Source organism: Candidatus Nitrosocosmicus sp. T (assembly GCF_054408485.1).
Window position 1 is genome coordinate 2,998,917 of sequence record NZ_CP166992.1, and the last position, 57,671, is coordinate 3,056,587.

Genomic DNA, 57,671 nt, shown 5'->3' on the forward strand with positions numbered 1-57,671 from the left:
TTGTTGGAGGACGTAATTTGAATTAGGATCGTTTTGACTTGAGCCTTATCCAAAATCGAGAAATCATAGATGGTATACAAAAATTATACAGATAAAAGAAATATTCCAATTAATGAAGGAAACAATATCGAACTTTTCGCTACGTTTGATAAAAACTCTTGTTACTCTTATTAAAGATGTTTGTTATCTAAAATTTTGAAAGACGGTCATAAAATATTTCTTTTATGTTAAACTTTGCATAACTAAAATTTCCAGATTGAGTATTCCAAGCTACTTCAAGGACCATGGGGATCATCATATTCTCTATTTTAGTATAATTAGAATAGTAACCTGCCCATCTCTCTTTTACATATGAGTCACTTCTGGATCTGAAGCGATCACCTTCCATCTTGATAATCTCTCCCTTTTCATTAAAATAAAATGTCAAATTGAGTGTAAGTCCTGCATGGTTTACTACAGCTCTTGCACAGTTCAAATCAATTTCTTCCAATTTAAGATAATTGCTTGGCAAGAGTGCTGTAGGGAATAAAGGTGCCTCTCCAAGCCATCGCATTAGTTCATCCTCGTCTAATTTCTTGCCTTGAGGGGAATCAGCAATTGTGAGAAAAGACATTAACTTTATCTTAAAATTACCTTTTCCTTCAATAAATTCATCTAATCCTGTTAACCAAATGAATGGCAATAATTGTATTTTACCTATCCATATCAACCCGGGTAGTTCTGTTGAAAAGTATTCTTCTCCCTTAATGGGCATCCATTTTTGATTTTCACTTTGTCGGAATACCCCTTCGTGCTTAATTTTTACATTGCTGATAGAATGTTGTCCTTCATTTAAAGAGTATTCAAAATATCTTTGAACAGGTGCAGGCAGATTCTTTGTCTGATCGAAATAAAATTGATTGTTGGACATATTTTTGGAAATAATGGATAGTTTTTTGATGTTTTCTTTTAAATGGGAGTCAAACAATGAAATGGATATGCCTGCATAAATGATAAGTGTTAATACAGCTAAAATTGTAAAAATAAATATTACCTTTATAGTATATTCCAAGTTTCTATTAATAGATAAATTAAGTTTTATGGAAAGGTTTCATTTTCCAAGACTCTTGATTGATCTGCAATAATAGATATTTGTAATTGAAGTAAATATAATATATCTCATTAAATGCTTATACAAATCAACTTTGCATTCAACATGATGATTTGAGTTTTATGTATGTCTATGAGAATTAGATGTATAAGGTTAGAGAATATTATTTTGGTAACGAATAACTGTTTCAATCGCTATATGATTCATTAGAATATTAGAAATTAGGTAATATGATGAATGGTGGCTGTTATCTAAAAAATAAAAGGTAAGAAGATTGAAAGATTGGTTTATACTAATCTATTTTAATTGCCTTACCTGCTGGTTTGTTGACTTTCTTTTTGTCGAAAGTTATCTCCAATATACCGTTGTTGTAAACTGATCTAGCAGTTTCGAGATCTGCTTGTTCTGGAACGTCTATATTTTTGTGGTACTTTCTTTGAGCGTCCTTTGAAGTTGTTACCTCAACCTGAGAATCATATGCTTTTATTTGAATGTCTGTTTTTTTGATACCTGGCATTTCAACTACAACTTTGATCTCTTTTTCGGTGGTATTAACATCAACTAAAGGTTCTCTTTCTGCAGATATTTGAGACGATGATTGATCTACTTGTCCTCCTATATTTTTTATATTGCTATTACCTAAGGACTTGAGATTTCCAAATTCCCTTACCTGTGGTTTGCCATCAGGTCCAATGGTCATCGAATATCCATATACTATAGGTCCCACTTCTCTAACTTTGCCGCCTTCTTTTGTTTCATATTCTCTGACAAGTTCCTTTGGTGCATTGTTTGATATATTGTTAAATACATCAAACATTCTATTCATTTCTTCATGTATATCATCGAAATCCGCAAAAAGATCTCTTGTGTCTAATCCTCTTCTCCAAGGTCTTCCGAAATCTGTATCAAAGAATCGGCTGATCCAATCGCTTGGTATTATATCTTTATTCATGTAGAACGCAATATATGTAATGTATATTACATAATATAAAGTTTTCTTACATATTGTACGAAAACTTACATAAACACGGAAGAAAGCCATCAGAGTGTGATTGGTAACGATCATATTGTCTAATGCCGTATGAAAAGACAATGGTAAATCTAAAATCATGTTTCCAGTCGATAATCCTATAGGTCATCCTTTTTCTATTCCATTGATAATAGTATTGAATATTATTTTTCACTTTCTTTTCATATACAATAAGATGAGAATTAGGAATGGGACCGACGCAAATGTAAAACTAAAGGCGTAAATATTGCCAAAAAAATCAATGAATGAACTTCGAATTAAGATCAGGATAGCCAAGGATAAGCATATGTAGAGAGTGATGAAAAATGGGAAAATCCCAAATAAGATGAATCGATGACTACGTAATTGAAACTTTTCGAATTTTCTATATGGATATTGGAAATGATGGTATATAACGGGCATACTAAATAAAAGCGTAGCAACAGTTATGGAGAACAAAGCGAGTAACAATAACACTTTATTACTTTCACCAAACTCGGCAGGAGAATTTACAGAAATATTTAATAAAAATCCAAACAGGATACCCGCAACGGTAGTTAATAATGAGCTTTCCCTTAAAATCGAATCATAATGTTCGATTAATTTATCTTTATTACCATTTGAATCTTCATTAAGGTCCCCCATTACCTATCAAGATCTAATAAGTGTATTTACATATGTTTATTAAAACATTATTTTAGGCTGACCCTTTAACAAATGTATTTTAGAAAAAAGACTATCAAAGAGTTGAATCAAAAAGAGTTGAATCAATCAAATTTATTAAAGGTAAAATTATCATCTATCAATCTAACCAATGTAGGATAATATTGGGACGATCTAATAATCGGATATTTTTATAGAAGGTATAAAATATCCAGTCTTGAAGTCTAAAGCATTTGAAATTCAAAATATGTGTCCACCCACTTCGGCCGAAAGTTCAAGCAGAAAAAATCCAAAAAATATTGCACTCTCTAGACCTGAAGATTTCAGAAACAGATCCGGATATTGCATTAGTGATTGGTGGAGATGGAACATTTTCTCACTATGGAAGGAAATTGTCTATTCCGATGTTATTTATTGGCGTTCCTACTGATGAAATTTTAGGAAGTAAAAGTAGACTAGCTGAAATCTCTCTACAAAATCTTACAAAGACCTTGAGAAGTATTGCGAAAGGAAACTATGTAGTTACCGAAAGAAGAATGTTGGATGTACGACACAGCGCCTCCCCAGTAATTAGTGTATTGACAGATGTTTATTTAGAGCGTGGACTTTTTGCAGGTTGTATTAGATATTCAATTTCTATTACCAGTAAAAAGGTCGACAAGAGGAGTAATAAGAATAGTAAACTCCTATTTACGGACTATGTTATTGGTAATGGAGTTATTATAAGTACTTCATTTGGGTCTAGTGGATATTATTCTTATTTAGATCGAATATGCTATCCTGAACAAAAACCAAGTGAATTATTTAATGATGACAAATTGGGGATATGTCACATCCTACCGACGTTTGCTACAAGACTCATGAGTGATGGAGTAAATTATAAAAAAATAACTCCAATCCGATATACAGTCCCAGTTAGCAGTACTATTGATATAACCGTCACTAGAGAAGCTAATATCCGCTTATACGGTACTACCATTCATTCTGAAGGAGTTAAAATCATCTGGAACAACCCTATTACTGTTACATCATCAACTAAAACCGCAAAAATCATTCGTGTGGTTTAATGCTAATCCAAAATCCATTTAATAATCTTTGAAAGTATTGGGTATATAATACTCACAAGTCATTTAGCTTTCGGATTCAGTATAAGCATAGTTTATGACAACTAATTTTGTATTTTACATCTAATACTTTTTCATTGTTCAAAATACAAAGAAATTTCTTAGTTAGGGTTCTAAAATCATATAACCAATACCCCTTAGCTTCAAATAATCATGCTCACCTCTAGTAATATTAAATTGCAATTTCCCATAAACATGGTCTCTAATTCTAGGTTTACGCTCTAGCTCCTCAAGTAACCGATGAGCTTTGTATGCTTCAAATACCGAATAATATTCGATCTTCATTACTATCATATTATCTGTATTTACGATTTACAAGTTTCTAGATATTTTATTAATTCAATCAGAATGAACAAAGTAAATTAGTGTGTTTTTATCCTTTGATTTTAATGGTCTTTTTAATCTTCATAGAAAATTTAACCTATTATATTATTATGTTATAGAGGAGTTGAGCTTATTGGTTTTCGAATAACAGAAACGAGTAGGCAAATAAAAATGAAATTGGAGCAATCAATATAGATTGGGTGAAATTATGATAAAAGTATGATAATCATTATTATGAATATATAGTTTCAAGCGAATTAGTAATTAGTAACTTTACTATTCTCCTCTTGGAAAAGTATCTGGAAGATCCTTGTCCTTAACTTGCTTGATATGTAATGGATATAGGGCATTCGTAATATCGATAAATAATAAGACATCGTATCTCAAAGACAGTATCGTTGGAACATAATTACCATATCTTTCATATCGAGGATTGTAAACTACTCCTATAGCTCGCTGACCTCGAGTTTCATAATTTTCATCATAAATAAGATTATCTTGAGGCTTTTTTAAAAGGCTATTAATGTGAATGTTTCTCTCAAAAATGATTGTTTTATTTCTTTTTTTGTTAGCTGGCTCATCAGACAGGTTGTGTAAAACATGGTCCCAACTATCTTGTACTGCTTGAGGTAAATTCATTATTTCCATTCTCGCTCCCCACTCTCTGGCTGCAATTACCGTTCCCTCATAGGTACTAAACCCAATCAAAACAGTATTTTGTATTCCCTTTTTTTCTCTAACAAGTTGACCAATATTTATCATCCTAGAAGGTGACATGTCAGTAAACCTTGCATCTCCGATATGTGTATTATGAGCCCAAATTATCGCTTTAGTTCTTTTTTAGTGCTTTCATTACTATGAAAAGCAGTCAATCTTTCTAAAGTATTCATCATATGAGTATCTCTTAAATTCCAGGAGTTTACATCTCCTCTAATCATTGTTCTATAATAATTTTCGGCATCTTTTACAGTTAGTGCATTTTGTTCTGCATTAAAGTAATCTTCTCTGTTTTCATGGTTCTTACCGTATAAAGTCTGTTTGTTTCTTAATGCTACTAGCATTTCAATAACTTCCTTTTCACAATTCTTTGGAACAAATGCTGTTGCTCGAGCATATGCTTCTACTTCTTTATTATAAGGTTCAAAACAATTATAGGCTTTTATGGCATCCTGTAATAGTAAAGGGTCAACTTTCTTAAGATACTGAATTATTTCTTCCATCAATTCTCATAAACTGTAAAGATCCAATCCGTAGAAGCCCACCTTCTGATTCTCCTCGACCCTAGCAGTCTTATTATAATCTTTTAACCATTCGACTAATTCAATCATTTCCGTATTTGCCCACATCCATGTGGGCCATCTATTAAAGAGCGAAGCAGCTCGTTTGCAGTTTTATAGGCATCGACATACCTTTCACATACTTATTTACTTTATAACAGTCTGGCCAATCGCCTTCCACTGCAATAAATGAAAATCCTTTTTCTATAATCAATCGTTTGGATATTTCACTACGCCATTGATAAAATTCAGAGGTACCATGAGAGGCTTCTCCCAATAAAACATACTCTGCTTCACCAATTCTATCTAATAAAAAATCAATATTTTTTGGTTTATCTAAAAAATCATAAAAAATTTTTGCATCCATATATATCCCTACTTATATAGAACTAACAAGTTTATAAATAAGGAAAAGAAAAAAAACTAACGTTCTTATTTTATCTATCAAATAAACCAAGGGAAAATTACTATCACATTATTTGGGATCATTAAACATATAACAAAATCAAGCAGGGATTTTCATATTGTTCTGGGTTTACTAAAGTTTGCATGTTTGTGATATAGGTAATGCATTGCTAGTCAATATTACTCCATCTCCTATGCATATTTTTTAATTCAAAGTCAATTTTACTCATATCAGTGGAAAATAAATTAATAGGTTTGCATAATTTATCATCATCATTATTACAAGGTGTCATTCCGGCAGTATTTTTTTCTAAAGGCGAATTTGAAATAACATTATCTCTATATGACACGATCTTGCATTTTCCGGGCGTATAGAGATAGGGACTAGGATAAGTTTCGTCGGGACCGCACTTCTCAGCCATCATACGTAGCAACGTAACACCATCTTAAATATACTTTTAAAAAAGTCATTCAATATGTATACTATTATCTGTATCCCTCATTTGACAATAAAATCAATGTGAACATGCATTTCATATCTCAGTCATGAAGTTAGATATAATGATGGTGATATGAAAGATTGATTTCTAATATATTATAAAATTTGGTATAATAACTTCATCTATTTTTAGTCAAATCAATCTCTTCTTTTCAATTCTATTTATTAATGATCAAACGTGTAAAGATCACACGCTGAAATGGTAAGTTCTCATTATCTTTTTTACTTCCTCATCGCTTACCTGATCAAATTTTCGATAGAATTGTCCCACGGCTGAAAATTCTTCTGGAGAATATAAGATAATCACTCTGTCTGCAATTCTGGTTAAAACATCAACAGTTTCAGAGGTTGCAGGTGCTACCGGAACTGCTACAATTAATTCCTTGTAAACGTAGTTTTTATTTAGCCACTGAGCTGATGCAATAATTGTGGCTCCTGTTGCTATTCCGTCGTCTACTAATATCAAAATTCTGTCGTTTAATTTATCTGCATAAGAAGTAGTCCCCCTAAATTCAATCAGTCACCGAGCAATTTCCTTTTTTTTGAATTTCAATTTCCTTCTCCAAATATTTTCGAGAGATTGGAAGAATTTTCAAGATCCTTTCGTTCATAAAAAATGTTCCATCCGGCATTACTGCACCTATGGCCAGTTCTTCGTTTAACTCATGTCTAATTTTTCTTGAAACTATAATGTCAAGTTCACATTCAAAATAGGATGCGATAACATTTGCAAGAATAATACCTCCTCGCGGTATTGCTAAAACTATTAGCTCTTTATTTGAGGAAGTAATATTCTTTTGTTCGTATTTTAAATAAATTTCTATTTCTTTGGCAAGTTTGGTTGCTGCTTCTATTCGATCCTCAAATAGAGTACTCATAAGTAAATCATAAAAATACAAGCAAGATAAAGTTAACTTAAGCCCGATGATGGGATTAATCAAACCGCATACATGATTTACTAAGAATAATAGGCGAGGATGTAGATTTCCTTGACGATGAGACAGGAAAGTGTATTCAGGATACAGATAAAGATAATAGATCAAATTTAGTAGTCATGAGGAAAACTTAAAACCAGCACAAAGAGGATATCTCCATTAGTATGCATTAAAAAGGAATTCCATCAGTAATTTTTTTATCAAAACATTCAATCTAAAATATTAAAAAGATATTATTATGATTACTTGACCTAGATAAGTTATAAGATCAGGAGATGCTCAATCGAATTCTTAATCTTTATTTTGTTTTATGTCATCTACATTATTCTGATTATAGAGGACCAATAAAAGATTTGAAATCGGAAAGGGATTAATTGTGAGCAGATCTGTTATATCCGAACACAACTGCAAAATATGAGTTAGAGGTTGATCTTGAAGATTTACTCTACTCTTATAACATCAAGTCTGAACCGTGCTATTATCGCCTAAGCTTAATTTTTACTAAAATTTCACCTCCATGACGCTATGATTACTTTAATACAAATCAATGAAATTGATATAAGGGCAGGATCTTTTACAGGTATTATTATCTTAAAAAAATGGTATTTTTTGCAATTCCAATCATATGACTATTCACAAAAAGTCTTGTCAAAGGACTTTTACTTTGTAATACTTCTCAAATTAGGTAAATTTTCATACATCTACATGGCTTGTCTGTTAGTGTGTTAGTACTGATTTTACAAATCACCCTGAGTAAGCCGGAGCTTTAAATACAGATTGCTTATATGGAAAAATAAATCCTCTTTATGAGTTCCAATCATAATAATTAGCAAATTCCTCTCAGCTGGAACTAATTCAATCATCCTATACTTTTCCTATTTTTCTCCTACTGTCCGATTTCAAATTCAGGATCAGCTCATAAGACATGTATTTTTCCACAAATTCTCCACCTCTCCCTACTTCTCTTGTACTGGGATAATAATTGTCACGGGTCTCATGTAAAAGTCGAACTAATGTGACGCCATTAATTCCCTCAGGACTAATAACGATACTTTCAGGATATGTTTTGTTAATCACTTTCATGATATTTTCATAGCCAAAAGAATTGTTAGTTGACTCGTCAGTATTATTTGGTATCCAAGTGAGGTCAAAATATTCAATATCGTTATCGTTTCCCTTTTTAAGATCTCTTCGGCTAATTTTTAGCTTCTTACCATCCACAATTTCAGGTACTTTGATCAAATATAATCATTTTTCGTTTTCCGTCATGGAGAGTGATTTTGAATTAATATATGAAAATTGAAGAATTGAATTTTTGACTATTTTATCTGAAAACAATCCCAAACCTTGTTACAATGAATAGATTTTAGTTTAAGATTTAATACAACTTGTAAGCAAAAATATCAGATCATAATAACTGATGTATTTTATATGGATCCTATTTGTTATTCTTCTTTCTCTTCTTTCTCTTCAGAGATTTCATTTTTGATTGATTTTAGTATTTTTTTATCTTCTTCCTCGGTATTGTTTTCGGATTTTCCCACAACGTTTGATTCCTCTTCAGCAAATTCATTTTCGCCACTATTGTTGATTGATGACATATTAGTGACATTAGCATAGTGTGGATATATTATTTTTCTATTTGATTATTCTTTAAGACATGAATTGAAGAAGTAGTCTGATACAAAAGGAAATTTTGAGACAGTCTTCGAAAATTTACTATATTACCATTGAATATAAGATCAAATATTGACAATTTTATTCCATGATCGACTCCATTTCCACATATACTTAATTCTATTTAGGATATCAACTAGGTGATTAGTAATTGATATTTTGTCAAGATAGGGATAGGGACATTAGCTTATTCTACACTTTATAAAAAAAGTATTAAAAGTTTATCGAGTATGCAAATGTTTCATGTATCAGAAAAAATGTTTTTATTTTATTCTTCTTAGCTTACATTAATCTTGAATTCCTCATCGCCTTCTGGCTTGGTTGGGTTTTTCTTTGGTACATTGATTTCTAATATACCATCGTTAACTTTTGCATCAATTTGTGAAGGGATTATTTCTTGGGTAAAAGGTATTTGTCTATGAAACGACTTGTAAGACCTCTCGCTGTAGACGTATTTTTTACCCTTTTCCTTTGTTTTTTCTGTTTGTGTCCCCGACACAGTAACATAATTCTTCGTTGCCCTCAATACTATTTTTTCCTTGCTTATACCCGGTACTTCTAAATTTATTTCATATCTGTCTCCTCTATCAATCACATCACATAATGGTAGCCTGGTATCTGTAATTCTATCAAAGAATTCAAAAGGTGTTATTCCTCTCATTGGAGCCATTGATGAAGGCCATGCTTGTTTCATAATATTTTGCATATTTTGCATATTTTGGCTAAAAGTTTCAAAAAAATCATCGAAATAATTTGGGTACGAAACGCTTGATTCGCCTTTAATGCCGTTAGCTTTATTTTTGCCCTCAATACTTTCTTTATTGGATGTAATCTTTGAATCATTTTTGGATGACTCAGACGTCGATGATGACATATTACATGTTAGAAGAAGATATTTATATAACTTACATATGGCATCAATATAGATAAAAATACTCTAGTCGATTGTCTTGATTATAAATATCTGCCTTACTTGACCTTTTTTATTCTCATTGAATAACTTTGTTTGGGGTGACAATAGGATTGCTTTTGTCTTGTTATGGAATAAGTTAAGGTCAGGATTATTCTTTAATTTAATAGTTTTTACATCGGAGTTATAAGGTATGGTATAATTCTCTAGAGAAGACATTAACGAGGCAACTATAAAAAAAGAAAGACTGGCATCGGATACGTCGATGAATAAATTATCGTAGTGTCGGGCCTGTATATAGTATCAATAATTATAAAAATGTGGCTGAGGTCTCCGTTATTTCGACATGTATATTGAGAATGGAATAGGATTCCGAGTATTTTGAATTAAAAATAAGAAGTTCTCTTTTCGAATGTATTACTCTAAAATAAAATTCAAATAGTCATCTTATTATTATAATGGGGCATCTTACATTTTCTGATACTTTTCTAGATATACTTCCTAATCCCTTGATTTTCGCTAATCCATTCAATCCATTGCTTCCAATAATTATCATATCAATCGCATTATCGTTGACGTATTCCACAATCTTATTAGCTGGCTCACCATAAGTAATAGATGATTCGATACTAATTCCCTCTATGAATTTATATTTCTGCTTTTTCTCATTAATATCCTCTTCCATCAAGTCTCTAATTTCCTGATAAATACTTTCAACACATCTATCAAATGTTGGCTTTTCTTTCGCATATGATGAAGTCATTTTGTCCAATATTGCCTTTGTAACAGGTAATTCATGGATTACATGAAATATCAATATCTTAATGTGCTGACTGTTTGGATTACTTTTAAAGAGAGCATTTGACAAGTATACTGCATAATCTAATGCATTCTCCGAAAACTCGGAACCATCGTATGGAACTAAAATCCTGCGGACCTCCAATTACAAAATATAAACAACACTAGACAGTAATAATTATCTATGTAAAATACAGAAGAAGCCAATATCTAAGGATTATTATTTGACTTCTAAAATGTCATTGATGTCCTCTCATACTAAGACTGGTTAAAGTCTGTGTTTAAGGTAGTTATTCGGTAGATCACGGAGGCGATTCATCTGGCAGATAATTCTCGTAAAAATAGTCTAGGGAAATTTATTCAAGCCAAATAAATTGTTTCACATTCAAATGCAGATTAATAGTATTAAGGCCAATTCATTATTAGTTTTGTAAGATCCAATCAGCAACTTCAGGCCACAATTGATTATGTGCTGATGAGCTTATACATAACCCAACATGACCTCCCTTAAATTTGATCATTTTTTTTGCAGTGCTAGAGACACAATTCTCAATTTCCATTGTTGACCCTGCTGATACAAGATCATCATTTTCAGCCACAATGGTTAGGATGGGTGTATTTATTTTCCGTAGATTAATACTGTTATTATTTAATTGAATATTATTTTTGACAAGTGAGTTATTTTTATAACACTGGTTTACTATGTCTTTAAAAAGCTTTCCCGGAATATTGGGAGTATTGTAAAGCCATTCTTCGACAGATCTGAAAAGATCCATAAATTGTTTATCGTTATATTTTTTAGTCATAGTAATATACTTGTCAGTTGTATATCTTACTGGATTTCGCAGTATAAATCCCATATCCAGTATCTGTCCATTAAAGTGTCCAAATTCATCAATTATTTTGTCAGTATCAATATTCTTTGCCCAGGTTGACAGAATAGTTTGATCTTTGCTCGAATCAACAGGAATTGCTAAAAGAGTCAGATTCCTTAGGTTATCGTTATGCAAACTGGCATAACATATTGCTATAATTCCACCCCAACAATACCCAAGGAGCGATATTTTGTTCTTCTTAGAATCTTTATGATTCTGATAATCTCTATTGTTATCATGAACACTGGATTTATCTAAAAAATCATTTTTTGTAACTGCCATTTCCATGCTCACTAGGTTAGGCTTGTTGTTTTTTATTTTGTATATCACATTAGCATACATAGAATTTGAGGTTTGTTTTTGGATGTATTGTACGGCCTCGTGCACATATGTTATGTAATCATACAAGGAAAGATCATTATGTTTTGAGCTGGGATAACCACAATCAAGTAGATATACGTCTATTCCCTTGGATAAAAGGGATTTAACAACACTTCGATTAGGATGAATATCCATAATGTGAAATTGATTTATTGGAGCATAAATTATCAAGAGAGGATTATGACTCGCATTGGATGTATGCTCATTCGCCCCTACAAAGTGCATTAATCTTACATTGTATTTTTTATATGCTACTTTAAATTCTGTGGTTGATCTATCCTTTCTATCCGTATAATAAGAATTCCAATTGTTTGTAATATTTTCATACCTCTCTTCAAAGTATTGTATAGGGTATCCTTGAGCTTTCAACATTTTGTGTAATTCTAGATGTAACTTTACATATTCTGATAATGACGAAGAGAATCTATTTGCTATAATCTACTAATAGCGATGATGAATTGAAATTATTCGACAATTGTTTTTAATCAGCGATTCATTATGTCTACATTATGTGGGGCCAAATGGATAGAAGTCAAATGGAAGATTTTCTTAAATCACAGGTAGTTGGAAGATTGGGTTGTACTGATGGCGACAAAATATATGTTGTCCCAATTACTTATGCTTATGACAACGGTTACATTTACGGGCACACTAAGGATGGACTCAAGATTCGTATGATGCGAGGCAACCCAACTGTGTGCTTTGAAACAGATTGGGTACAAGATTTGACTAATTGGAAGAGCATAATTGCACACGGGACTTACGAAGAACTTGAGGAAAGCGAGGCAAACATGGGATTGGAAGTCTTGATGAAAAATATCATATCTTCTTTGAAAACAAAGACAGTATCTAGCGTTAACCCTGAACAGGATTCCAGACAAATAGAGAATCTCGCCTTTCAACATTCATTTTTGTCTCCATTTATACATAGCAGCAACAAAGAAATTTCTGATATTATCGTTTACAGGATTAAGATCAACGAGATGACTGGGAAATTTGGAAACAACAGTTAAGTGATATAATCTGGTATAATATATTTATAAGAAAAATCCTCAAAAAATATACTTTTTATATCGACAAGGGGTCAAAAATGCTTTTTCAGTTCTTATTTTGATTACTACAGGACGTCAACAAGGTTTTTATTTTTTTGCTTGTGAAGAATATCAGAACTATTAAATGGATCAACGGATCAAGTAAATTGTTTAAAACAGCAACGGATCCTTGACGAATCAAAAAAAGGAATCTCTATAAATAATGAGAAGTATTCTTAATCCTAACTAAACATATATTCTCTCCGCGATACTTACTAGGCATCCGATAATATAGTGGTTGTTACTATCAGTAGAGTTGATCGAATTTCCTGTCAAATGGATATGCACCTATGAATCACTATTCAAGTGGAACCAATGTATATGTTTGGTCAACATTGTTACCACACCAGGTCACTCTAAAGATTGCTTCTACCGATCTCAGAGTATATTGTTTAAAAGGGTTCATTTTTTGGAGTTGAGGTTTCTTTTGATATTATGTGCTATTTACAAGTAAGAAAACTTCCAACTTTACATGATTTATAGTCCAATATATCAAATCCAAAACGAAATCAAATAAAGCAACTAACTGTTCAGTGAATTAAAAAAAAACAAAACATTACCGATATATGTTTACTACTGCATATCACTCTTACCATACATAATTAATTCTAAGAATATAGCCACACCGTTTGAGAATACCACCACAGATATGGACAGAATAGAAAATATTTATATCTGAAACTCATCGAAAGGCTTTTAAAGAAAATATAGATGGCCATACAATGGGATTCTTTAATAATAGAAATGACTTTACTGGCAGGAATTATATGGTTTTCCATATATATTGAACACTGGGCCCATCACCGATCCGCTAAAAAAGAAGATGAAAAATCTAAAAAATATTCTAAAATTCATCGAAGATGACTTGGAACATAGAATTAGATTTGTTAATGAATCTTTGGGACATAAAGACTATAAACCATTCCTTACTGATATGTGGGATGCAGTCATAACTGCAGGTAAACAATCTCTCTTAGATTTCAACTTATTTCAAATCATTCAAAGATCATATTCATGGATGAAATACTATAACAGTGAATTAGAGTGGATTAAGAAAAATGAACTGGATAACAAAACTCTTGATGAACTATTGATTGACGTGAAAACATCAATCGAAAGGGCATTAAACAAGATTCATGAATTTCATAATTATCAAGAGTCGTAAGAAAGAAAGAAGATGAACATTTTCGTTCTTTAGATCATAATCTTTAGATACGAGTAAACTTTTCTAGACCCACTAGATATTTGTGATATCAATGTATTGACTCAATCTTACCAATTCTCATTGCCAAGGCAACAGTGGAGGACTTTGTTCCCGGAACAACAGTCTCATTTACTGACTGGTTTGTGATAGGACTGCCTCATGCAATTATTGGGTTACTAATATCATGGAATATAGTTTTCCTACTTCTACACCCAAAAATTAATTTTCTGCCAAATGTCAGGGATCAATTTAAGAACAGCTTAGGCAAAGTTAGAAAAATCACAATCGAGGAAAAAGCAGTTCTAACTATACTCTTTGTGGCAATGTCATTGTGAATTATCCCTTCGGTTTTAAGATCCTTTTATCATGAGGATGGAAAAGGTCATGTAAATGCGAGTGTAAACTCTCTGAGTGGTTTGTCAGACCTACTGATCGGTGCCATGAAGGACATTCCGGAGTCCATACCAGCCATATTGATAATATTATTGATAGGATTGGTCAGAATCAAACTTAACAAGACAGTCGATCTGAAACAAAATACAGGAGAGATAAAATCAAATGTAGAAAAACGTTTACCGAAATCATGGCAACCCATATTATCATGGAACGAGATTTTAAAGTCTATCGATTGGAACATCATAATCCTTTTTGGCGGCGGTTTAATATTGGGTCTTGGGATAGAGGCCAGTGGTCTTGCAACACTGTTGGGAGATTTGATAGCTGAGAATATCGGTGCACTTTCTACAGAATGGGGAATATTTGCGATGAGTGCTGTTATGACCTTTTCGATATTATATGTCGCCTCAAATACCGCTTCGGCTGTTATAGTTTGTCCTATTGCAACCTCACTCGCAATTGGTGCTGGATTAAGCCCCATTCCACCAATTATTGCAGCAGGATTTGGAGCCTCAATCTCAAGCTCGATTCCTTCCACCACCTCGCCAATGGCAATAGTTTATTCTTCAAATGCGGTTACACTTTTAAATATGTTCAAAACGGGAATAATCTCTGATATACTTAGACTTACAATATTGATAATACTTGGACCATTCCTGATAAGTATTATCTACGGCTGATGAATTCTCTGGATAGTAAGAATTAGACCATCAAAATTATATCTTGTTTTCATGACATTAAGTATTGCATTCTTATGTAGTAACACTTCTAAACCTTTTCAGTTAAGAGTATGTTATTCTTGTTGATTGTTAAATTTTTGTCTTCACTCTCGTTAGTGTCCATATGACGATAAAAAATTTTTGACTATTAGTAATAAACATTTATCTTTTATGAGCCCATTGAAAATGATCTTTCAATTTGGAGTGCATAAAATAGCGATACCAATAGCTAATATAATTATCTAATCATTTGCTATTTTATTGACTATTCTTAATGGTTCAGTAATAGGAAAAAAAGATTTTTGATCAAATGAGTATATATTTTTATATTTTCAACATAATAGAACATAACAAATGTTTCCAATTATTTTCCCATCCGGTCGTAAAGTTGTGCCTGCATTGATTATTGTGGATATGCAAAATGGTTTTGTAAGCAAAGATGGTTCTTATGATAAATTAGGAATGAATACATCCAATTATAGAGAAATAATACCTAATTTGAAAGATTTAATTCAATTTTGTAGAGAGAAAGAAATTCCAATTTTTTTTACCGAAGCAGTAAGGGAATCGACGGGCATCGATTTGTTAACAAAAGTACATAACTTTTTGCCTAAATCAAGACAAGAACGTCTCAAATCTCCAATCTGTGTAAGAGGCACTTGGGATGGAGCCACGATTGACGAGCTTAAACCACGGGATAATGAAAATATAGTCATTAAGAGAAGGGATTCAGCTTTTCAAGACACAGAACTAAGAGTATGGCTCCAGAGTGAAGGTATTAACTTGCTCATATTTGCAGGAATAGATACATCCATCTGCGTTGAGACCTCATTAAGAGATGGATTTAATCTCGGTTATGATGTAATATTGATATCTGACGCCACCGCATCAGGAAATAAGGAGCATTACAAGACGACTTTGGAAAGAGTATCAGAATACTATGGCTTAGTAATGAATATAGCACGCTTTAAGAAGGCCATGAATGATTTGGATAAATTAAGAAAACATGAAATTGATTTGAACAATATTTCTGATACAGAATTAAACGCTTTCCTTGAAGAATTTAATTTACTCGATCCTAGAACTTTTGCTCTATCTCCTACTTGAGACGCGAAAGTTTAAAATCTATTGTTCATGTAAAGTTAAGCAGGCAAAGTTGACGATGCAAGGTCTAAGTAAATGAGTCATGTTGTTTACAAAGGAAAAAGCATTATTAATAATATATTCAATAATTTACAAACCTACCTCATTTAAAAATTAAAGTATTTTCATCTTTGTATTTTTATCCACACGTTTGATATCCAAAAAAAGAACATAATAGGATAATTTCAATAATCAAAACAATTTTGTTTATCGCATTTAGAAATAACAATAAATATGCTCGCAAGATTTAATTTTTTTGATATTAGAAGACAGTATCGACCACGATACAACGATTTATCTCCTCATCCTTATACGTTGCGATTCACAGTTGCTTTATCTATTTCCTTCATAGTTTTATAACAATATAGGGGTCCAAAATACCAGATGAATCTAGATCAAAATTACATATAATAAAATTAGTATAATTAGGTTACGTATTCTTCGGAACTTAATTTATCCCAGGCACACAGTATCATTAAAAAAATAATATGTTTACCTGTATAGAGCTCCTGAATAGCAGGTACAGACAGTCATATAGTATCTGACTGTTAAGCACCTATTCGTCCCTTTTTACAGCATCAAAGGTTATTTAGAAAACCATCAGCATAATACTAATTCCAATCCGGTTATACTATCTAACAGTTCCAGTTTTCTAAGTGTGTTTAATTCCTCCTCTGCAATAATAAAATCGATCTCCCAACTATAACACACGATAATTATGGTAATTTCTAGAGCCCAACGTTTCTATAGTTATCAAATCTATTATACTTTACAGCCTCATTCAGCACAGTGAAGGAAACCTGCTCGGCCATTCTACGCAGGTTCCCAACCTCATCTCGATATGCATCAAGGGACGTATGATCTTTATATCCCATAAATACTTCTTTTATCTTAAATCCATTCATTAAAGTTTCAATTAGCAACCAGACATCGATACCCCAGCCGTCAGGAGTTTGACCTGAATTATTATGTTCTATCAGCGTAGACCAGACTTTCATTGCTGCACATACTTCTCCGCTTAAAGGTTGTTGAAATTGTGGTGCCTCAGGAAAAAAAACTTCAAGCATTGGTCTTGCAATTAGTTTAGTCACAGCTCCGTCTCGGGGATGTCTATCGTAATATCCTCTCGTCATATCATATCCTTCTTTAATAACCGGAGCAACCAGCAGATCGACCCAATCTGTTGAAAGATTCTTTATATCCGAATCAAGAAAAAGGGCTAAATCATATCTGTTGTGATTTTCAATAGTAGTTGCAGAATAATTTACATTGCTCTTACTTTTGTTAGAATATTTACCAAACAATGCTTCCTCTAAACCCGCCCTCATAGCGATTCCCTTGCCTGGATATTTTTTCAATGGCTGCTTTATCACCGTCGTTCTTTCTAACTTTTCTGCAATTTTGATAGTATTATCCGTAGAAAAACCGTCAACAACTATAACATCTGGATCATAATTGCTTTGTCTGACTTTTGATATTGAATTTGCAATTGTAGTCTCTGAGTTCTTTGCACAAAAAATTATTACTAATTTAGGATTTTTCAACATAACTTTAACTTCAATATCTTGTTTTGATTTTTCCTCAGTTTTTAACATATTCTTGGATAAGTATATCTACTTGTTATAAGTTTCTGTACCGAAGATAATATTAGAGGTTTATTTTGCATATACATGGCTATTTACTACAAGATCCTGAAAATAGAGAAAAATCCGACACCAAATATATCTATAGAGAGAAAGTTGTATGACGCAAAGAGTTTTCTGCAGGTCTAGAAAAGGTTCATGGTAGCAGCCTGTCTCTACTGAGTGAGGTACATGGCATACTCAAGTACATAAATCATGGTCATCGATCACCATATCCATTCCTCCTTGAAGAAAAGCCTCATAGAAAGAACAACATAGCATATCAAGACAGAATTGAATGATTCGGTGAATATTTCCCTTGTAAGTTAAAGCATAATAAATTATAACATATAATAAACTAGCTGGAATCTGAATGTTGATTATTACTAGGAATTGCGCCGTTAAGTTAACAGTCTTGTAAACCGATACACAACTTCTAACTGTAAAGAAGTTTTGCTTTCCTAGACTTGCGTTTTTGGTTGTATTCCTGCGATCTTATCATACAAGGCAATAACTAGTCCCTGTTCATTTACAAATGTAGGATTAATTAGCCCGCCCGTGCATCCATAACCATCTTACTCCTAACAGGTTGAGTTCGGAAAATCCTGTTTGGAGAAATATTAATTGAATCTTTGAATAATATTTTGGCTGTCGTCTGCGCCACGTTATTTAATTTGTGAATCGTAAACGTTATCTAATACTCAGTAAATTATCTTTATAAGGTAATCACATTTTTGATGGACCCGTTCAAAAATGAGGTCCCTCCAGATATTTTTGCCACGATGGAGCACTTTACATCTTCGTAGAGAAGAACAGAATCAACAAGTAACTTGCTGTTTCAGTGTATTCTGTATCTTGCATTGGTTTAGTGATCATAGTTTGATTTCTTACTTCAGAAAAGCAGAGCATTCATCTTTGAGTATGATCATTATCGTACGATAATTAGATTCCTTGTAAGCCTTATCAACAAATCATAATATTTGTTTCTTTCATAATTGGTATTTTCCACGAGCAAAGTATCGTTCCTATTATCTATAAACCCAAATAGTTAGCCAAAAGCGTTGTTGATTAGTAACCAAACAAGCACCTTTAGTTCACATAATGATGAAGGATATAATTTACAAGAATTTTTACAGTGTCTCAAAAATACTCAAAATTTGTTTTTGTTCCATTCAAGGATTATTTCTATCCTGGTTATCTCTTCCTGTAATTTGCTGATCTGCAATCCGTTAAATGGAATAACTGAATGGAGTTTTCCTCTAATTTCCTTTAATTCCATCAGATAGGAATCTAATATGACTTTTACTATGTTCTTTTCATAAATAGGAATATCATTATTATTATAACTTAATACAAAACTATCGTATACGGTATCTAATTTAGCCCAAGCTTCTGTGATTATTTCCTTGCTAAAAGTCTTTTCGGCTAATTGTTCTTCCATTAACCTGGAAACCTCTTCTTTTTTAAAAAGAAAAGCGTTCTTGATTGATTCGTTATATTTATAATCATTGGAATTAGATGTAGACTTTTCGAAATTCTCGGCCATTGACCTCCATGTTTATCTTATTTTTACTTAAAAACTTATTGTCCATATTATGACATCACTTTATATATTGCAGATATATGTCGCCTTTTTAATTACCGCAAGTAGAACACCTCGTACTACAATTGGCTCTGGATTGTAGATATACTATTTAGATCTCAATAAGCCATCTGAAAGATTATTTCGATTCCATACTCGAAATTATGTTTCCATCCGGAACTGCATTCAAAAGTTGTAGTCAACTGGATGAAAAGTAATAGAGAATATCGCAGTTAAGATTATCTTAAAGGTAAGAGCAGAGTAGATTTGGCGTCGGGTTACAATTGACCATGAAAAGAGTCAAATTCTCGTACTTCTAGATCTAAAGAAAGTAACATGCATGTTGCTAAAAAATTTGTGAGAAAAGAGGAATATTTACAGATGGTAGTAGATGTACCCAATCGTTAATAGATTCTTAAATCATAATGATCAGATCAGATCCATTCCTCCTAGGAGAAAAATACAATCGAAGAATTCTGTAGTACGCAAATAACATAATAGTAAATTTTCTTGCATCCCACCCATCTTTGTAAATGACGACATCATTTTAATTTGCCGTATGTAAATTTTTTATTACATTTATTGAAGAAGAGGACCAATATAATAGAAGTATTATCTATAATCTGGATGTCTTAAATATAGATAATTATCATAGCATTTATGAAGAATTATAAGCCATAGGTTTATTTATATACACCATACGATAGAATCGAATTGTATCCATTAATATTGGAGTTTTTAACTTGAAAGAAAACTTTATGCTATAACACAATAACTTAAATCATTGACTAAATGCTTTGATCATAGTCCTTTTCAATATCAATAGTCAAAATTCTTTGCTTAAACCTTTTTTCCGATTATATCCTTTATAGATACTGTTCCAATAATCCTATTATAATTTTTTAGTCGTCTTCCGAAATCATTTCAAATCCCTCATTGGTTATTATTTCAATTATCGCTACTATGTAGACTTGTTGACATACAACTAAAGGGTTTCTTGTCATTATATCCGGTCTTTTTAACACATCAACACTTTTATTTTCTTTAATTGCATGGAGTGTATCGATGATACTGACCATACCCATTACATTATAATCGTTATCCATGATTGGCGATTCGTTAATTGCTTTAAATTATTCTTGTTCCAATTTCTACTACGGTCACATTTTCTTTAGTAACTTCAATGAATACCGACAATCAATTTAAGGCTTTCACATTCTAATCGTTTAGTTCAATAGTAAATTCCTATGGATTTCATAGGTTTCCATTTTTTTAGAATAAGTTACTGTTATCATTCTACATTTTTAGCACAGTAATTTCATTTTTCTATATTAATATTAATATCGTTAATTCGGGAACTGACTAGATCTGCAAGAATTTGCTGGTAAAAAACCATAGGAATAAGATATTGCTATTACGATTTATAAATTTCAGCGAATGTGATAAAGATAGATAGGATCCTAAACAAACAAAATTTTCTTCATTCTTTTATTCTAACATATGTTTGCCCAACTAATTTTAGATTGAAAATAATCAAATTTGGCCATATATATGAGATTCGACAAATAAAAATACCATTGTCGGCTTTATTATTTGTTTATGGCAAAAATAACAATTTCTGCAATCAAGGCAGATATAGGATCTATAGGAGGGCATACGCGTCCCAGCGATGAGATAATTCAAAAGGTAAAAGATCTTGTAGAGGTCGAATCGAAAAATCTGTTAATAGATCATTATATCGGGTATACGGGAGACGATATCCACATTATTATGACTCATAGACATGGAATAAGTAGCAAAGACATACACAGAATTGCTTGGGATTCATTTACTGAAGGAACGAAGGTCGCAAAAGAACAAGGGCTGTATGGAGCAGGGCAAGATCTTCTCAAGGATGCTTTTTCAGGTAATGTTAAGGGAATGGGACCTGGAGTAGCAGAAATAGAATTAGAAGAGAGACCAAGTGAAGTCTTTTGTATTTTTGCAGCAGATAAAACTGAACCGGGCGCATTTAACTTTCCTCTTTGGAGAATGTTTGTCGACGCAAGAAGCAATACGGGGCTGATAATCAATGAAGAACTAGCTAAAGGAGTACTTATAAAAATCATGGATGTAATGACAGGAAAGATTGCTGATCTAAAGCTATGGAATGATAAAGCAGAGGTTGAAGCGGCCCTCATGTACCCAGGCAGATATGTAGTCCATTCAATTTTATCTCATAATGGTGAACAAATAGTATCTTGTTCTACAGATCGATTGCATAATATTGCAGGAACGTACGTTGGGAAAGATGATCCAATTGCTATTGTAAGAACACAAAAGAATTTTCCAGCAACTGAGGAGGCGGGGAGTACTTTTAATAATCCTCATATAGTCGCAGGAAATACGAGAGGAAGTCACCATATGCCTTTAATGCCTGTAAAATTAAATTCGGCCGCCAGTATCAATTATGCTATACCTATTGTTTCTTGTCTTGTATTTAGTATGCATAACGGAAAATTAGTAGGTCCACATGACGGCTTCGGAACGGTGGATTGGGACTATCAGAGGATGTTAGCATCTGAAAGGGCACAGATGATGAGAGTTCAAGGTTTTGTGCATCCAGCAACTCTTGTTCCAGAGGAACTTGAATATAACAAAGGCTATGAGGCAAGAATGGCAAAGCTTAATGAAAAGTTCAAATAATCCTATTTAGCAATAAAATCCTAAAATCTGATTGTTCTTTATATTCTATAATTATTTTGAATTCTTTCCTTTATTACAATAATGGGACACGAACTGACAAAATAACTAAACGACATGTATGTTTTTGATATTTCTTATCAATCTAGTTCCTTTAATTCGCTAACACGTTGTATAAAATAGCAGGACAAGGAAATAGCATTAATATTGGAGTCTATTACAATGGGATGAAATAGTTATAAACATTTTTAAAATTTTTGGAATTTTAGTGCTGAACAAAACACTTCCAAGGAGAGAATCATTTTCCTGTTGTGAAATAAATATTCGTTGCAAGCTTTCAACAACTATCAAAAAATCAGTATGGCAAGATTTACAATGACTATAATGATATTATGCTATTAAAGATATTTCTTAAACCAATCTGCGGCATATCTAGCCACTTCTTCTAATTTTCCTTTTTCTTCAAAGAGATGTGATGCTCCTGGAATTATTATGATCTGTTTCTCCTTGACATTTGGAATTTGATCATTTATGACTTTTTTGTTCCAATCAATAACGGGCAAGTCATTCCCTCCTACAATAAATAAAATGGGGCAGACAATGTTTTCTATAGATGTATATTGAGAAGCTAAATCTACTCTCCCTCCTCTTGACACAACAGCTTTTACCATATTCTTCATTTTCTCTGCAGCAATCAAAGCAGCGGCGGCTCCCGTACTTGCTCCAAAATATCCAATACCTTCTACTTTACCTTTTTGTTTATAAAAATTTAGAACATATTCAGTTACTAATACTAATCTATCAGCTAAAAGAGGAATATTGAATCGATACTCTGCAGTAATGTCGTCTACAAGCTCTTCATTCTCAGTTAATAAATCTACAAGTAGTGTTGAAATGCCATATTTATTCAAAACCCTAGATACGTATTTGTTTCTCGGGCTATGGCGTCCGCTACCGCTACCATGGGCAAAAATAACTATTTTATCTGATTTGCTAATACTATTGAGGTTTCCTTCGATAAACTCATTGCTTATAGGAATTCGTATCGTATATTCATCATTATCAATATTGTAAATACTATTCATATGCATCCTTAGAAGTGGTAAAATTTATTTATTTAATGTTACCAATGATACTTTGCTTATCGAACTCTGCTTAGGATAAGGCGATTCAGTGAGATTTCCCATTGGTTCACATACTCCATGTTCAGGATTTTGTCACAACATCGGTTATGGAATTATTGACTGGTGGCAGATCTCATTTTTTCACATCTTGGTAAGTTAGTTCAAGAAAATTTGAGTGGTTGATAAAGAAGGGTATTGCGGCTACGAATAATTTTTCTATTTCAAACTCGGCAAAAGAATGTTTAGGAACATTCATTTTAATAACATTCAAAGCACTGGCTGTGATAGATTTGATTTTACAACTAATAGCAAATTCAAATTGTAATTCTTCCTAGAAAGATGTTCATCTGAATTTATAATAGGAACAAAATTTGCAAACTGTTTTCCGATTTCAAATCTTTTAATCTTATCGCTGTTTAAATTTATTTGAAGACTTGAACAAAATAAACAATAAGGTTATGATTGAATATCTATGGATCTCCAAAATAATTTAAAATTAACAATCAGTATACGAACATACTATTTTTAAGTTAGACTAGAATGTTAACCTAAAAAATTACTGATGGAATTCCTTTTCCAGTGCATCCTTTAGCAGGTGAATATGTCTTTCTCGGTCCTGTTTTATTGTTTTCCACATGTCAACTAAATCTTGTCTACCATCTTTCTCAGCATCCTGAATATACTTACCTATGACATCATATAAGAAATCGGCATCCTTCCCTAGCGTTCTTAGTATATCATAAGCGCGGTTGGTTAAACCTGTATCTGTTGTATCGGACATTATATACTCTATATACCATATTGTTCTTATAGTTTAGTTGATTTAATTACAAAGCCCATTAAATTTGCACTCGCTTTGAGGTTATAACTTTGTCTCGGTTCAAAAGTTCAACTTAATTATTTGTAACTGCATAATAAAGTTGTGAATACACTATTTGAAGATCGAATAGACGCGGCACAGATGCTCGCCAAAAAAATTGAAAGTTACCTAAAATACGAACAAAAGAATATTACTTTTTCAAATAAAGAGCTAATAGTTTTAGCAATACCACGAGGAGGTATTATTCTTGCAAATGTAATTGCATCCTATTTTGATTGCGAGCTTGACATAATAGTTTCAAGAAAAATTAGGCACGAATTAAATAAAGAATTGGCAACAGGAGCCGTAATGCCAGATGGAACAATTTTTATGAACGAACGGATCTTAAAAATTGCTCCAATTTCTCAAAAATATTTGGAACAGGAAATAGAGTTTCAAAAGAAGGAAATTTCCAGACGACTGATTGAATTCAGGGGGACTACTTCTTATGCTGATAAATTAAATGACAAAATTGTGATCTTAGTAGACGACGGAATAGCAACAGGAGCCACCATTATTGCATCAGCCCATTGGTTAAAAAAAAACTATGCTTATAAGAAATTAATTATAGCAGTTCCGGTGGCACCCGCTACGTCTGATACTGTTAATGTTTTAAGCAGAATTGCAGATAAGATGATTATCTTGTATACTCCTGAAGAATTTTCAGCTGTCGGTCAATTCTATCAAAGATTTGATCAGGTAGATGACGAAGAAGTAAAAGAGATAATGAGAAAGTACCTTTTTGATGTATGATTTCACATTGTCTATTATTGAGAAATCTAAAGAAGAATTCGAGAATAAGATGCATTTGTCAATAAAGTGAATGGCAAAGTTGCTTTGCTAAATTTTATACCCATTGCAAAATATCAATCATTCTAAATATCTATTATCATAATTCACTTGATGATTTAGATTTGAAATCTTTAATAATACTAATTTTTATTGTCAAAAGACAAAAGGCAAGTCATTGTTTAGGACACTGAATAACTTTTACTAAAAAGCATATTTAAAAAAGCATCATCTTGAATCATATGGGTAAAGAACGAGATATCGACAATAGTTGTCCTCAGATTTGTCCCTATGATCCTGAAAAATAGAATACTATGATATTTTACATAAATGTTAATTTATCTTTACCTTCAGAAAAGGTATTACTAAATTGACTACTTGTAATAGCGATGACAAAATATCCAGACCTATTAGTTTATTCTCGAGTGATTTAAGAAAAATTGACTAGTAATGCTTCGCTATTACCTTTGAGCATGAAACTGAATGTGAAAATAAGGATACAAGATCTCGTTTGATTTTGTTAATACTTGTACCAATTACACGAGTCTTAAGGTAGTTTCATAATAGTTCTCTCACTTTTCCTTATAAGTTTGTTAATTCCTAATACAACATTAGGGATAATGGATGAGCATACAATTTAGTTATGATTCATTAGAGAAACCAAAAGATATAGATTTCTTATTGAGTAGAATTGGTGAAGCAGAGTATGTTTTATTGGGAGAAGCCTCTCATGGTACCTCTGAATTTTATCAATGGCGTAGTGAAATATCCAAACGATTGATTAAAGAAAAAGGATTTTTATTTATTGCAGTGGAAGGTGATTGGCCAGACTGTTATAAAGTAAATAAGTATGTAAAAGGTATGTCTGATGCCTATAAAACTGCAAAAGAACTGCTTCGCTCTTTTAATAGATGGCCCACATGGATGTGGGCAAATACAGAAATGGTAGAGTTAGTCGAATGGTTAAAGGGGCATAATAAAGGGATCCACAATGAAGATCAAAAGGCTGGGTTCTACGGATTGGACCTTTATAGTTTATGGGAATCGATGGAAGAAATAATTCAGTACCTTAAGAGAGTAGACCCTTTACTATTACAGGATGCCATAAAAGCGTATAATTGCTTTGAACCTTATAATAAAGAAGTAGAAGCATATGCTCGAGCAACAGCATTTGTTCCAAAGAATTGTGAAAAGGAAGTTATTGATATGTTAGTAGCATTAAGAAACAAACAGACTTTATATAGTAAGAATCATGAAAACAGAGATGATTACTTCAATGCAGAACAAAATGCACTAACTGTAAAAGATGCCGAAAATTATTATAGAACAATGATTAGAGGAGATGTAAACTCCTGGAATTTAAGAGATACTCATATGATGGATACTTTAGAAAGATTAGTAAATTATCAAGCTAATGGAAGCAGTAAAAAGAAACCCAAAGCGATAGTTTGGGCTCATAATACACATATCGGAGATGCAAGGTTTACTGACATGTCACCTTCTGGGATGATAAATATTGGTCAACTTGTTAGAGAAAAAAAGGGAATACAAAATACTGTTTTGATTGGGTTTAGTACCTATGAGGGAACGGTAATTGCAGCCAGAGAATGGGGAGCGAGAATGGAAATAATGAATGTTCCTCAAGCAAGGGAAGGAAGTTGGGATTGCGTTTTACATAATCTTAGTGTAGAATTGAATAGTAAAAAAAGAGATAGAACAATTGTTTTTGATAGAAATTCTTATATTAATAGTGTCTTAAAAAAGACAGATGATAATCTTATTTATGATGAAAATTATGAAACTCGAGGTCAAAGGGCCATAGGAGTAGTTTACAATCCTCAATATGAAAGATATGGAAATTATGTTCCAACCATATTATCTTTGAGATATGATGCGTTATTATTTATTGATAATACTAATGCTCTATACCCATTACACCTTAAGCAGGTAGAGGATAAGGATCTTCCAGATACCTTTCCAAGAGGAGAATAAAAGAGAATATCCACCAAGTCGATTGCAGATAGATCTCCACGACATGGATTCAAACACTTGTAATAGATGCATAGTAACAATCTCGTCATTCACATTTCGTCTGTCCTTAATCGTTCTAGGCATCCTCAAAATATATAGACTAATCACTCTGCTTAAATAATGCGATTTACAAGTACTAAAATCTTTATTTAGGAGTAAAATATCGTGAAAAGTTTAACAGTTATTGAATATCCAGACTTGCAAATTGTACCTCAAAACGAGAGATAGGCATAATTCGTTAGAAATGAAATTTGCAATCCTCTTAAGTTAACTTCTCCATGGATTAAAGAAGATTTTCAGCCAAATCGAAAAAAATATAATTTTAGTTGTGTGGCTAATTAAATTCACAGGCGATGTTGATTTTGCCATCATACTGACAATTTTCGTTGGTGTATCAATGTTGAAATCTGTATTTTAGATGTATAGTAATCATGGTGTTCCTTTATATAGAATCAATAGCCATACTTACATTTTTTTGACAATAAATTTTATCAATTCGACCATTCGACATGCAAAGCCCCATTCATTGTCATACCAGGACAGTACTTTGATAGTGTTGCTTTTCTTTCCTAAAACCATTGTGCTGAGGCCATCAACTATGGAAGAATGGGGGTCTCCTATTATGTCAGAGGAAACTATTGGATCTTCCGTATACGATAATATATCCTTAAAATCTCCTTCTGCCGCCTGCTTTAGTGTGTTGTTGATATCATCATTAGTGACTTCTTTTTCCAAAGTTACTACCAAATCTATTATGGAGCCATCGCTTACAGGTACTCTTAAAGCCATACCGTCTAACTTTCCTTTTAGTTCAGGAATCACTTCTCCTATGGATTTTGCAGCTCCAGTTGTAGTAGGGATGATGGATTCTACCGCAGATCTTGCCCTCCTTAGATCCTTGTGGTGTAAATCCAGAAGATTCTGATCATTGGTAAAAGCGTGAACTGTAGTCATAAACCCTTTCACTATTCCATATTTATCATTAATTATTTTGGCGACTGGGGCAAGGGCATTGGTAGTACAAGATGCCATTGATATTATATTGTGATTATTGGCATCATACACTTTTTCATTTATTCCTAAGATCATCGTTGCATCAGGGTTTTTCGCGGGAGCTGAAATTACGACTTTTTTTGCTCCTGCCTTGAGGTGCTTGCTGGCTCCATCCCGATCCTTAAATTTCCCGGTAGATTCCAAAACAACATCAATTTGAAGCGGACCCCAAGGAAGTAGCTGCGGATCTTTTTCTGAAAATATTTTGATTTTGTGATTATTTATTACCAGGTAATTATTATTAGTATCCACAATTACAGTGCCATCAAATTTTCCATACACTGAATCGTATTTGAAAAGGTGCGCAAGAGTATTTATATCCCCAAGATCATTTATTGCAGTAACATTAATTATACTAATAAATTTATTATCCTTCAATGCTGCTCTTAAAAAAGTCCTACCTATTCGTCCAAAACCATTTATGGCAATATTTTTCATAATTTATACCAGAGATAATCTATTTTAAGTATTATTCTAAGTAAGCGATGAATGCAATTTCTCTTTATACGATCCATGAAGAAAAATTACTGAAAACGAGTCTTCACTTTAACACATAAAAAAATTTTCTCCTCAACTTTCTTAGAAAGCTGTCCAAATTGTTTCTCTTATCTCGCCAGCAGACGCAAAAGATATAAAAGAAAATTATGAACGGGTAAATACCATCTAGAATGGATAGAAGATATGGTTACAATTAGGACTAGACACAATTGTTATTGACTATCTATAACTTTATACTCCTAACTCATCAGCCAGTTTTACCAATTTTTTACTGTAACCTATAGGAAAACTCTGAACTTGATCTATATCTGTTAGAAACGGAATCATTTGAACTTGTTGGGAATGATATAGTTGTGTTGCATCCAATGAAGGCAAAGACTTTACAATAAAACCATTTTCAATAATCTTTTCTAAAAGAGGGAGAGAACCTTCGACGTGCTCATCTGCAAGTGAAATTATGTCCTGGACTAATATCTTCCGGTCATCAAGTATTCGGTGTATTTGTTTAGGGCCCGGGTATGTATGTTTGCCAGGACTTGTTTTTACTTTATAGATGATTGATTTTTGTTTACTTGCTTTTCCTTCAGTTTTCTCAATGTCACTGGCAAGTCTAATTACTTCGTTACTGATATGTGATTTGTCCTCTTTTTGTACTATTGTAGCTACCATTTTATAAACACCATTTATTACCGGATTATCTCGTGAAGTACAAAGCTCTGTACCAACAGCGAAACTATCTATTGGAGCCTTATTTTTGAGTAATTCCTTTATAATATTTTCATTCAGATCACCACTTACCATTATTTTTGTACTATGATAACCAATGTCCCCAGCCTCATCCAGGATTTCTCTTACTTTTTTACTTAAATACAACAAGTCTCCGCTGTCCAGCCTGACTCCTTTTGGTAATATTCCTTCATTGATTATCATTTTTATGGCGTCTAATGTATCGTAAGTATCAACTAGAAGAAAACTATCAGGAAATAATTTGCAGAACTCTTTAAACGCAATTATTTCACTATCAAAACTCATAATAAATGAGTGTGCCATAGTTCCATAAACAGGGATACCAAATTGCATGCCGGCCAAAGTATTAGATGTACCTGCGCATCCTCCCACATAAGCTGCTCTGGCTGCTAAAAGTGCAGCTTGTGGTCCGTGTGCTCTTCTAGAACCAAATTCAATTATTGGTTTGTTATTAGCAATATTACAAATTCTAGAAGCTTTTGTAGCGATCAGAGTTTGAAAATTGATTGTCGATAAAATATAAGTTTCTAATAACTGAGCTTCTATGATAGGAGCCTCGATTCTAAGTATTGGTTCGTTAGCAAATAGTACAGTTCCTTCTGGCACAGCCCAAAGGTCACCTGTAAACTTCATTTTAAGCAGAAAATCATAGAAATCTTGACTTATTCCTTTAAAGACGTCTAGCGACCTTAAATATTCTATTTCATCTTTGTTGAACTTAAAATTCAAAATATATTCTACTGCTTGTTGCAATCCTGCTATTACCAGATATGACCTGTTTTTAGGGAGTTTCCTCACGAATAATTCGAAGATACCTATTGTTTTCCAATCTTTGTGATATTGACTGAAATAATACCCAGCAGCCATAGTTATTTCATAAAAGTCCGTTAAAAGAGCTGCATTACATTCGGTACTACTACCATTAATATATTTCAATTCAGTTTATTTTAATAAAGTACATAATAAATCCTCACATCACACTATCGCATTTTGTATAGATTAATCATTAGGAACTTTGTAAAAGAAATCTTCTATTAGCTCTCTAACTTGGATGGCTTTGCGTTTCCATCATATATATCGTAAATCGCGACACCATTGCTAAAAGACGTAACCGATATTGTGATTTTGGAGTATACCGTGTAAGAAAATACACATAATAAATTTACTTAAACCAATGTTTCCCTCTTTTTTGATTAGATCAATCAAGATAGATAAGGTGCTATCGTATTTGTTTCATAAAAATGGAGGAGAACACAGGTTTAACAATTGATTAGACAGGATTGGCAAAAATATAAAGGGTAAAATATCTAATAATGTCTATATCAAGTAGATTTAGTTGTCGCGTCATGCAATTTTAGTAATAGATATGCAGAATGATTTTGTCAAGGGTAAACTAAAGTGCGAAAGAGCATCAAAAATTATTCACAACATACAATCATTATTAACAGAGGCCAGAAAAAGTGACATTCCAATATTTTATTGTATAGATGAACACCTACCTATGGATAACTACGAACTTGACCTGTGGGGACCTCATGCAATGAAAGGAACAGAAGGTCAGAAAATAATTGATGAACTTAACCCTACTGACAGAGATTTTGTTATTCCAAAAAGAACTTATAGTGCATTTGATGGAACTGGCCTTGATAAAGCTTTAAATGGGTTATATGGAGGTAAAGGTGTTGATACGATAATAATTACAGGATTGCATACAAATATCTGTGACAGACATTCATCATACGACGCATTTACACGAGGCTTTAAGATTATAGTAGCAGAAGATGGTGTAGAAGCATTCACAGAAGAGGAACATATGTCAGGACTAGAATACATTAAAAGAATGTATGGTGCAGATATAAAAAAAATAAAAGAGATTATAGAACTTTTCAAAGAGAATGATCAAGGTCTAAAATAGAGAAATGTATAAGGTGTTAATCATCTGAAATATTTTTTGGAAAGACTGTAATTTCAATCCTAATATAAGCCCCCCTTTCGAGTAGAGATTCAATTCTGAAACCTAAGATAGTAATAGTCCTTGTAGATGCTATAAAGAGCCTAAATCAGAATACTTTCTATAATCAGGAAACATAATCTATTTGGATATCTGTGACTAAATGCGATAATCTCTTAGATGATTCTACTTAATCTTATTACATTATTATCTCAAAACATATAATATCCAATATCGCAATAGTGTCATCATGGACGAAGGCGGAATCCTAAAAAGATATCCAAATAATCCCATACTCCGTCCTAATAGAAATAATTTGTGGGAGAGTCAAGCTGTTTTTAACTGTGCCGCGTTATATGACGGAAATAGGATTCATTTGTTATATAGAGCGATTGGTGAATATGAGAATTATGTATCAAGAATAGGATATGCTTCAAGTGGAGACGGCTACACCTTTAATAGACGCAATGAAATAGCTTTCGATCCGATTTTAGAGTATGAACAATTTGGTATAGAAGATCCTCGATTATCTGAAATTGAAGACCAAATTTATATCACCTATGTAGTATTATCAGAACATCCGAAAGCTGGGCCAGAAGTATCAACTGCACTAGCAGCAGTATCCAAGGATTATGTAGATTTTGAAAGATTGGGTCTAATTACAAGCGAAGAAATGGATAACAAAGATGTGGTTCTTTTTCCCGAGAGACTTTCTTCAAATTTAAACAAAGCAGGTAAATCATATTTCTGTTTACATAGACCGAGTTCTTGGATCGGCAAAGCATATGGTGTAGATAGGCCTAGTATTTGGCTTGGTGAATCCTCCACAGTGACTAAGTTAGAACAGCATACTTTACTTATGAAACCAGAGTTTATATGGGAACAATTAAAGATAGGTGCCGGACCCCCGCCTATAAAGACCAAATATGGTTGGTTAGTAATATACCACGGGGTGAGTGCAGATAGGGTTTACAGCGCGGGGGCTGCACTTTTGGATTCAAATGATCCAAGTAAAATAGTTTGTAGATGCAATAAGCCGATTTTGACGCCTACTACAGAATATGAAAAATATGGTGATGTAAATAATGTGGTATTTCCAACAGGGTTGTGTAATATCGATGGAGAATTATTCATTTATTACGGAGGCGCAGACAAGTTCTGTTGTCTTGCTACAGTTGAGCTTAACGATCTTATAGAACACATCTTTCAAAACAATTAACCATGAATTAGAAATGTGATTAATAGATGGATAAAATGCAGACTATAAGTAACATCCAAAAAAAAGCCCACGAAAGACTAATATTTCATTAAAAACCAAATTTGCTCTTCTTTTCTGCCATCATTATGGAAACTTATTCCTTTAATATATTAAGCTTTTTACAATGCTAAGCCTGCTTATTCAACCCTTATTAGATTAATTGTTTTACTTTATTGCATCAATGGAACCTGTTTACTTAAGCAAATCATTTAGCTTAGAGATACTCTATCTCGTTATATAATTTCAGAAATAAAACATGTTCAATATATGTTTACTACGGATTATATCTGTACTTTTCAGACTAGCTTTAATAAGAGCATGCAATAGACACGCATTTTCAGCCGAAACCACGTTTCCATTTGAACTGGATTCAAAAGTATAAACCTAAAATGGTCGGTAGAATGAAAATGAATTATAGAATACGGGTATGTGAAACTTTGATCAAAGTAGGTTTGAAGTATATGTATAGATTCAGGTAGATATGGAGTCAGAGAACAGACAATTCTTATGCTATCTATTTCCAAAGAAATATACAGTCTAATAGCATAAAGGTTTACCTCTTATAGAAAGTATTCATACAAAACATCTAGTTTCCCCAGATTGATGTACAAGGTACCTACATGCTTGTGAGTATCTCAAAACAAATCATCCATGCTTTGTTTCTCTCCTCTTGAGAAGGGCATTATAGAAGAACTATTCAAGCAAGACAAAAATTTTCGATGATTTTTTTCTTGTCGAAAAGAAAAGTGCATCAGACCCTATCAAATAATGGATTAAGGATGTACTTATTATTATATCAAAAACATTCGAGCCTAACTTTACATAGCCTGCCTTTAGTATCAGAATATTTTTATCTCATTCTCTAAATATTTTAAAAATACATCTATAAATACAAAACTTGATATATAAAAAGTATGGCGATAGGTAAGCCTAGCATTTTAGTTCCCTATGACGCTACTGAACTTTCTATAAAGGCGCTAGATAAGGCCATCGAAATAGCATCAAGGATGGATTATGCTATTCTTTTATTGTATATTATAGACGATACTAGCCTTTGTCCATCAAGAATAGAAAAGTTTATTTCAAACATAGCTGACCTTGAGAAAGCCAAAAAATATCTCGTAAATCTAATTAAACAAGGCGCAGAGAAATACATGACAGGGGTAGTTGACAAAATTAAAGAAAAAGAGTTATTTGTCAAATACATTATACGAGTGGGACACCCTGATGATGAAATCCTTGCTGTTTCTAAGAACCCAAATATACACTTAATAGTGATGGGCAGCAGCGGATCATTCAAGAAAAGGCATAACAGAAAAGGGGTAGGAAGTATTTCTAGATGGATCTCAGAGATAGCATCTTGCCCTGTAGTTTTAATGCGCTAAAAATATGAATCTCTAAAAGAGATCTATGATTGTATATCTATCTTTAAAAAAGCGCTTTGTACAACTACCTTTCTACCGTATTAAATGGAATTTATTGTAGTCAAAATCCAGATTAAGAAAATTCAGATGACAGACTGACGTTTTTTTATTTTTTATGGTGTAAAAAGATGAAAATATTAACCAGCGTATCCAATATTTAGATATAATAGAAGGTTGTGAATACTGAGTTGGGACCAAATGTCCTGATGGTTTCTACGGAATATCCTCCAATACCTGGCGGTGTTGGAAGATATACAAGTAACTTAGTTAAAGAACTAAAAAAAATAGGAGTTACAGTTTATGTTTTATGCAACGAGAAAGGCAATGGTGATTTTTTTGGTCTTGATCCTTCAAATCAAAATAATTCACAAGTAATACTAAATGTTATCGATAAATTGAACCCCGACGTTGTGCACGTTCAATTAGAGCATGGTCTATATGGGTTAAAACAAAGATTTAGAAATAATTCAAACAAAGCTATTACTAACATAGAATGTTTTTATGAGAAATGTCCTATTCCAATAATTACTACGTTTCACTCTGCGTACCCATTCAGACAATGGTTAAAATTATCAAAACTGCTGTATAATCAAGAAAATGATGTAAATACAAATTCAATTAACCCTTTGAGGAAAATCAAAGAATTTATGATGACCTTGTCAACCTATCATGCTTTTAATAAATCCAATAAAATCAAGATGAAAAAAAGTAGTTACAATATTGTATTTTCAGAATACTTGGCCCATCTGATATCTAATAGAACAGTCACGACCAAGTCGAATTTTAAAAAGAACAACATGGTTGTTGTTTACCATGGCGCAGAACCTACCTTACCTGTACCTCTAGAAAAGAAATTGGCTAGAAAAAAGTTTAATTTACCGGTAGATAAGAAAATAGGATTACTCTTTGGGTTTGCAACACATACTAAGGGTTGGGACCTGTTAAATAGTCTAAATATTCCCCATAACTGGACAATAGTGATTAACCAATCAAAAAACTTTTATGGCACAAGAAATCATTCATCGGCCGGAACAATTAATGATATAGATCACAAAATCAAATGGGATGCTAACAATAGGGATCAGAAAATCATCAATTTAAATCAGGGTTTTTTAACCGACATGGATCTCTCTATTTTGCTTTATAGTTCTGATGTTATCGTTCTCCCATATACTGTAACCTCGGGTTCTGGAGTTCTTTTTGATGCCTTAGCCCATGGTCTCCCTTTTATAGCAACTGATTTGGGTTTTTTTAAAGAGTTTGAAAAAAAGGGCCTAGGTATTACAGTAAAAAGAAAACCAGGCGAGTTTGAACGTGCCCTTAAGAAATTGGAAGTGGGTAACTCAGAATATGTTCAAAAAGTTGAAGAGTTTAAACAAAAGTTAACGTGGAATAATATTGCACGTCAACATCTAGAAATTTATAACAAATCGATATTTGATAGAAGGATAGGAAAAGTATGGTACGCATACTGCGTATAAGATATGAAACAATAGGTATAGCGTAATTGATACTGGCGGCCGAATTTAATTTTACAGGCATCAAAGGTATGTGATAACTTCATCTGGTATCGCCTGCAAAATAGTGAGTATTAGCTAATATCGTAGTTTCCCCCATTATTAATCCATAAGACAAGACAGGTGAATTGAGTATTTTTGGCTGTCTAATACGATAATTAATTGGCTTTTCCAAATATTAGTAAGTAGTACCCAAATCGTATTAATTTCTAAACAACAGTGTCATAAATCAAAGATAAGATAATTTGCTTATAATTCATTGGATTTAAATAGATTCTTTGATATTATCTGTTACTCCCTTCTTGAAATCGTTAAAGGCATTCTTAAATACAAGATCAAGTCATATGATTAAATGAGTATATGGAATTCTTACCATGATGAATGGCTGAAAAGGTTTTTTGGAAAAGATAGGGGAATAAAATGGCCAAAACACAGTTATTTTGATGACATGTTAAGAGACTACGACGATATGAGAAAGGATATGGAAAGAATGTTCCAGGAGGAGTTTAAAGATATGGAAACCAAAGCCCCTAAAGAACTTGTTAGAGAATATACTACTGCCGAGGGAGCAAAAGTAAGAGAGGTAGGTCCAATTGTGTACGGGTATTCGATGACAATAGGTGCTGATGGTAAACCCCACGTAAAAGAGTTTGGAAATGTAAGAACTTCTACATCAGGAACATCTCCTATCCTGAGTTCTGAAAGAGAACCTCTTGTTGATATTAGTACGAATGACAAAGAGATAAAGGTAGTAGTAGAAATGCCCGGTGTAAAGAAGGAAAACATAAAAGTGAACGCTTATGACTCTTCAGTTGAAATAAGTACGGATGATCCACAAAGAAAGTATCATGAGGTCATTAATTTACCGTCAGAGGCAGATATTGAAACTGCATCTTCAAAATATAATAACGGAATATTAGAAGTCGTCTTCAATAAGAAGCAACAATCAAAACCGAAAGGTAAAGAAGTAAAAGTGGATTAAAACATTTTTCTTTTCTAATGAGCTTGTATCTTCTATCCAACTTTTTCTTTAATTTTAGCCAGTCTTTGTTCTTCTTCAAAGACCGTTGTTAATATAGTTTCAATTGCGTCTCGATTGCTTGAAATACTCTTGATACCATATCTAACGAGAATTCGAGCCATATCAGATTGGCTACCACTTTCTCCACAGTTAGATGTTTCCACATCAAAACGATTACAGACATCGATTACCAATTTCATGGATTGCAGGACGGCAGGATGATATACGGATGATAATTTAGCTAATCGTTCGTTATTTCTATCTATTCCCAAGATCAATTGAGTAAGATCATTGGTACCGAAGCTAACAAAGGCTATCCCCTCTTTGCACAAGTCTTCAATTATCATAACTGCAGCAGGAGTTTCAACCATTATACCAATCTTTTTCTCAAGTATAGGGAATTCTTGTCTGCAAATTTGTTTAGTCTTTGCTACTTCTTCTACCGATATCACAAAAGGAAGCATCACATATAGATTGGTAAGTCCTTCATCATGCAGTCTTTGTATTGCCGTTAATTCAGCTTTTAATAAAGGAGGTTCATCTAGGCTTCTACGAATTCCATGCCATCCTAGCATTGGATTTGATTCTATTGGTTCATCTTCACCTCCAATTAGATTCCTAAATTCGTCTGTCCTTGCATCCAATGTCCTGACCCAAACCGGTTTTGGATAAAAAATTCTAGCTATTGGCCTGATCCCATCAATTAACATTTGAACATACTTATCCAATCGATTCTCTTTCATCAATTTAGCAGGATGTATACCAAATTGGGAGATCATGTGCTCCAACCTAAGTAAACCAACTCCATCTGTTTTTGGTTCTACATCATTGATATTCTTAGCAAATGCAAGATTTATTTTTATTTTTGTCTTTGTCATTTGTTTATGGTGTAACCGACCAGTATCTGTTTCTCTAGGGCCATCGGTAGGAAAAACATTCTTAATATTAACCATGCCGTCATAAACGATTCCATTATAAGCATCCACTGTAATCATCCTGCCATTTTGTAGTATTTTCGTAGCATCTTGTGTGCCTACAATTGCCGGAATTCCCATTTCTCTTGAGACTATCGCTGCATGACACGTCCTGCCACCAAGGTCAGTGATAATGGCTGCGGATTTATTCATACTTGGAACTAAATCAGGAGAAGTCATAGTTGTTACGATAATATCACCCTTTTGTATATTTTTGATATCGTCTTTGGTGCAGACAATTCTAACTTTACCGGTAGCAATCCCAGGAGAAGCTGCACTACCTATTAGCAACTGGTTTTCCTTTATAATATCAAATGCATCTTTTTTAATCAAATGGGTCGTTATGGGCCTGCTTTGCACAAAGTATATGTTATCATGATGGTCTACTGCAAATTCAATATCTTGTGGTTGGTCATTATAATGTTTTTCAATCATCAATCCATATATTCCTAATTGTAGGATTTGCTTTTCAGTAAGTACTTGTGTATTTAATTTGTCCTTTGGCGAATCGTATTTTTGGGTAGTTTTAGAAATAAAATCGAATTTAATGATTTTTGTTTTTGACGAAGTCTTTATGTCTAAGATTGCGCTAACGTCTGAACTTTTTTCTTTCATTTTCGGTTTACTAACACGATAAGAATCAGGTGACACCTCACCTCCAACGATGCTTTCTCCCAAACCCCAGGTCGCTTCAATTAGTATTACTTCCTCACCTGTTGTAGGATCTATGGTGAACATGATTCCAGATTTATCAGCGTTAATCATTTTTTGAACCACCACTGCAATGCTTGCATTAGAGATTCTATGATTGGAGCGATAGAAAATAGCACGCGGCTCATAGAGAGAAGCCCAGCATTTTTTAACACATTCTTTGAATTCCAATTCATTTTTTACGTTAAGAAAGGAAGATTGTTGTCCCGCAAATGAAGCATTAGGCAAATCCTCAGCAGTAGCGGAGCTCCTAACGGCAACCAAGGGAAAAGAATCTAAATTTTCAGTCCTTTTAATAGTATCTTCATTATTACTTAAGAGATCTTGATAATATTCTGTTATTTTTGCTTCAATTTCTTGAGGAATCCTACAAGAAAGAATCATTTCTTTTATTTTCATAGAAGAATCCATTAATGAGATTGCATCATTGACGTCGGTATTATTTATAATCTCGTTTATCGTTTCTCCAATGTTACTATCCCGAATGAATTTCTCAAAAGACGATGTGGTAATAACAAAGCCAGAAGGAACTGAAATACCAAGTTTTAGCAATTCACCAAGATTTGCGCCTTTCCCTCCTACGGATTTTATATCCTCTTTTCCAACTTCTTTAAGCATTACTACGTAGTCATACACTACAGTATACGAAACTTTCAACTAGAAAAATATTTGCTATTTTATATTGTAGAAATTTCCATCTGCAAGAAAACTGGAAACGATACTATATTTGCTGAATCCGCCCTCTAAAATTCTATTTGAGGCAGAGAAAGTTTATTTTGAAGTTTCATAACTTTTCGAAAATATATATGAAGATTATTCTTTCTTGTATGGATATTGAATTATTTTCTTTAGATGGCAATAGTAAATTTCGTTTTATCATGCTTATGGCTCGCACCAGTCGTGATATTCTGATAGTATTTTATCTTTTGAGGGATTTAACCTAAATCCTGGTGGTTTTTATACTGGCTACCTTTCTTTTTCAACATACAAACTACCATCCTTCCCAATGTAAGAACTTTGGTTAGCTTTGTACATCTTAAGTTTATTGTATATGGAAGAACTAAAAATTAATTTTTAAAAAGTTTTACTGATCTTTATTTTTACCCAAATCTACTATTGCCTTTATAATATCTGTTTTAGTTATTATTCCAGCTAATTCTTGTAAATCGTTTACTACTGGTATTCCACTAATACAATTTCCGATCATTGCTTTGGCGGCTTCCATCAAGACTGCTTCTTGATTAATGAGTAGTGGACGGGGTGTCATTATATCCTCTGCTGTAAAGGGTATTCTCATTTTGGAAGATGAAACCCTATTATTATTTGCCATATTTTCAAATTCTTTTGGTCTATCACTGTTACTGTAATTTAAAACTCCAAAATAATTTCCTTTGGGTATCATATCTCTTGTAGTTATTATGCCTATAGGTTTATTTTGACTCACTACAACTACTCGCGATATATTATATTGATTCATCAATACTGGTATTATATTTACATTCTCTTCTGGGCTTACAGTAATAACTTTTTTAGTCATATATTGGCTTACGGTAAAATTGTCCAGATTACGGCTAGCAATTAGTGCTATCAAATCTGTCTTTGTAATTATCTTATTTACCTTATTTTCTTCGTCTACAAGTAATAGAGAGCTGATATTTTTATCTAGCATAAACTGAGCACAGAGACCTAGTGAAAAATTTTTGTTTACAGCATATAATTCGTTTTTGTGTTGAAGTAATTCATCTAATAATATCTCGCCTAATTTACGCTTATCAAACGCTTGAATGGATAGAAATTTTGTCAAATCCTTTTCCGTGACAATTCCAATTACTCTTTTATCTTTAGGCGATGACACAATAATTCTTTTTATATTATATCTTAGCATTAAATTTCTTGCATCAAGAAATGTCTTATCTGATCCTAATGATACAATAGGTTTAGCAATATGAAAAGCATTTAGTACAAAAGTGTTATTTCTGTTTTGTGGCATAAGAATAAGGTTTATTTCCAGGTAATAAGACTTTTTTTTATTCCGATAGTTTTTGATCTATATTTTTATAGCCAAAGATATCCAGTTATTCAAATGCCGCTTGATGATAACGAAAAGATAGTCCTTAAAGCCGGAGATATTAGCAGACCTTTAATTTCAGTCGATCAACAAAAAACACTATTAGATGTTAGAGATATTATTTTAAAGTACAATATAAGAAGGATTGGAATATCAAATAACGAAAAAATCATTGGCATCGTTACTGAGAAAGATTTATTTAATTATTTATACAAGAATTCACCCGACAGAAAACTACTGAGTGAAATACTTATCAAAGATCTACTAAAGGATCCTAACGAGTTAATTACTGTTCAAAAAGATGCTTCAATTCAATTCTGTGCCCAATCTATGCTCAATAACAATATAAGTTCTCTATTCGTAGCTAGTGGTGAAGGCCAAATCAAAGAAATAATGACAAAGACTGATTTAGTTGAGGTATTTGCATATCATTGTTCTGGTTTCTTTTCTGTTAAAGAGCGCATGACAAGTAAAGTAATTACAGCAGCTCCAGATGATAATATCAATTTCTTATACGGTCTTATGCAGTCACATAAGATATCAAGAGTAGTGATTGTTAAAGATGGATTTCCTATAGGGATTGTTACTTCAAAGGATTTTCTTCCAGCTAGTATATTTTATGACATAAACTTTGCATCAAACAAGTTTCCATCCCAAAATTCAAGTAATACAAAAGACAAAAAATCAATATTCAAAATATCAGATGTAAAGTCGTTCTTAATGTCCAGTGATATAATGACTTCTAAACCTCTTCTCATGGATGAAGATGACGATGTAGCAGAAGCTGCAAGGATAATGATAAGGCATAGAATCAGTGGACTACCTGTCATCAATGATACAATGATCCTTACAGGGATTATAACTAAAACAGATATTCTAAAATCAGTAGTAAAGATTTACTAAAAATGATTCTTTACATTGGAGCTGATCTGCTTTAGAATTATCAACGTAATTCCATGTTGATGAACGGGATTATCAGCCTAGGAACTTTAGATAGATGATTACATAAAAATTATCGATCAATATCTCTGAAGGAATACTATTTGAAGAATTCACACGTGGTTTTAAAGTTAACATGATAAAAGCAAAGTTCAAAGGCATATTTTCTTCATAGAAGGTTTAGACAGGAAAATTTTAATCGAAGGCTACCACAACTTCCTAGACGCCGACATGGATGTGACATTCTTTAGCGAATTGAATCCGTTGGAACAGACACTTATAGCGACTTTTTTTACATGGTTAGTTGCCGCAATCGGCGCCTCTACCGTGTTTTTTACAAGAAGTTTTAGCAAGAAGTTTTTCCAAGCTCTTCTTGGATTTGCGGCAGGCATAATGCTGTCGGCTAGTTTTTTTTCTCTACTTCTTCCGTCAATAATACAGTCATCTCAATCTAGTGACATGCCATATTGGATTCCTGTAGCAACTGGATTTATACTGGGGGCACTGGTAATCTGTATTGCGGATCTCATTCTCCGACACCTTCATCACAAAGATATAATCAAGAATCCCAATAGTTCAGACATAGATTTTGAGAGTAAGACTGTTTTGATATTGGCTATAACCATTCACAATATACCAGAAGGATTGGCAATAGGAGTAGCTTACGGTGCAGCGTCCCTTGGAATACCAGAAGCTGGATTAGCCGCTGCTATTTCACTTACGATAGGGATTAGTCTTCAGAACTTCCCTGAAGGGCTCGCAGTCTCCATGCCATTACGTGCTCAGGGAATGTCCAAAATCAAGAGCTTTTGGTATGGGCAGTTATCGACTACAGTAGAACCTGTTGCAGGTATATTAGGAGCAATGTTTGTGCTTGCGGCTCAGCCCCTTTTACCCTATGCACTGAGCTTTGCCGCTGGAGCCATGATCCTTGTTGTCATAGCGAAAATAATGCCAGAATCTCAACGTGATGGAAAAGGCGTACTTTCTGCGGTTTGTTTTCTAATAGGATTTTCACTGATGATGATACTGGATTTGGCATCATCATAGATCTGAACTGTTCAAATCACCGAGAAATGATTTCCGTCAAATAATATGTATCAGAGTTTTATTTAATGGAAATTTATCATTCACTTCATACTGCCATAGTCATTCTCTAAATCATAATGGATATTAGATGGCTCATCTGAAAATGCTAAACAGCCTTAACAATGGCTACAGTTTTGAGATAGATTCTCATGGTACTTGAAAAGATCATATGAGAAATGGCATGTGGACTACAGCATAACCCATCATTATTGCCAATGACAATATGTGTCCTCGGACATCTCTCGTTATGTGCTCTTCCCCATTCCGTACAAACACTTGCTTTCTATAGTTCCACACTCATAATAGTTGATCACATGTTCATTGAAAAAAGTTCAATGCATTCCTTGTGGTAGTAAGGCTTTAACCAATTTAATAAATTCTTGATCGATTTAAGTCTGATTTATGGTCAATTGAATTTAATAATAGACATGTAATAAGCTAAAATCTATATTTTTATATTAATCCAATATAGAATTTGTTTTATCATCGAGCCGTATAACTAATCAAATTAAGAAATTATCAGACTTTTAGCAAGTTGATTGAATTTTACTTTTGAAGTAATTCATCTACCATCTTTAAAAAAACAATATACAATATACAGAAATAATTTCAATATGTTTGAATATGAAATTACCTCTAATATTCTGAATAATATGACTAATATACTATTACTAGCGAAAAGGTTATGGTTAACCATGAGCCTTAGGACCAAGCGACAATAAAGTGTTCTTGGATTTAGATTAATTTATTACTATTGTTGAAAAATAATTTTCTTTCATCTATTGCTCGGATTATTTCGGTTTTGCTGACAACACTTCCAATATACCCATGGTGTTGCAAACAAGAATCTTGTCCTGATTTTCTTTAATCATTATTGATAGTGCCTTTTCAGCAGCAGTATCTTCAAATTTTAACAACTTTATTTTACTCTTTTGGGGGACATGATGTTCTTTACAATGGTAATATCTCTTTGAGGTTCTGAAACAATTAAACATCTTTTGAAAGTTACCATATCAATTATCTCATAGTTTAATTTAGTTACTGGTGAATTAATACAGGCAGAAATAAAATAGCGGTTCCTATTATACTCACTATCCAATTGTGTACATGATTTAAACCCGATGAGTACTGAGGTATAAAACCATATGGAAGAGTCCACGCAATCAAAAAAAATACCAAAACAAAGGAATAGTGCAGTTTGATTGGAATCTGGTTAATTTTTGATACCTGTAATGACATCTAAAATGATATTATATTAAATCTCATATAATGAGTCCATCGATCTGTTAATAAGATACGATGGAAATCGTATTTTTAATATATGACTTCTATTTATCGATGTCTTTACAAATGTTTTAATCTTAATTCGTAATTATTAACAATTATTCCTATGAGGTTTAAGACAATATAGATGCTATAAACTGGACTTTGATTTGTTTATCTGATTTTCGTCTAAAATTAATACTTCTGTTTTGATTTAGTCTTACTAGCATAAAATTCTTTTGAATGATAGTATAATTAATTATAACGATAGCTACGATGACATTGCATCTTGCGAATCCACAAGTATGGATGATAGAACATTGAATAATGTTGCAAATACTTATTCGTCCCATCATCCAAACTCTGCCAATCCAAAGTTGATCTTCCATCTAATGCCTGTCTACTGATTACAATGTGAAAAGATTGTATTTTAAACGAATAATATAGATTCCTCTATCAAAAAATAAATAGAATAAAATTGGATTGAATATATTTTAGGAGACAAATCTCAATCCAAATTCGTCAGCTATGTTATCTTCAACCAGATTATTCCCCACTGAAACTACCTGAGCTCTGATTGTATAGTTGCCATCCCCAAAATCTCTTTCAACATGATAGGCACCCGTATTCGGATCCGATACATCAGGACCATATACGTTTGTACTGTTCATATTGCTGTTAGAGATTAACTCGACCTGAAGATCGCTTCCGCCTATAACCTGGAAATTGTAATTGAATATTGTTTGGTTATTGGTGTTGTTTTCTACCATAATATTGTAGACTATCGGAGTAGACCGGTCAACGGCAACGCTTATGGGCCTAAAGTTAAGCAATGTTCTGTCATTTTGTGTCTTATTTATTGTCCAATCGACTATCGTCCAATTAAATATGCTATCAACGGGCAAAAGTTCTGCTCCAGATGTCAGTGTAAAGTGATGTCCCATTTCAGCGGCCCCGCCCACATGAATGGTTCCAGACATGTACGGATGTAATGTACAGTAATAGAAATAATCTCCTGGGATTTTAAAGGTCATCTGATAAAAGGTGCCAAACGGCATAAACCCCGAGTTAAATATTTGTCCCGAGTCGGTAGCGTCAGGTACTCCACTGGTTACTGTATTGGACCTGGCCTGGATCATCATTGAACCATGCAACCGTTGTACCTGCAGGTATAGATATCTTTGGAGGGACATAATGTATGGATTCTTCAGAAGATACTGCGCCAGCAGGTATATCAATTATGTATGAGGGTAACACTTTTTGCGTTGCTGGCAAAGGCGAGAGTCCAAATTGAGCAAAGGAGTTGCCCCAAAAAAAGGTACTAGATACTAAGATAGTAAGCACCAGAGAAAACAAAGAAAAAGCAAGTATTTTCCTATATGGAATTTTACTAGAAAAAATTCTATTAGTACTGACAGTAGCACTGTAGTTTAAATACATTTTTTACAATGCGATACTTGTAGATAGAGGCTTGGCACTGCTGAATATGAATCGTTATTTGTCCCTTTTTGTAATTGTTCGACTGACATGATTAAACAAACGATGTTTTTAGAGTATTTAGATAAGCGAAAACAACGGAGGAAAACAGTTGTTGTGAATGCAATAATGTAACCAGTCATTGAAGGCAAAAAAACTGGAAGACATGCTAAATAAATGTGTACCAAACCTTAGATTATTGCCGTCATAAATTAACTCGAATTCGAATGGTGTTCGCTAATCCAGACCGCCCACTCTAAGGTCGCGCCCAAAAACAAACTCTGATACCAATATCATATTATCAGATCGGTGAATTTGGATAACGCCGGTCAACAGTAAGATACCCGTTGTGTTAAAGATAAAAGGATGCTAGCAAATTTGTAAAACCTAAACGGACATATTCCGTTATCCACCATATAAGCATCCAAAGCACCGTTTCCGATGCCACCTGGGGGCAGGCGGATAGAAGACAAATCGTCTGTGTCCAACTAGGATGACAAATCATCAGAAACTGTATTATTAGGAAAAGGAAGATTGGTAAAGAAAATATTTGTCATAAAATGTAGACCAAATATTTTCTTCCTATTTATGTGTCCTTCATAAGCCTTGATTCCGATTTTTCGTTTATCTTGACTCGCTATGACTAACCCAATATGGTTAGGTGACTATTACAAAATACGGTTTATGAATATTACAAATATTGAAAAAATATGAAGCGATCATAGTATATTATCATCCAATTTCTTATCAACATCTTAATAACCAGTCTCTAAATATTATAAATCTCAAATGACGTATTACCGCATATACTCCTATTTGACAATGATAAAAGATGAAACTATCTCCTTTGGTCTTCTTTGAGGCGTACTAAAAGCTCGTTTTCAGTCACACGTTTTTATCAAGCTCTAAGAGGGTTAAACCCATGTCGCTATGCTCTAAAGGTTAATTATTTGTTAGGGATAGGAAAACGCTAAGAATTTACGAGCTCCAGATCGGTAAAAGGATAAGAAATTAAGGCCCAGTGATTCTAATTCGTTGGTCTTTTAAGACGATTTTTTCACATTAAATTTACCTTCGACAAAAACAGGTTCATCAATTCCCCAGCTCCATTTCCTAGTAGGTCTTATTCTTATATATCTAGATTGAGGATGATCTGTATTGGACATGTAACCTCCTTGACGATCAACTGTATCTGCTACTCCATAAATCCTGATACCCCGTGGTTCCCAAGGATTGATAGTCTTTAAATCGTCTATAACTAGAGCAACTTTATTATTTATTAAAACATTTTTGTATTTTGTAGATTCCAAAATATTCATTCCACCTACATAAAAATACTCACCATCAAAATCAAAACCTACGGGAACAACGTCTGGTTGGCAACTTGCAATATCGGATTGGGAAAACGAACAGGAAGTGGCGATTCTTGCGAGCCTTTGTGATTTAATATACTCGATTTCTTTTTCTGTGAGCAAAATAATATCTGACGTTATTTAACCAGCATTACATTTAAAATTATTCTGACAAAAACATAATTATTACTACTATTTCTTAACTGTTGTTATTTATAGGGTGTATAGATTTAGTTAGTTTTTTGATAAGCAATTTACTGCGGGAACCAGATTCTAGTGCATTTCCGGCCGTAACAAATGAATTAGAATAATATTAAATACAAAAGTAAATACAGAGAATTAATTGGACAGGTTGGATTTAACCCTGTTCTCCATCGATTCTCATATATTTTCCAGATTGATTTGATAATAATTACTATTACTATCGGGCCAATACAAATTTAGATTCAATAATAATTTAATCTACAATGCATCCAAAGGACTTAGAAGCGGCAGAAATGAATAATGTAAGCAAGCCCAGCAAATGTTATGGCTTGATGCTTAGATCTAAAATGAAATTTTACATTTACTGTTATTGCAAGGTTTTTGCTACTAAGAGATGTAACCAAGGAATTGAACTACAATTCGTCTATTTACTTCAAAGTAGGATTAGTATTTGAGTATTTTCCAATGATGGATACATACCGAATATTAGAAAAACCATAACCAAAGGTAGAATTTGTACGAGTTAATGCATATTATTAAATCAATCAAGTACATATTTATTTGAATTAAGGGATTGTTTTTCTTGTTCTGATTGATATGAGCTGCAATGGAATATGTACAAGGTTCAAGGCAAAAAGGAATAATGATGTTCCATCCAGATATAAAGAAGGCCAGAAAAGATGTAGTATCTGTGAGATATTTATCAAATGTGACGAAACTTATTGTCCATGTTGTCACTATAAATTGAGGACAAGGTCATTTCGCGGTTGGGGAATGCGGAAGAAATACAGGGAAGAAGCCGTAAAACGATACTAAATATTTTGACAGGTTAGAGTAAACATTCATGAGAAAACTGGAAAAGAAGATATAGGCTCTTTTTTGGACGAGTTAATTTAAGGCATTCAAAGCCTAGCTCTTTGTATTTTGTGGAGTACAGAGCATCTCCCCATTTCATATCGGATCATAAAAATCAGGAAATCTAAATGTATTTGAATCAGATTTTAATAAAGGAAAATATGATCTAAAAGATCATTGATTCGGTTTATCTGACCTGTGTTTCGCTATAAACTCGATTAAAATCCTTTTTTGCAATAATTTATGATGAGAATTTGAGAATCATTTGTAAGAAGAAGAAAAATGCTCTTATTACTTTTAATTAGTATTGAAATTCAATCAAATGTAAAATATGACAAATGTGTATAAATAGAATGTATATGAACCATCCAGGTTATTATTTACGGTGAAATTATTAAAAAATCAAACATATAAGCATCCATATTAATTTGATAATAGTGAAAATTTTAACGCTAGTGGATGGATCTGACCATTCACTAAAAGCTTTAGAATATGTCATAAATCTTCTTGAATCAGTGACTGAGGATTCGGGCCAGGGAAAAAGTAAATTATTAACTAAACATGAATTGATAATTTTGACTATATTACAACCATTCATTTTGTCAGATGAAGTTAAAAAAAAATTTCTGTCCGTGGGTCAAGGAAGGAACAAAATATTAGACAAATATTTAAAAGACATTTATTCGGCAATAGAGACTGAATGGGTCAAAAAACTTTCATCTCTTAAATCAAAATTTGAGAAAACGGGTCTTGTCATAAGAACAAAAATAATTACTGGAATCCACTCAAGTCGATCTATTGCTTATATTATTATTAAATTTGCTGAAGATGAAGGAGTTGATTTAATTGTTGTTGGAAGTGTAGGAACAGGAGGTATTTCCGAAAACAAGTCACTTGGAAGTGTTACAAGAAATGTGGCAGAAATATCTACTCGGCCTCTGTTAATAGTACCTTAATAAATAATCTCTGAATTAGGTAAATACTATTTATTCGATAAAAGTATTAATAAACCAGAAATGTGAAATTTCATCCTTTAGTTGGTTCTCTGGAATAGGAAGGCTAGTACTTGTTATCACGGTAGAAAGCAAGTCTTTATTTTGAACCAAAGCTCTAAAGATATCTCTATCTGTTAAAATACCTACTAATTTATCATGCTCTAATATGATAACTCGCCTTATTTTTCTTTCATACATCAATTTCATAGCATCTGAAACGGTTGCGTTTGATGAGAGAGTAATCAAAGGATGGCTCATATGTTCTCTTACAGGAACTACCAGCTGATGTGGTTGTAACATGCCAATTGTTCTAATGATGTCTCTTTCGGTAATAATGCCAATGGGCTTTCTGTTTTCTAGATCGTCTACAATCACTACACTGCCAATATCATTATTAGACATTATTCTAGACACGCCGATTAAATTCATATTCTGTTCTGCAACTATAATATTTTTATTCATTAAATTTGTGATTCCGATGGAATCGAGACTCATTATAATTCTGTTATGATTAGTGTAGATAAAATACCTTCCTAGTGATTTGATTATAGCCATATACTATTATTTGGCACGATCGTAATAGGGTTGCTAGCTACAACAAGTAACTTGATAATCCTCCCCCACTTTTATCTTAAAGATTTTTCTATGTGAAAGATAATTGATATGAATGGATGTACGAATAAAGTCCGCTAGAATTCACGAGTATAACAAACCTTTAGAATTGGATAATGTTTCCAAACCCGTCATAAGCCGTGACGAAGAAGTACTCGTAAAGGTAGGAGCTTCAGGATTATGCCATAGTGACCTTCATCTTATTGGTGGCGAATGGAAAGATATCATTCCATTAAATCTACCAAAGACACCGGGCCACGAGATAGCAGGATGGATTGAAGATGTTGGTAAATCAGTACCGGAAAATATGATGAAACCTGGTGACTTGGTAGCAGTTTTTGGTGGCTGGGGTTGTGGTTGGTGTATCCAGTGTAAGTCAGGAGATGAACAACTTTGTGCTTTTGCTAAATGGCCAGGACTATCGTCTTTTGACGGAGGATTTTCTGAATACATACTAGTTCCTTCATATAGATTTTTAGTGAATGTCAAGAATTCGGAAGCTAAACCTGAGAATCTCGCACCACTGACTGATGCAGGTTTAACACCCTACAGGGCAATCAAAAAAGTGAAGGGCATGCTTGGACCTGGAAGAAATATTGGTATACTGGGAATAGGTGGTTTAGGATCATATGCAGTACAATATGCAAAAATCTTGGGAGGCGGGTCCAAAGTATTTGCCATGGATAGATCTGATAGTAAGTTAGAATTAGCAAGCAAATGCGGCGCGGATCATTTAGTCAATCTACATTCTACTGGTAATTTGGTCGACAGAATTAGGGCCGAAACAGGAGGTAAGATGCTAGACGTAATCATTGATTGCGTAGGGACAGACAAAACATTTTACGACTCTATTAGTATATTGACAAAAGAAGGATCGGTGGTAATAGTGGGCCTATTTGGAACAGCAGCTAAAATTCCAATAGCAATGACTGTACTAAATGAATTTAAAATACTTGGATCCTTGTGGGGCAATTATAATGAACTCAGAGAGGTAATCGAATTATTTAATGAAGGTAGAATCAGGAATAATATAACCAAGTTTAAACTGGATGGTGTTAATGAAGCAATCAAATTATTAAAAGAGGGTCAGATAAATGGAAGAGGAGTATTAATTCCCTGATGGTCGATAATCCGATGATATTACTTTAACTGCTAGTCAAATTACACGTTATGTGCTCTAAAGTATTAGATACAAAAGAGTAATTGTTAATCTGAACATAGATATAATGAACTAACAATTACAATAGCTTGATGAAAATCCTAGTTCCTGTTGATGGATCAGAACAATCAATCAAAGCTCTGGAATATGCGATTTATTTGCTCAAGCTTATTGATGCGAAACCTAAACCCTCAAAAGAAGGAGAATCAAGTGAAATAATAATAGTAAATGTACTACCACATTTTCATATTCCTTTGGGATTTGAAAAACCCATGAAGTCAATCAAGACAGGGAATACAGTTTCTTTATCTGAATATATTAAAGAAATGAATGACATATTGAAGACAGAGTGGATAAACAAGTTATCTGAAATTAAAAACAAATATACAGATTCTGGTATTTCAGTTCGAACTCAATTAGTTGAGGGCAGTCAATCAAGTAGGACAATTGCTGATAGTATTGTAAAATTTTCAACTCAAGAACATGCGGATCTTATTGTTGTAGGAAATGTTGGCCTAGGAGGGATTTCAAAAATTAAAGCCTTAGGCAGTGTTTCAAGAAATTTAGTAGAATTATCAAATCGTCCTGTATTAGTAGTACATTAAATAAATTTACTGCATCGGTTCTTGGTCAAGATTATTTTTCTAGCTTCTTGCATCAATAAGCCATCTAATTATTTTTGATAGATAAACAAATAAAATGATGCCAACAATACAAATAACTCCATTTAGCATTATTTGCGGCTCAAATTGAAGTAAAATTATAACTGATAGCACCATTCCTAAACCAGGCAATATGGGAAACTTTTTGATACTAAATGGAGAAGTGAATTGTCTATCTACTTTGCTCTTTTTATAGCGTAGCCTTATTAAAGCGATATTTATTATGATATAAACTATAAGAACACAGAATACTGTCACACCAGCAATCACTGACAATATCCCTTCGAATAACACAATGATCATGATGGCGATAAACATGACTATGAGAATAGAAAGCCACGGAGTCTTTCGTTTCGAATGTATTTTGGATAATATATTGGGTAAAGTCGACTTTCTATCTTTTGAAATCCCATAGATCAATCTCGATCCTGAAATTAACATCATTAGCACAGTATTTGAAGTAGCAAATAGAGCTATTAAAGAAAGGATAAATGTTCCTGGGGCACCACTAGCTCTTTCAGCTGCTGTTGCTAAGGGAGCTTCCGATAGATATAGGTCACGCCACCCTACCAATGATATAGCGGATATTGCTACTAAAATGTAGATTACAATGGTAACCATTATTGATATCATTAGAGCCTTTGGTATAGTTTTATTGGGAACTTTTGTCTCATCAGCAATATTTACCACATTTTCAAATCCCAAAAAAGCAAAAAATATCAATCCTGCTGCAGAGAAAATCAACCCAAATATCAAATTTGGTTGTATGTTTGGTAATGAATTGATTGGAACCTCAAAATAATCTGTATTGTAAATATGTCCTGATGCAAACGCTGCGATTATGATGAATAAAAGACCAACTAATTCAACAAATGTAAAAAGTACATTAAGATTTATCGATTCAGAAATGCCATAAAAATTAACGATTGATAGTATTACAATCAGAATGATTGCAAAAACAATTTCAGGCACATGAGGTATAGAAATAGCCATATATCCTGAAAATCCCACAGCAACTGATGCAGCTGAGGATATAATGACAAAAATAACAATATAGCCTACGGATAGCGATAAAACCTCATTTTCAAAAGCTTCTCTTACGAACAGATATTCTGCAGCACTTTTAGAAAAGATGGATGAAAGTTCTGCATAGCTTAGTCCAATTATTAATGCAAGTACGCCCGCAATAATAAAAGATATCCATACAATATTTCCAGCAATTCCAGCTGCTTCACCTATAATTGAATATATTCCTGCTCCTAAAATCAATCCTATCCCAAAAACAGTTGCCTGAAATAAGCCAATTGTTCTTTTTAGTTCAGATGGAGATCGGTCCTCGCCAGCCGTCATTGTAGGTCTTGCATTTAAAAAAGTCTTCCTAACATTAAATGTATGTACTTAATAAAGTTCCTACGATGTAAGATACTAATGCTGCAGTACCTCCTATTATCAACGTGATAGTGCCAGATCTTATGGGAGACTTACCGACTACTTTTGCTGAGATAATTCCTATACAAAAGAAAGACAAAGCAGTAAAAACTGTAGAGTAGGCAAATATAGTTTGAGATGCAAAATCGGTTGAATTATTCAAAACAAGTGCAAAAATAAATGGAAGAAGGGGGATTAAACCTATTATATAAAATGCAACAAATGTCGTGACTGCTTTGAATATGGGATTTTCATTTTTTTTATCTATTATCCCAGTTTTTTCTCTCAACAAGATGTCTGTCCAAACTTTTCGATTGGCAATTATAACATCTGTAACTTTTTCTAGTAATTCCTCTTTAAAGCCCTTTTCTGCATATATGTTTCTTATTTCTGATATCTTGCGTTCAGGAGTATCCTGAATCTCTTTATAGTGTCTTTCTCTTTCCTTTTCTTCGTGCTCTATCCTAGATCTTGTTGACAAATAATTTCCTACAGCCATGGCAAATCCATCTGCAAATAGGTTCGCAAAACCTAAAATTACTACAATGGTAGGAGATAAAGATGCTCCAACTACTCCTGCAACTACTGCAAATGTAGTAACAGCACCATCGGTCGCACCATAAACGAAATCTTCTATAGTCCACTTCAAGAATAAACATGCTCTTAATTATTATATATGAATTAACACGATCTAATGGAGCAAGCAGGTCATTTGTTCCCTTTTAAGTCATAAGATAATATGGTTCGATCATGCAACACGGTGAAAACAGATCTTAAAAAATAAATTACTAGCTTTTGGATAAGAATTGTAAAGAATTCAATTTTGCACCAATAAATAAAAAGAACAAGGATTTAAACAACGGCAATTTAATTTATTTCGATGAAAATTTTAACTCTTGTTGACGGATCGGAGCACTCTCTAAAGGCATTGGATTATGCTATTAATCTCCTGGCTTCAAAAAACTCGGATTCGAGGAGGTATAAGAATAATAAAATCCAAAGTAATCATCACCTAATAATTTTGAATATATTACAACCTCTTCAATTATCAGAAGAGGTTATACAAGGCTTCAAGTCCATCAATTCAGAAAGGAAAAATTCTTTACATAAATATTTGAAAGATATTAATTCAGCCATGAAAGACACCTGGATTAAAAAGCTTTTAAATCTTAAATCTAAATATGAAAAGACAGGGGTTTTGATAAGTACAAAAATAGTCAAAGGAACTCATTCAAGTCGGTTCATTGCTTATAGTATTGTCAAATTTGCTGAAGATGAGAAAGTGGATATGATTACGGTTGGAAGTGTTGGAACAGGAGGTATCTATGAGAAAAAGTCCCTAGGAAGTGTAACAAGAAATATAGCCGAGATATCTACTATACCTGTATTAATAGTTCCTTGATAAACCAATTGATAATCTGCAATAAAATTAATTTGTACTATAGTTGTTGACCTAGATACACGGGATCAACAAAAGAGAGAAAGATTAAAAGTCCACCAAATCATTTTTGATATTCATAGGAGACTTTTCAAAGAGCCGAATATCCATTTCTTTGATTTTATTTGATATTTGAGGTTTGAAATTCATCCGAGATAAAACATCTTTTTCAATATCAATACCGGGAGCAATTTCTTCCAAGACCAATTTACTCTTATCGAGTCTGAATACTGCTCTCTCAGTTACATAAATGATTTCTTGTCCACATTTAGCTGCTTGATATCCGCTAAAAGAAATTTTGTAGACATTTTCAACAAATTTGGTAATTGGACCATCATGTAGAATTTTAATTCCATTTTCGGTAACATCAATTTCCTTTTTTCCTCCTGTGAAAGATCCAGCAAAATAAATCTTGGATACTCCACCCGCAATAACTGGAAACCCTCCTGTTCCAAATATACGATCAGGTAACATGGAAGGATTCACATTTCCAAATTTGTCTATCTGTAAAAAACCTAGAGATGCAGCATCAATTATGCCTCCTTCAAAATTAGAAAACATATCCGGAATAGTAGATAACGCAAATGAACCCATGGCCAATCCAAAGTCATTTCCTGATAAAGCGATTCCTCCCCATGGGCCAGATTCAATGACAGATACTAAAACATCCATTATATTTTCCTCAGCGGTAATTGATGATATTAATGCAGGAATTCCAATTCCTAAATTTATCAAAACCGGTGCTTTCTTTTGTCGAATAAGGTTGATAAACTCTAATGTTACCCTCCTGGCAATAACTTTTTCATACATTTCTATTTGATTGGGATTATCTAAATTTCTGTTTGATGGAGAAACTATTTCATTAGAAATTCGAGGGTCGTAAGCAATAGAACCGGTTTGCCAATGATATTCAGCTGGAGAAATTACAATATGATCAATGAGTGGAAATGGTATATCGACGTCACGAGGATTAATTGTTCCAGACTTTGTTATCCACCGTACTTGGCATACTACTTTACCGTGTGTAGGTTTTGCTTTGGTAGCCTGTGCTATACTAAGCACAGTTCCACGTATTCCTTCTTCTTTTAGAGAAATATTTCCCATTTCGTCTGCAAATGAAGCTCGAATTAAAGCAAAATTTGGTTTCGGTGCTTTATAGAAGAGGTAATCTTCATTATCTATCTTTATTATTTCAACTTTACAAGTAGAATGAAATTTCCCCAAGTCATTTAATGCTGCATCATCTTTCCGTGGGTCCAAAAATGTATCAAGGCCAATCTTTGTTAAAAGTCCTGGTCTTCCAGATGCTATCTCTCTAAACCAGTATGCAGTTATCCCAATAGGCCATCCGTAGCATTCAATTCTGTTGTCAATAACAAGCTTCTGAAACCATGGCGAAAATCCTAAAAAAGGCATCAATGAACCTTTCAAAAAATCTTGATTCTTATCGTTGAATAGCTGCTTGGCAACGTAATCAAGTGCTCTTCCTGGAACAGCAGGTAAAGCATCTGATATTATGAACAGATTATTTGGGTGACCCGATCTCTGATATCTATCATAAAGTTGATTGATTAAATACTCAGGAGTAGTTGCCATATTAAAACCCGAAATTGCTAAAGTGTCGTTATCCTGTACATAATCTAGGTACCTGAAGCATCATTAATTTTTGGAAACATGTCGACATGTAACCAGTGTCATTTATATTTCATAAATATTGCCATGGAATAATAACAAATCTTTGGTAAATATCTATATATTCTAAAGTGTTACTTAATATATGTATGTGAATTCAAGCAAGTATGACAGTTTGATAACAATAATGGTTTTTTCATTATTTTCCATATTATTTGCATCTTTTTCTGAATATTCTTCTGAGGCTTTTTCATTGGATGGGACTACTCCATCCATCGTTAAAAATGACAGTTGGATAAGTGAGCGAGATAATTTGAATATAACTATAAAACTTGTACCTGAGGTCCCTGTTATCGATGAAACTACAAAAATATTATTTGAAGTGACATATCTTAATGGCTCTAAACCTTATGAAGACTTGAATACACGGGTTACCATAACAGATCATGATGGGAGATTATATAAATTTGAAAATAAACTCATACCCGTGATTGATGGACAATTTTCTGTTAATTATGTGTTTCCTGATGATGGCGAACATAGAATAATTTTACAATTATACAACAATATCACTCCTTTTACTCTTAGCTCATTTGATTTACTCATTCCTCATCTTACTACGCCATCACAAACAGACAGGATACTAAAACCCTTTATCGATTTTTTCAATTCCCTATTGTAATTTCTATTTCTTTGAACGTGGTCTACCTTATATTCTAAAGAAGGAAAGAGTATTATCTTATCTCTTATTTCAAATATATAACGATACGATGGACCCGATAAAATGAAAAAGTATACCCTAGTCATTATTGCATTTTTAATTTACCTGGCTTGGATATCTACGACGTACATACTGGAGGGACGAGTTAATCTGTTACAAAAGAACGATCCAATAGGTCGCCTTGAGTATATAGTTATTGCAAATATTGTAATTGGTATTGTAATACCATTGGTAGTTCTCAGGTTTGCAATAATGTCTGGTATGCTATCAGCTAAACAAATTGGTTTCAGATCAATGACAAATACCGCTTTATTGACTGCTATTGCAGGTATAGCTGGTCTTATCCTTTTTTTGGTTCAGGGCCCTGCATCCTTAAATCCAATCGCAATTATAAACGTGTTTTTGCAGACATTGCCCACCTCAATAGCTGAGGTCATTGTATGCTGGGTTATTGTTGGAACTTCAATTGAATCGTTGGCAAATAACAGATTAGGAAAGAATATTGCTTTGATGTTGGCTCTTGCTGTGTCAATCATTCTATTTGGAGTTTATCATTTTGCGCATAGTGAGCCATTTAATCAACCACAAATAGTTGTTTTTCTAATGTTACCTGGTGTATTAACCAGCATTGTATATTTTTTCGGCCGAAATCTGTATGCCGCGATAGTGTTTCACAACTTTCAAGCTTTGTTTGGAGTATTGGCTGCTGCCCCTTTATTTCAAATGTTGCAAATACAGCCTCCAGTAGTACTGCTTGCTTCTGTATCAATCCTTTCATTAATAATAATGAATAGATTTGTAATACATAGAATTAGATATAGTTCTAATGAATTTCAAAGTGAAAAGTAACTTTGAAATTAGTAGGAAAAGGGAAGACATTTTTTTATGATCATGTAGATAGATCATATTTCTGCAGTTGACGCTCTTTTTGTGGTCAATATAGTATAGTATAGTTAATCGAGAAAAATTAGCAAAGACTTTCGAAGGCTGTTTGAATAATGGATGGAAAAAATATTATCGGACTAGCAGTATTCTCACTTTATCTGAAGGATATGGACACAGAAGGACTAGTAACAGCAGCACCGAATTCAAACAGCAAAAATAATTGGACTCAAAGATTTTTCCTGGCTTCCATTATTCAGGGATCTATTGCAGTATTGCTTACAATCATACTTGCTTCTTTTGTAATATCTACACCATATGCAGAACGACTCATTTCAAATGTTTTGGAAAATTCTTCAATAGGGTACATCAAAATATCTGCCCTTGCTGGTCTCGGATTATATTTTTTAATAGGCGTACTTGCAACAGGAGTTTCTTTGTTGTTTTACCATTATCTTGAATTCCACGTAATAAAAAATTATAGTAAATTGGATAATGTTTTGGCATGGATGCATCTGATACTAATGAACCTA

At 33.2% G+C, this 57,671-nt stretch carries 57 protein-coding genes and 2 pseudogenes (1 of these 59 only partly in view); 24 read left to right on the forward strand and 35 right to left on the reverse strand.

Annotated features, from left to right (window positions below; all coding sequences use genetic code 11):
• Positions 1 to 187 precede the first annotated feature (187 nt).
• The 3 genes from AB0A59_RS15535 to AB0A59_RS15545 all read right to left on the reverse strand — a co-directional run bounded on the left by AB0A59_RS15535 (position 188) and on the right by AB0A59_RS15545 (position 2,744).
• Positions 188 to 1,051, reverse strand: a complete 864-nt coding sequence (locus AB0A59_RS15535) for a DUF6920 family protein (RefSeq protein ID WP_458745239.1) — start codon at positions 1,049 to 1,051, stop codon at positions 188 to 190.
• 331 nt (positions 1,052 to 1,382) lie between these two features.
• Positions 1,383 to 2,042 (reverse strand): archaeal heat shock protein Hsp20, encoded by a 660-nt coding sequence (gene hsp20 / locus AB0A59_RS15540; protein WP_458745241.1) that lies wholly within the window; start codon positions 2,040 to 2,042, stop codon positions 1,383 to 1,385.
• A 228-nt stretch (positions 2,043 to 2,270) separates the two neighbouring features.
• A complete protein-coding gene (locus tag AB0A59_RS15545; protein ID WP_458745243.1) occupies positions 2,271 to 2,744 on the reverse strand; it encodes a DUF6328 family protein in 474 nt (157 codons plus the stop codon).
• A 251-nt stretch (positions 2,745 to 2,995) separates the two neighbouring features.
• On the opposite strand from AB0A59_RS15545, the gene AB0A59_RS15550 reads away from it, so the two are divergent.
• Complete coding sequence (locus AB0A59_RS15550; RefSeq protein WP_458745245.1) at positions 2,996 to 3,829, forward strand: NAD(+)/NADH kinase; 834 nt, start codon at positions 2,996 to 2,998, stop codon at positions 3,827 to 3,829.
• A gap of 162 nt (positions 3,830 to 3,991) precedes the next feature.
• Here AB0A59_RS15550 and AB0A59_RS15555 read toward each other — a convergent pair whose 3' ends face one another.
• From AB0A59_RS15555 to AB0A59_RS15615, 13 genes and pseudogenes are all read right to left on the reverse strand, one after another.
• A complete protein-coding gene (locus tag AB0A59_RS15555) occupies positions 3,992 to 4,171 on the reverse strand; it encodes a hypothetical protein (protein WP_458745247.1) in 180 nt (59 codons plus the stop codon).
• A gap of 315 nt (positions 4,172 to 4,486) precedes the next feature.
• The gene (locus tag AB0A59_RS15560; protein ID WP_458745249.1) at positions 4,487 to 4,987 is read right to left on the reverse strand and encodes an erythromycin esterase family protein; all 501 of its coding nucleotides are present in this window, start codon (positions 4,985 to 4,987) and stop codon (positions 4,487 to 4,489) included.
• Between the two features lie 44 nt (positions 4,988 to 5,031).
• Positions 5,032 to 5,556, reverse strand: a pseudogene (locus AB0A59_RS15565) (erythromycin esterase family protein).
• 16 nt (positions 5,557 to 5,572) lie between these two features.
• Entirely contained in the window at positions 5,573 to 5,854 is a 282-nt protein-coding gene (locus AB0A59_RS15570) for an erythromycin esterase family protein (protein ID WP_458745251.1), read from the reverse strand.
• 208 nt (positions 5,855 to 6,062) lie between these two features.
• A complete protein-coding gene (locus AB0A59_RS15575; protein ID WP_458745252.1) occupies positions 6,063 to 6,317 on the reverse strand; it encodes a hypothetical protein in 255 nt (84 codons plus the stop codon).
• 261 nt (positions 6,318 to 6,578) lie between these two features.
• Positions 6,579 to 6,857 (reverse strand): hypothetical protein, encoded by a 279-nt coding sequence (locus AB0A59_RS15580; RefSeq protein ID WP_458745254.1) that lies wholly within the window; start codon positions 6,855 to 6,857, stop codon positions 6,579 to 6,581.
• Between the two features lie 46 nt (positions 6,858 to 6,903).
• On the reverse strand, positions 6,904 to 7,269 hold the full coding sequence (locus AB0A59_RS15585; protein WP_458745256.1) for a phosphoribosyltransferase family protein: 366 nt from the start codon (positions 7,267 to 7,269) through the stop codon (positions 6,904 to 6,906).
• 921 nt (positions 7,270 to 8,190) lie between these two features.
• Positions 8,191 to 8,568, reverse strand: coding sequence for a hypothetical protein (locus AB0A59_RS15590; RefSeq protein WP_458745258.1), 378 nt, complete (start codon positions 8,566 to 8,568; stop codon positions 8,191 to 8,193).
• A gap of 203 nt (positions 8,569 to 8,771) precedes the next feature.
• On the reverse strand, positions 8,772 to 8,927 hold the full coding sequence (locus AB0A59_RS15595; protein WP_458745259.1) for a hypothetical protein: 156 nt from the start codon (positions 8,925 to 8,927) through the stop codon (positions 8,772 to 8,774).
• A gap of 353 nt (positions 8,928 to 9,280) precedes the next feature.
• Positions 9,281 to 9,877, reverse strand: a complete 597-nt coding sequence (locus AB0A59_RS15600; protein ID WP_458745261.1) for an Hsp20/alpha crystallin family protein — start codon at positions 9,875 to 9,877, stop codon at positions 9,281 to 9,283.
• Between the two features lie 63 nt (positions 9,878 to 9,940).
• A complete protein-coding gene (locus tag AB0A59_RS15605) occupies positions 9,941 to 10,132 on the reverse strand; it encodes a hypothetical protein (RefSeq protein ID WP_458745263.1) in 192 nt (63 codons plus the stop codon).
• 223 nt (positions 10,133 to 10,355) lie between these two features.
• Positions 10,356 to 10,856, reverse strand: coding sequence for a universal stress protein (locus tag AB0A59_RS15610; RefSeq protein ID WP_458745265.1), 501 nt, complete (start codon positions 10,854 to 10,856; stop codon positions 10,356 to 10,358).
• Positions 10,857 to 11,133: 277 nt separating this feature from the next.
• On the reverse strand, positions 11,134 to 12,339 hold the full coding sequence (locus tag AB0A59_RS15615; protein ID WP_458745267.1) for an alpha/beta fold hydrolase: 1,206 nt from the start codon (positions 12,337 to 12,339) through the stop codon (positions 11,134 to 11,136).
• Between the two features lie 149 nt (positions 12,340 to 12,488).
• On the opposite strand from AB0A59_RS15615, the gene AB0A59_RS15620 reads away from it, so the two are divergent.
• The 5 genes from AB0A59_RS15620 (at position 12,489) to AB0A59_RS15640 (ending at position 16,484) form a co-directional block, all read left to right on the forward strand.
• Positions 12,489 to 12,980 (forward strand): pyridoxamine 5'-phosphate oxidase family protein, encoded by a 492-nt coding sequence (locus AB0A59_RS15620; protein WP_458745269.1) that lies wholly within the window; start codon positions 12,489 to 12,491, stop codon positions 12,978 to 12,980.
• 862 nt (positions 12,981 to 13,842) lie between these two features.
• Positions 13,843 to 14,223: a hypothetical protein gene (locus AB0A59_RS15625; RefSeq protein ID WP_458745270.1), complete on the forward strand. Its 381-nt coding sequence runs from the start codon at positions 13,843 to 13,845 to the stop codon at positions 14,221 to 14,223.
• 134 nt (positions 14,224 to 14,357) lie between these two features.
• Positions 14,358 to 14,597 carry an anion permease gene (locus AB0A59_RS15630; protein WP_458745272.1) on the forward strand — a complete coding sequence of 80 codons (240 nt, stop codon included), beginning with the start codon at positions 14,358 to 14,360 and terminating at the stop codon, positions 14,595 to 14,597.
• Between the two features lie 81 nt (positions 14,598 to 14,678).
• A complete protein-coding gene (locus tag AB0A59_RS15635; RefSeq protein WP_458745273.1) occupies positions 14,679 to 15,338 on the forward strand; it encodes an SLC13 family permease in 660 nt (219 codons plus the stop codon).
• 393 nt (positions 15,339 to 15,731) lie between these two features.
• On the forward strand, positions 15,732 to 16,484 hold the full coding sequence (locus AB0A59_RS15640) for a cysteine hydrolase family protein (RefSeq protein ID WP_458745275.1): 753 nt from the start codon (positions 15,732 to 15,734) through the stop codon (positions 16,482 to 16,484).
• Positions 16,485 to 17,248: 764 nt separating this feature from the next.
• Here AB0A59_RS15640 and AB0A59_RS15645 read toward each other — a convergent pair.
• The 3 genes from AB0A59_RS15645 to AB0A59_RS15655 form a co-directional block, all read right to left on the reverse strand.
• Positions 17,249 to 18,115 (reverse strand): glycosyltransferase, encoded by an 867-nt coding sequence (locus AB0A59_RS15645; RefSeq protein WP_458745277.1) that lies wholly within the window; start codon positions 18,113 to 18,115, stop codon positions 17,249 to 17,251.
• Positions 18,116 to 19,292: 1,177 nt separating this feature from the next.
• The gene (locus AB0A59_RS15650; protein WP_458745278.1) at positions 19,293 to 19,688 is read right to left on the reverse strand and encodes a hypothetical protein; all 396 of its coding nucleotides are present in this window, start codon (positions 19,686 to 19,688) and stop codon (positions 19,293 to 19,295) included.
• Positions 19,689 to 20,626: 938 nt separating this feature from the next.
• A complete protein-coding gene (locus tag AB0A59_RS15655; protein WP_458745280.1) occupies positions 20,627 to 20,830 on the reverse strand; it encodes a hypothetical protein in 204 nt (67 codons plus the stop codon).
• Positions 20,831 to 21,323: 493 nt separating this feature from the next.
• On the opposite strand from AB0A59_RS15655, the gene AB0A59_RS15660 reads away from it, so the two are divergent.
• Positions 21,324 to 22,409, forward strand: coding sequence for a fructose 1,6-bisphosphatase (locus AB0A59_RS15660; RefSeq protein ID WP_458745282.1), 1,086 nt, complete (start codon positions 21,324 to 21,326; stop codon positions 22,407 to 22,409).
• 395 nt (positions 22,410 to 22,804) lie between these two features.
• Here AB0A59_RS15660 and AB0A59_RS15665 read toward each other — a convergent pair whose 3' ends face one another.
• Both AB0A59_RS15665 and AB0A59_RS15670 read right to left on the reverse strand, forming a co-directional pair.
• Positions 22,805 to 23,491 carry a dienelactone hydrolase family protein gene (locus AB0A59_RS15665; protein WP_458745284.1) on the reverse strand — a complete coding sequence of 229 codons (687 nt, stop codon included), beginning with the start codon at positions 23,489 to 23,491 and terminating at the stop codon, positions 22,805 to 22,807.
• Positions 23,492 to 24,086: 595 nt separating this feature from the next.
• Entirely contained in the window at positions 24,087 to 24,311 is a 225-nt protein-coding gene (locus AB0A59_RS15670; RefSeq protein WP_458745286.1) for a hypothetical protein, read from the reverse strand.
• A 141-nt stretch (positions 24,312 to 24,452) separates the two neighbouring features.
• On the opposite strand from AB0A59_RS15670, the gene AB0A59_RS15675 reads away from it, so the two are divergent.
• Positions 24,453 to 25,142: a phosphoribosyltransferase gene (locus tag AB0A59_RS15675; protein WP_458745288.1), complete on the forward strand. Its 690-nt coding sequence runs from the start codon at positions 24,453 to 24,455 to the stop codon at positions 25,140 to 25,142.
• Between the two features lie 660 nt (positions 25,143 to 25,802).
• Positions 25,803 to 27,170 carry an erythromycin esterase family protein gene (locus AB0A59_RS15680; RefSeq protein ID WP_458745290.1) on the forward strand — a complete coding sequence of 456 codons (1,368 nt, stop codon included), beginning with the start codon at positions 25,803 to 25,805 and terminating at the stop codon, positions 27,168 to 27,170.
• A gap of 504 nt (positions 27,171 to 27,674) precedes the next feature.
• On the opposite strand, the gene gap is transcribed toward AB0A59_RS15680, so the two are convergent.
• Both gap and AB0A59_RS15690 read right to left on the reverse strand, forming a co-directional pair.
• A complete protein-coding gene (gene gap / locus AB0A59_RS15685) occupies positions 27,675 to 28,703 on the reverse strand; it encodes a type I glyceraldehyde-3-phosphate dehydrogenase (RefSeq protein ID WP_458747629.1) in 1,029 nt (342 codons plus the stop codon).
• Positions 28,704 to 28,991: 288 nt separating this feature from the next.
• Positions 28,992 to 30,443: a nicotinate phosphoribosyltransferase gene (locus AB0A59_RS15690; protein ID WP_458745292.1), complete on the reverse strand. Its 1,452-nt coding sequence runs from the start codon at positions 30,441 to 30,443 to the stop codon at positions 28,992 to 28,994.
• A 400-nt stretch (positions 30,444 to 30,843) separates the two neighbouring features.
• Here AB0A59_RS15690 and AB0A59_RS15695 point away from each other — a divergent pair, with 400 nt between their 5' ends.
• From AB0A59_RS15695 to AB0A59_RS15710, 4 genes are all read left to right on the forward strand, one after another.
• On the forward strand, positions 30,844 to 31,422 hold the full coding sequence (locus AB0A59_RS15695) for a cysteine hydrolase family protein (RefSeq protein ID WP_458745293.1): 579 nt from the start codon (positions 30,844 to 30,846) through the stop codon (positions 31,420 to 31,422).
• A gap of 286 nt (positions 31,423 to 31,708) precedes the next feature.
• Positions 31,709 to 32,677, forward strand: a complete 969-nt coding sequence (locus tag AB0A59_RS15700; protein WP_458745295.1) for a glycoside hydrolase family 130 protein — start codon at positions 31,709 to 31,711, stop codon at positions 32,675 to 32,677.
• Positions 32,678 to 33,630: 953 nt separating this feature from the next.
• Positions 33,631 to 34,101, forward strand: coding sequence for a universal stress protein (locus AB0A59_RS15705; RefSeq protein WP_458745297.1), 471 nt, complete (start codon positions 33,631 to 33,633; stop codon positions 34,099 to 34,101).
• Positions 34,102 to 34,346: 245 nt separating this feature from the next.
• Positions 34,347 to 35,621, forward strand: coding sequence for a glycosyltransferase (locus AB0A59_RS15710; RefSeq protein ID WP_458745298.1), 1,275 nt, complete (start codon positions 34,347 to 34,349; stop codon positions 35,619 to 35,621).
• Here AB0A59_RS15710 and AB0A59_RS15715 read toward each other — a convergent pair.
• Positions 35,608 to 35,733 (reverse strand): annotated as a pseudogene (locus tag AB0A59_RS15715) (fructose 1,6-bisphosphatase); the annotation flags it as partial. The gene AB0A59_RS15710 and the pseudogene AB0A59_RS15715 sit on opposite strands and share 14 nt — an antisense overlap.
• Before the next feature lie 276 nt (positions 35,734 to 36,009).
• Here AB0A59_RS15715 and hsp20 (AB0A59_RS15720) point away from each other — a divergent pair.
• Positions 36,010 to 36,639 carry an archaeal heat shock protein Hsp20 gene (gene hsp20 / locus AB0A59_RS15720; protein ID WP_458745300.1) on the forward strand — a complete coding sequence of 210 codons (630 nt, stop codon included), beginning with the start codon at positions 36,010 to 36,012 and terminating at the stop codon, positions 36,637 to 36,639.
• 32 nt (positions 36,640 to 36,671) lie between these two features.
• Here hsp20 (AB0A59_RS15720) and ppsA read toward each other — a convergent pair whose 3' ends face one another.
• Both ppsA and AB0A59_RS15730 read right to left on the reverse strand, forming a co-directional pair.
• Positions 36,672 to 39,020, reverse strand: a complete 2,349-nt coding sequence (ppsA, locus tag AB0A59_RS15725; RefSeq protein ID WP_458745301.1) for a phosphoenolpyruvate synthase — start codon at positions 39,018 to 39,020, stop codon at positions 36,672 to 36,674.
• 427 nt (positions 39,021 to 39,447) lie between these two features.
• The gene (locus AB0A59_RS15730) at positions 39,448 to 40,353 is read right to left on the reverse strand and encodes a CBS domain-containing protein (protein ID WP_458745302.1); all 906 of its coding nucleotides are present in this window, start codon (positions 40,351 to 40,353) and stop codon (positions 39,448 to 39,450) included.
• Positions 40,354 to 40,446: 93 nt separating this feature from the next.
• On the opposite strand from AB0A59_RS15730, the gene AB0A59_RS15735 reads away from it, so the two are divergent.
• Together AB0A59_RS15735 and AB0A59_RS15740 are read left to right on the forward strand one after the other, a co-directional pair.
• The gene (locus AB0A59_RS15735) at positions 40,447 to 41,334 is read left to right on the forward strand and encodes a CBS domain-containing protein (protein WP_458745304.1); all 888 of its coding nucleotides are present in this window, start codon (positions 40,447 to 40,449) and stop codon (positions 41,332 to 41,334) included.
• Between the two features lie 273 nt (positions 41,335 to 41,607).
• Positions 41,608 to 42,420: a ZIP family metal transporter gene (locus tag AB0A59_RS15740; protein ID WP_458747630.1), complete on the forward strand. Its 813-nt coding sequence runs from the start codon at positions 41,608 to 41,610 to the stop codon at positions 42,418 to 42,420.
• A gap of 830 nt (positions 42,421 to 43,250) precedes the next feature.
• Here AB0A59_RS15740 and AB0A59_RS15745 read toward each other — a convergent pair.
• Positions 43,251 to 43,376 (reverse strand): hypothetical protein, encoded by a 126-nt coding sequence (locus AB0A59_RS15745; protein WP_458745306.1) that lies wholly within the window; start codon positions 43,374 to 43,376, stop codon positions 43,251 to 43,253.
• Between the two features lie 585 nt (positions 43,377 to 43,961).
• Here AB0A59_RS15745 and AB0A59_RS15750 point away from each other — a divergent pair.
• Positions 43,962 to 44,129 carry a hypothetical protein gene (locus AB0A59_RS15750; RefSeq protein ID WP_458745307.1) on the forward strand — a complete coding sequence of 56 codons (168 nt, stop codon included), beginning with the start codon at positions 43,962 to 43,964 and terminating at the stop codon, positions 44,127 to 44,129.
• A gap of 87 nt (positions 44,130 to 44,216) precedes the next feature.
• Here AB0A59_RS15750 and AB0A59_RS15755 read toward each other — a convergent pair whose 3' ends face one another.
• From AB0A59_RS15755 to AB0A59_RS15770, 4 genes are all read right to left on the reverse strand, one after another.
• Positions 44,217 to 44,864 (reverse strand): cupredoxin domain-containing protein, encoded by a 648-nt coding sequence (locus AB0A59_RS15755; protein ID WP_458745308.1) that lies wholly within the window; start codon positions 44,862 to 44,864, stop codon positions 44,217 to 44,219.
• Entirely contained in the window at positions 44,818 to 45,162 is a 345-nt protein-coding gene (locus AB0A59_RS15760; protein ID WP_458745309.1) for a hypothetical protein, read from the reverse strand. Before AB0A59_RS15760 ends, AB0A59_RS15755 begins: the two co-directional genes overlap by 47 nt.
• A 365-nt stretch (positions 45,163 to 45,527) precedes the next feature.
• Positions 45,528 to 45,686, reverse strand: a complete 159-nt coding sequence (locus AB0A59_RS15765; protein ID WP_458745311.1) for a hypothetical protein — start codon at positions 45,684 to 45,686, stop codon at positions 45,528 to 45,530.
• Between the two features lie 555 nt (positions 45,687 to 46,241).
• On the reverse strand, positions 46,242 to 46,673 hold the full coding sequence (locus tag AB0A59_RS15770) for a PPOX class F420-dependent oxidoreductase (RefSeq protein ID WP_458745313.1): 432 nt from the start codon (positions 46,671 to 46,673) through the stop codon (positions 46,242 to 46,244).
• A 1,373-nt stretch (positions 46,674 to 48,046) separates the two neighbouring features.
• On the opposite strand from AB0A59_RS15770, the gene AB0A59_RS15775 reads away from it, so the two are divergent.
• Positions 48,047 to 48,565: a universal stress protein gene (locus AB0A59_RS15775; protein ID WP_458745315.1), complete on the forward strand. Its 519-nt coding sequence runs from the start codon at positions 48,047 to 48,049 to the stop codon at positions 48,563 to 48,565.
• 30 nt (positions 48,566 to 48,595) lie between these two features.
• Here AB0A59_RS15775 and AB0A59_RS15780 read toward each other — a convergent pair whose 3' ends face one another.
• Positions 48,596 to 49,066, reverse strand: coding sequence for a CBS domain-containing protein (locus AB0A59_RS15780; RefSeq protein ID WP_458745316.1), 471 nt, complete (start codon positions 49,064 to 49,066; stop codon positions 48,596 to 48,598).
• A 205-nt stretch (positions 49,067 to 49,271) separates the two neighbouring features.
• Between AB0A59_RS15780 and AB0A59_RS15785 the strand changes: the two genes are divergently transcribed.
• A complete protein-coding gene (locus tag AB0A59_RS15785) occupies positions 49,272 to 50,336 on the forward strand; it encodes an NAD(P)-dependent alcohol dehydrogenase (protein WP_458745318.1) in 1,065 nt (354 codons plus the stop codon).
• A 131-nt stretch (positions 50,337 to 50,467) separates the two neighbouring features.
• Complete coding sequence (locus AB0A59_RS15790; RefSeq protein WP_458745319.1) at positions 50,468 to 50,980, forward strand: universal stress protein; 513 nt, start codon at positions 50,468 to 50,470, stop codon at positions 50,978 to 50,980.
• Between the two features lie 39 nt (positions 50,981 to 51,019).
• Here the strand turns inward: AB0A59_RS15790 and AB0A59_RS15795 are convergent, their stop codons facing one another.
• Complete coding sequence (locus tag AB0A59_RS15795; protein WP_458745321.1) at positions 51,020 to 52,387, reverse strand: APC family permease; 1,368 nt, start codon at positions 52,385 to 52,387, stop codon at positions 51,020 to 51,022.
• A gap of 34 nt (positions 52,388 to 52,421) precedes the next feature.
• The gene (locus AB0A59_RS15800) at positions 52,422 to 53,114 is read right to left on the reverse strand and encodes a VIT1/CCC1 transporter family protein (protein WP_458745322.1); all 693 of its coding nucleotides are present in this window, start codon (positions 53,112 to 53,114) and stop codon (positions 52,422 to 52,424) included.
• Between the two features lie 231 nt (positions 53,115 to 53,345).
• Between AB0A59_RS15800 and AB0A59_RS15805 the strand changes: the two genes are divergently transcribed.
• The gene (locus AB0A59_RS15805) at positions 53,346 to 53,867 is read left to right on the forward strand and encodes a universal stress protein (protein ID WP_458745324.1); all 522 of its coding nucleotides are present in this window, start codon (positions 53,346 to 53,348) and stop codon (positions 53,865 to 53,867) included.
• 84 nt (positions 53,868 to 53,951) lie between these two features.
• Here the strand turns inward: AB0A59_RS15805 and AB0A59_RS15810 are convergent, their stop codons facing one another.
• Complete coding sequence (locus AB0A59_RS15810) at positions 53,952 to 55,499, reverse strand: acyl CoA:acetate/3-ketoacid CoA transferase (protein ID WP_458745325.1); 1,548 nt, start codon at positions 55,497 to 55,499, stop codon at positions 53,952 to 53,954.
• 187 nt (positions 55,500 to 55,686) lie between these two features.
• Between AB0A59_RS15810 and AB0A59_RS15815 the strand changes: the two genes are divergently transcribed.
• The 3 genes from AB0A59_RS15815 to AB0A59_RS15825 form a co-directional block, all read left to right on the forward strand.
• Positions 55,687 to 56,217 carry a hypothetical protein gene (locus AB0A59_RS15815; RefSeq protein ID WP_458745327.1) on the forward strand — a complete coding sequence of 177 codons (531 nt, stop codon included), beginning with the start codon at positions 55,687 to 55,689 and terminating at the stop codon, positions 56,215 to 56,217.
• A 102-nt stretch (positions 56,218 to 56,319) separates the two neighbouring features.
• Positions 56,320 to 57,105, forward strand: coding sequence for a CPBP family intramembrane glutamic endopeptidase (locus AB0A59_RS15820; RefSeq protein WP_458745329.1), 786 nt, complete (start codon positions 56,320 to 56,322; stop codon positions 57,103 to 57,105).
• A gap of 149 nt (positions 57,106 to 57,254) precedes the next feature.
• Positions 57,255 to 57,671, forward strand: the 5' portion of a protein-coding gene (locus tag AB0A59_RS15825) for a hypothetical protein (RefSeq protein ID WP_458745330.1). The gene runs 219 nt beyond the window's last position; the window shows 417 of its 636 coding nt (coding positions 1-417); the start codon lies at positions 57,255 to 57,257; the stop codon falls past the right edge of the window.

Excerpts from the sequence above, each read along its gene's own strand:
- AB0A59_RS15730 (WP_458745302.1), bottom strand. The coding sequence starts at position 40,353 with ATGCCACAAAACAGAAATAACACTTTTGTACTAAATGCTTTTCATATT.
- AB0A59_RS15795 (WP_458745321.1), bottom strand. The coding sequence starts at position 52,387 with ATGACGGCTGGCGAGGACCGATCTCCATCTGAACTAAAAAGAACAATT.
- AB0A59_RS15755 (WP_458745308.1), bottom strand. The coding sequence starts at position 44,864 with ATGATGATCCAGGCCAGGTCCAATACAGTAACCAGTGGAGTACCTGAC.
- AB0A59_RS15710 (WP_458745298.1), top strand. The coding sequence starts at position 34,347 with ATGGTTTCTACGGAATATCCTCCAATACCTGGCGGTGTTGGAAGATAT.
- AB0A59_RS15650 (WP_458745278.1), bottom strand. The coding sequence starts at position 19,688 with ATGGCCGAGAATTTCGAAAAGTCTACATCTAATTCCAATGATTATAAA.
- AB0A59_RS15680 (WP_458745290.1), top strand. The coding sequence starts at position 25,803 with ATGAGCATACAATTTAGTTATGATTCATTAGAGAAACCAAAAGATATA.
- AB0A59_RS15805 (WP_458745324.1), top strand. The coding sequence starts at position 53,346 with ATGAAAATTTTAACTCTTGTTGACGGATCGGAGCACTCTCTAAAGGCA.
- AB0A59_RS15545 (WP_458745243.1), bottom strand. The coding sequence starts at position 2,744 with ATGGGGGACCTTAATGAAGATTCAAATGGTAATAAAGATAAATTAATC.
- AB0A59_RS15595 (WP_458745259.1), bottom strand. The coding sequence starts at position 8,927 with ATGTCATCAATCAACAATAGTGGCGAAAATGAATTTGCTGAAGAGGAA.
- AB0A59_RS15705 (WP_458745297.1), top strand. The coding sequence starts at position 33,631 with ATGGCGATAGGTAAGCCTAGCATTTTAGTTCCCTATGACGCTACTGAA.
- AB0A59_RS15560 (WP_458745249.1), bottom strand. The coding sequence starts at position 4,987 with ATGTCACCTTCTAGGATGATAAATATTGGTCAACTTGTTAGAGAAAAA.
- AB0A59_RS15700 (WP_458745295.1), top strand. The coding sequence starts at position 31,709 with ATGGACGAAGGCGGAATCCTAAAAAGATATCCAAATAATCCCATACTC.
- AB0A59_RS15760 (WP_458745309.1), bottom strand. The coding sequence starts at position 45,162 with ATGTATTTAAACTACAGTGCTACTGTCAGTACTAATAGAATTTTTTCT.
- AB0A59_RS15605 (WP_458745263.1), bottom strand. The coding sequence starts at position 10,132 with ATGTCTTCTCTAGAGAATTATACCATACCTTATAACTCCGATGTAAAA.
- AB0A59_RS15810 (WP_458745325.1), bottom strand. The coding sequence starts at position 55,499 with ATGGCAACTACTCCTGAGTATTTAATCAATCAACTTTATGATAGATAT.
- hsp20 (WP_458745300.1), top strand. The coding sequence starts at position 36,010 with ATGAGTATATGGAATTCTTACCATGATGAATGGCTGAAAAGGTTTTTT.
- AB0A59_RS15600 (WP_458745261.1), bottom strand. The coding sequence starts at position 9,877 with ATGTCATCATCGACGTCTGAGTCATCCAAAAATGATTCAAAGATTACA.
- AB0A59_RS15640 (WP_458745275.1), top strand. The coding sequence starts at position 15,732 with ATGTTTCCAATTATTTTCCCATCCGGTCGTAAAGTTGTGCCTGCATTG.
- AB0A59_RS15570 (WP_458745251.1), bottom strand. The coding sequence starts at position 5,854 with ATGGATGCAAAAATTTTTTATGATTTTTTAGATAAACCAAAAAATATT.
- AB0A59_RS15665 (WP_458745284.1), bottom strand. The coding sequence starts at position 23,491 with ATGAATAGTATTTACAATATTGATAATGATGAATATACGATACGAATT.
- AB0A59_RS15655 (WP_458745280.1), bottom strand. The coding sequence starts at position 20,830 with ATGGATAACGATTATAATGTAATGGGTATGGTCAGTATCATCGATACA.
- AB0A59_RS15575 (WP_458745252.1), bottom strand. The coding sequence starts at position 6,317 with ATGATGGCTGAGAAGTGCGGTCCCGACGAAACTTATCCTAGTCCCTAT.
- AB0A59_RS15645 (WP_458745277.1), bottom strand. The coding sequence starts at position 18,115 with ATGTTAAAAACTGAGGAAAAATCAAAACAAGATATTGAAGTTAAAGTT.
- AB0A59_RS15785 (WP_458745318.1), top strand. The coding sequence starts at position 49,272 with ATGGATGTACGAATAAAGTCCGCTAGAATTCACGAGTATAACAAACCT.
- AB0A59_RS15585 (WP_458745256.1), bottom strand. The coding sequence starts at position 7,269 with ATGAGTACTCTATTTGAGGATCGAATAGAAGCAGCAACCAAACTTGCC.
- AB0A59_RS15790 (WP_458745319.1), top strand. The coding sequence starts at position 50,468 with ATGAAAATCCTAGTTCCTGTTGATGGATCAGAACAATCAATCAAAGCT.
- hsp20 (WP_458745241.1), bottom strand. The coding sequence starts at position 2,042 with ATGAATAAAGATATAATACCAAGCGATTGGATCAGCCGATTCTTTGAT.
- AB0A59_RS15670 (WP_458745286.1), bottom strand. The coding sequence starts at position 24,311 with ATGTCCGATACAACAGATACAGGTTTAACCAACCGCGCTTATGATATA.
- AB0A59_RS15820 (WP_458745329.1), top strand. The coding sequence starts at position 56,320 with ATGAAAAAGTATACCCTAGTCATTATTGCATTTTTAATTTACCTGGCT.
- AB0A59_RS15735 (WP_458745304.1), top strand. The coding sequence starts at position 40,447 with ATGCCGCTTGATGATAACGAAAAGATAGTCCTTAAAGCCGGAGATATT.
- AB0A59_RS15555 (WP_458745247.1), bottom strand. The coding sequence starts at position 4,171 with ATGAAGATCGAATATTATTCGGTATTTGAAGCATACAAAGCTCATCGG.
- AB0A59_RS15660 (WP_458745282.1), top strand. The coding sequence starts at position 21,324 with ATGGCAAAAATAACAATTTCTGCAATCAAGGCAGATATAGGATCTATA.
- AB0A59_RS15780 (WP_458745316.1), bottom strand. The coding sequence starts at position 49,066 with ATGAATAAAAATATTATAGTTGCAGAACAGAATATGAATTTAATCGGC.
- AB0A59_RS15620 (WP_458745269.1), top strand. The coding sequence starts at position 12,489 with ATGGATAGAAGTCAAATGGAAGATTTTCTTAAATCACAGGTAGTTGGA.
- AB0A59_RS15615 (WP_458745267.1), bottom strand. The coding sequence starts at position 12,339 with ATGTTGAAAGCTCAAGGATACCCTATACAATACTTTGAAGAGAGGTAT.